Annotated in this window: 52 protein-coding genes and 5 tRNA genes (1 of these 57 running past the window's edge); 24 read left to right on the top strand and 33 right to left on the bottom strand. The window is 43.3% G+C overall.

Features of this window, described 5'->3' with window-relative positions:
• Together groL and groES are read right to left on the bottom strand one after the other, a co-directional pair.
• Positions 1-902 carry the 5' portion of a chaperonin GroEL gene (groL, locus tag PI95_RS05540; protein WP_039753705.1) on the bottom strand. Its footprint begins 736 nt before the window's first position, so 902 of the gene's 1,638 nt are visible here — the first part of the coding sequence; its start codon is at positions 900-902; its stop codon lies beyond the left edge, outside the window.
• Between the two features lie 147 nt (positions 903-1,049).
• Complete coding sequence (gene groES / locus PI95_RS05535) at positions 1,050-1,361, bottom strand: co-chaperone GroES (RefSeq protein ID WP_039753706.1); 312 nt, start codon at positions 1,359-1,361, stop codon at positions 1,050-1,052.
• A gap of 1,036 nt (positions 1,362-2,397) precedes the next feature.
• Here groES and PI95_RS05530 point away from each other — a divergent pair.
• Entirely contained in the window at positions 2,398-3,075 is a 678-nt protein-coding gene (locus PI95_RS05530; protein WP_039753708.1) for a response regulator transcription factor, read from the top strand.
• A gap of 947 nt (positions 3,076-4,022) precedes the next feature.
• Entirely contained in the window at positions 4,023-4,580 is a 558-nt protein-coding gene (locus tag PI95_RS35620; RefSeq protein ID WP_236116945.1) for a hypothetical protein, read from the top strand.
• Positions 4,581-4,726: 146 nt separating this feature from the next.
• Here PI95_RS35620 and asnS read toward each other — a convergent pair whose 3' ends face one another.
• Positions 4,727-6,118 carry an asparagine--tRNA ligase gene (gene asnS, locus PI95_RS05520; protein ID WP_039753709.1) on the bottom strand — a complete coding sequence of 464 codons (1,392 nt, stop codon included), beginning with the start codon at positions 6,116-6,118 and terminating at the stop codon, positions 4,727-4,729.
• 2 nt (positions 6,119-6,120) lie between these two features.
• Positions 6,121-6,483 (bottom strand): sll0565 family protein, encoded by a 363-nt coding sequence (locus tag PI95_RS05515; protein ID WP_039753711.1) that lies wholly within the window; start codon positions 6,481-6,483, stop codon positions 6,121-6,123.
• 154 nt (positions 6,484-6,637) lie between these two features.
• On the opposite strand from PI95_RS05515, the gene PI95_RS05510 reads away from it, so the two are divergent.
• Positions 6,638-6,934: a DUF6439 family protein gene (locus PI95_RS05510; protein WP_039753713.1), complete on the top strand. Its 297-nt coding sequence runs from the start codon at positions 6,638-6,640 to the stop codon at positions 6,932-6,934.
• A gap of 84 nt (positions 6,935-7,018) precedes the next feature.
• On the opposite strand, the gene PI95_RS05505 is transcribed toward PI95_RS05510, so the two are convergent.
• Complete coding sequence (locus PI95_RS05505; protein ID WP_039753715.1) at positions 7,019-7,468, bottom strand: ATP-binding protein; 450 nt, start codon at positions 7,466-7,468, stop codon at positions 7,019-7,021.
• 421 nt (positions 7,469-7,889) lie between these two features.
• Positions 7,890-9,299, bottom strand: coding sequence for a 23S rRNA (uracil(1939)-C(5))-methyltransferase RlmD (gene rlmD, locus PI95_RS05500; RefSeq protein ID WP_336507026.1), 1,410 nt, complete (start codon positions 9,297-9,299; stop codon positions 7,890-7,892).
• 81 nt (positions 9,300-9,380) lie between these two features.
• On the opposite strand from rlmD, the gene PI95_RS05495 reads away from it, so the two are divergent.
• Together PI95_RS05495 and PI95_RS05490 are read left to right on the top strand one after the other, a co-directional pair.
• Positions 9,381-9,866 carry an allophycocyanin subunit alpha-B gene (locus tag PI95_RS05495; protein ID WP_039753717.1) on the top strand — a complete coding sequence of 162 codons (486 nt, stop codon included), beginning with the start codon at positions 9,381-9,383 and terminating at the stop codon, positions 9,864-9,866.
• 803 nt (positions 9,867-10,669) lie between these two features.
• Positions 10,670-11,500 carry an Rpn family recombination-promoting nuclease/putative transposase gene (locus PI95_RS05490; RefSeq protein WP_039753719.1) on the top strand — a complete coding sequence of 277 codons (831 nt, stop codon included), beginning with the start codon at positions 10,670-10,672 and terminating at the stop codon, positions 11,498-11,500.
• A gap of 75 nt (positions 11,501-11,575) precedes the next feature.
• Here PI95_RS05490 and PI95_RS05485 read toward each other — a convergent pair whose 3' ends face one another.
• Complete coding sequence (locus PI95_RS05485; protein WP_039753720.1) at positions 11,576-11,878, bottom strand: hypothetical protein; 303 nt, start codon at positions 11,876-11,878, stop codon at positions 11,576-11,578.
• A 220-nt stretch (positions 11,879-12,098) separates the two neighbouring features.
• Here PI95_RS05485 and PI95_RS05480 point away from each other — a divergent pair, with 220 nt between their 5' ends.
• The 5 genes from PI95_RS05480 to PI95_RS05460 all read left to right on the top strand — a co-directional run bounded on the left by PI95_RS05480 (position 12,099) and on the right by PI95_RS05460 (position 17,155).
• Positions 12,099-12,413 carry a hypothetical protein gene (locus PI95_RS05480; RefSeq protein WP_039753721.1) on the top strand — a complete coding sequence of 105 codons (315 nt, stop codon included), beginning with the start codon at positions 12,099-12,101 and terminating at the stop codon, positions 12,411-12,413.
• Positions 12,400-12,792: a type II toxin-antitoxin system death-on-curing family toxin gene (locus tag PI95_RS05475; RefSeq protein ID WP_039753722.1), complete on the top strand. Its 393-nt coding sequence runs from the start codon at positions 12,400-12,402 to the stop codon at positions 12,790-12,792. Before PI95_RS05480 ends, PI95_RS05475 begins: the two co-directional genes overlap by 14 nt.
• A gap of 42 nt (positions 12,793-12,834) precedes the next feature.
• Complete coding sequence (purL, locus tag PI95_RS05470; protein ID WP_039753723.1) at positions 12,835-15,294, top strand: phosphoribosylformylglycinamidine synthase subunit PurL; 2,460 nt, start codon at positions 12,835-12,837, stop codon at positions 15,292-15,294.
• Between the two features lie 205 nt (positions 15,295-15,499).
• Positions 15,500-16,975, top strand: coding sequence for an amidophosphoribosyltransferase (gene purF / locus PI95_RS05465; RefSeq protein ID WP_039753724.1), 1,476 nt, complete (start codon positions 15,500-15,502; stop codon positions 16,973-16,975).
• 3 nt (positions 16,976-16,978) lie between these two features.
• Positions 16,979-17,155: a hypothetical protein gene (locus PI95_RS05460; protein ID WP_163518636.1), complete on the top strand. Its 177-nt coding sequence runs from the start codon at positions 16,979-16,981 to the stop codon at positions 17,153-17,155.
• Here the strand turns inward: PI95_RS05460 and PI95_RS05455 are convergent.
• From PI95_RS05455 to PI95_RS05445, 3 genes are all read right to left on the bottom strand, one after another.
• A complete protein-coding gene (locus PI95_RS05455) occupies positions 17,123-17,404 on the bottom strand; it encodes a hypothetical protein (protein ID WP_039753725.1) in 282 nt (93 codons plus the stop codon). The genes PI95_RS05460 and PI95_RS05455 overlap by 33 nt on opposite strands.
• Before the next feature lie 183 nt (positions 17,405-17,587).
• Positions 17,588-18,634 (bottom strand): ABC transporter permease, encoded by a 1,047-nt coding sequence (locus PI95_RS05450; RefSeq protein ID WP_039753726.1) that lies wholly within the window; start codon positions 18,632-18,634, stop codon positions 17,588-17,590.
• Positions 18,635-18,760: 126 nt separating this feature from the next.
• Positions 18,761-19,279 (bottom strand): adenine phosphoribosyltransferase, encoded by a 519-nt coding sequence (locus PI95_RS05445; RefSeq protein ID WP_039753728.1) that lies wholly within the window; start codon positions 19,277-19,279, stop codon positions 18,761-18,763.
• A 442-nt stretch (positions 19,280-19,721) separates the two neighbouring features.
• Here PI95_RS05445 and PI95_RS05440 point away from each other — a divergent pair, with 442 nt between their 5' ends.
• On the top strand, positions 19,722-20,351 hold the full coding sequence (locus PI95_RS05440; RefSeq protein ID WP_039753730.1) for a DUF3038 domain-containing protein: 630 nt from the start codon (positions 19,722-19,724) through the stop codon (positions 20,349-20,351).
• Positions 20,348-21,802: a DUF4335 domain-containing protein gene (locus PI95_RS05435; protein ID WP_039753731.1), complete on the top strand. Its 1,455-nt coding sequence runs from the start codon at positions 20,348-20,350 to the stop codon at positions 21,800-21,802. Before PI95_RS05440 ends, PI95_RS05435 begins: the two co-directional genes overlap by 4 nt.
• Positions 21,803-21,917: 115 nt before the next feature.
• Here PI95_RS05435 and PI95_RS05430 read toward each other — a convergent pair whose 3' ends face one another.
• Positions 21,918-24,188 carry a transglycosylase domain-containing protein gene (locus PI95_RS05430; RefSeq protein WP_039753732.1) on the bottom strand — a complete coding sequence of 757 codons (2,271 nt, stop codon included), beginning with the start codon at positions 24,186-24,188 and terminating at the stop codon, positions 21,918-21,920.
• Positions 24,189-24,610: 422 nt separating this feature from the next.
• On the opposite strand from PI95_RS05430, the gene PI95_RS05425 reads away from it, so the two are divergent.
• Positions 24,611-25,639: a hypothetical protein gene (locus PI95_RS05425; protein WP_201280304.1), complete on the top strand. Its 1,029-nt coding sequence runs from the start codon at positions 24,611-24,613 to the stop codon at positions 25,637-25,639.
• A 237-nt stretch (positions 25,640-25,876) separates the two neighbouring features.
• Here PI95_RS05425 and lspA read toward each other — a convergent pair whose 3' ends face one another.
• Both lspA and PI95_RS05415 read right to left on the bottom strand, forming a co-directional pair.
• Complete coding sequence (gene lspA, locus PI95_RS05420; RefSeq protein ID WP_039753733.1) at positions 25,877-26,401, bottom strand: signal peptidase II; 525 nt, start codon at positions 26,399-26,401, stop codon at positions 25,877-25,879.
• Between the two features lie 80 nt (positions 26,402-26,481).
• Positions 26,482-27,072, bottom strand: a complete 591-nt coding sequence (locus PI95_RS05415; RefSeq protein WP_039753734.1) for a biotin transporter BioY — start codon at positions 27,070-27,072, stop codon at positions 26,482-26,484.
• 893 nt (positions 27,073-27,965) lie between these two features.
• On the opposite strand from PI95_RS05415, the gene pstS reads away from it, so the two are divergent.
• From pstS to pstB, 4 genes are all read left to right on the top strand, one after another.
• Entirely contained in the window at positions 27,966-29,144 is a 1,179-nt protein-coding gene (gene pstS / locus PI95_RS05410) for a phosphate ABC transporter substrate-binding protein PstS (protein ID WP_039753737.1), read from the top strand.
• A gap of 158 nt (positions 29,145-29,302) precedes the next feature.
• A complete protein-coding gene (gene pstC, locus PI95_RS05405; RefSeq protein WP_039753739.1) occupies positions 29,303-30,253 on the top strand; it encodes a phosphate ABC transporter permease subunit PstC in 951 nt (316 codons plus the stop codon).
• Positions 30,254-30,267: 14 nt separating this feature from the next.
• Entirely contained in the window at positions 30,268-31,176 is a 909-nt protein-coding gene (gene pstA / locus PI95_RS05400; RefSeq protein WP_236116944.1) for a phosphate ABC transporter permease PstA, read from the top strand.
• A 155-nt stretch (positions 31,177-31,331) separates the two neighbouring features.
• Positions 31,332-32,138, top strand: a complete 807-nt coding sequence (gene pstB / locus PI95_RS05395) for a phosphate ABC transporter ATP-binding protein PstB (RefSeq protein WP_039753741.1) — start codon at positions 31,332-31,334, stop codon at positions 32,136-32,138.
• A gap of 88 nt (positions 32,139-32,226) precedes the next feature.
• On the opposite strand, the gene PI95_RS05390 is transcribed toward pstB, so the two are convergent.
• The 3 genes from PI95_RS05390 to PI95_RS05375 all read right to left on the bottom strand — a co-directional run bounded on the left by PI95_RS05390 (position 32,227) and on the right by PI95_RS05375 (position 37,431).
• A tRNA-Gly gene (locus PI95_RS05390) sits at positions 32,227-32,297 on the bottom strand.
• 61 nt (positions 32,298-32,358) lie between these two features.
• Positions 32,359-33,585: a hypothetical protein gene (locus PI95_RS05385; RefSeq protein WP_163518635.1), complete on the bottom strand. Its 1,227-nt coding sequence runs from the start codon at positions 33,583-33,585 to the stop codon at positions 32,359-32,361.
• Between the two features lie 207 nt (positions 33,586-33,792).
• The gene (locus PI95_RS05375) at positions 33,793-37,431 is read right to left on the bottom strand and encodes a response regulator (RefSeq protein ID WP_039753744.1); all 3,639 of its coding nucleotides are present in this window, start codon (positions 37,429-37,431) and stop codon (positions 33,793-33,795) included.
• A gap of 501 nt (positions 37,432-37,932) precedes the next feature.
• Here PI95_RS05375 and PI95_RS36665 point away from each other — a divergent pair.
• From PI95_RS36665 to PI95_RS05365, 3 genes are all read left to right on the top strand, one after another.
• The gene (locus PI95_RS36665) at positions 37,933-38,064 is read left to right on the top strand and encodes a hypothetical protein (RefSeq protein WP_268896645.1); all 132 of its coding nucleotides are present in this window, start codon (positions 37,933-37,935) and stop codon (positions 38,062-38,064) included.
• Positions 38,065-38,821: 757 nt separating this feature from the next.
• Complete coding sequence (locus tag PI95_RS05370) at positions 38,822-39,436, top strand: GNAT family N-acetyltransferase (RefSeq protein ID WP_039753745.1); 615 nt, start codon at positions 38,822-38,824, stop codon at positions 39,434-39,436.
• A gap of 964 nt (positions 39,437-40,400) precedes the next feature.
• Entirely contained in the window at positions 40,401-40,952 is a 552-nt protein-coding gene (locus PI95_RS05365) for a hypothetical protein (RefSeq protein ID WP_039753747.1), read from the top strand.
• A 94-nt stretch (positions 40,953-41,046) separates the two neighbouring features.
• On the opposite strand, the gene PI95_RS05360 is transcribed toward PI95_RS05365, so the two are convergent.
• From PI95_RS05360 to PI95_RS05325, 8 genes are all read right to left on the bottom strand, one after another.
• On the bottom strand, positions 41,047-42,189 hold the full coding sequence (locus PI95_RS05360) for a histidinol-phosphate transaminase (RefSeq protein WP_039753750.1): 1,143 nt from the start codon (positions 42,187-42,189) through the stop codon (positions 41,047-41,049).
• Between the two features lie 182 nt (positions 42,190-42,371).
• A complete protein-coding gene (locus PI95_RS05355; RefSeq protein ID WP_039753751.1) occupies positions 42,372-43,007 on the bottom strand; it encodes a YqiA/YcfP family alpha/beta fold hydrolase in 636 nt (211 codons plus the stop codon).
• A complete protein-coding gene (locus PI95_RS05350) occupies positions 42,944-43,144 on the bottom strand; it encodes a hypothetical protein (protein ID WP_163518634.1) in 201 nt (66 codons plus the stop codon). Before PI95_RS05350 ends, PI95_RS05355 begins: the two co-directional genes overlap by 64 nt.
• Positions 43,145-43,178: 34 nt before the next feature.
• Positions 43,179-44,555 carry a glutathione-disulfide reductase gene (gene gor / locus PI95_RS05345; RefSeq protein WP_039753752.1) on the bottom strand — a complete coding sequence of 459 codons (1,377 nt, stop codon included), beginning with the start codon at positions 44,553-44,555 and terminating at the stop codon, positions 43,179-43,181.
• A 140-nt stretch (positions 44,556-44,695) separates the two neighbouring features.
• Positions 44,696-45,160, bottom strand: a complete 465-nt coding sequence (locus PI95_RS05340; RefSeq protein WP_039753754.1) for a hypothetical protein — start codon at positions 45,158-45,160, stop codon at positions 44,696-44,698.
• Between the two features lie 235 nt (positions 45,161-45,395).
• Complete coding sequence (gorA, locus tag PI95_RS05335; protein ID WP_039753757.1) at positions 45,396-46,742, bottom strand: glutathione-disulfide reductase; 1,347 nt, start codon at positions 46,740-46,742, stop codon at positions 45,396-45,398.
• Positions 46,743-47,178: 436 nt separating this feature from the next.
• Complete coding sequence (locus tag PI95_RS05330; protein ID WP_039753758.1) at positions 47,179-47,523, bottom strand: XisI protein; 345 nt, start codon at positions 47,521-47,523, stop codon at positions 47,179-47,181.
• Positions 47,511-47,930 (bottom strand): XisH family protein, encoded by a 420-nt coding sequence (locus PI95_RS05325; protein WP_039753759.1) that lies wholly within the window; start codon positions 47,928-47,930, stop codon positions 47,511-47,513. Before PI95_RS05325 ends, PI95_RS05330 begins: the two co-directional genes overlap by 13 nt.
• Between PI95_RS05325 and PI95_RS05320 the strand changes: the two genes are divergently transcribed.
• Together PI95_RS05320 and PI95_RS05315 are read left to right on the top strand one after the other, a co-directional pair.
• Positions 47,852-48,157: a hypothetical protein gene (locus tag PI95_RS05320; protein WP_163518631.1), complete on the top strand. Its 306-nt coding sequence runs from the start codon at positions 47,852-47,854 to the stop codon at positions 48,155-48,157. The two genes, PI95_RS05325 and PI95_RS05320, sit on opposite strands and share 79 nt — an antisense overlap.
• A gap of 31 nt (positions 48,158-48,188) precedes the next feature.
• Positions 48,189-48,362, top strand: coding sequence for a hypothetical protein (locus tag PI95_RS05315; RefSeq protein ID WP_163518633.1), 174 nt, complete (start codon positions 48,189-48,191; stop codon positions 48,360-48,362).
• A 143-nt stretch (positions 48,363-48,505) separates the two neighbouring features.
• Here PI95_RS05315 and PI95_RS05310 read toward each other — a convergent pair whose 3' ends face one another.
• The 6 genes from PI95_RS05310 to PI95_RS05285 all read right to left on the bottom strand — a co-directional run bounded on the left by PI95_RS05310 (position 48,506) and on the right by PI95_RS05285 (position 52,221).
• Positions 48,506-50,107 carry a TROVE domain-containing protein gene (locus PI95_RS05310; RefSeq protein ID WP_039753761.1) on the bottom strand — a complete coding sequence of 534 codons (1,602 nt, stop codon included), beginning with the start codon at positions 50,105-50,107 and terminating at the stop codon, positions 48,506-48,508.
• 36 nt (positions 50,108-50,143) lie between these two features.
• Positions 50,144-50,269, bottom strand: a tRNA-Asn gene (locus PI95_RS05305).
• A 59-nt stretch (positions 50,270-50,328) separates the two neighbouring features.
• Positions 50,329-50,458, bottom strand: a tRNA-OTHER gene (locus PI95_RS05300).
• 37 nt (positions 50,459-50,495) lie between these two features.
• A tRNA-OTHER gene (locus PI95_RS05295) sits at positions 50,496-50,632 on the bottom strand.
• A 92-nt stretch (positions 50,633-50,724) separates the two neighbouring features.
• Positions 50,725-50,797, bottom strand: a tRNA-OTHER gene (locus PI95_RS05290).
• 479 nt (positions 50,798-51,276) lie between these two features.
• Complete coding sequence (locus PI95_RS05285; protein WP_039753762.1) at positions 51,277-52,221, bottom strand: hypothetical protein; 945 nt, start codon at positions 52,219-52,221, stop codon at positions 51,277-51,279.
• A gap of 374 nt (positions 52,222-52,595) precedes the next feature.
• On the opposite strand from PI95_RS05285, the gene PI95_RS05280 reads away from it, so the two are divergent.
• Positions 52,596-54,242, top strand: a complete 1,647-nt coding sequence (locus PI95_RS05280; RefSeq protein WP_039753763.1) for an alpha/beta hydrolase — start codon at positions 52,596-52,598, stop codon at positions 54,240-54,242.
• Positions 54,243-54,529: 287 nt separating this feature from the next.
• Positions 54,530-55,372, top strand: coding sequence for an SPFH domain-containing protein (locus PI95_RS05275; protein WP_039753764.1), 843 nt, complete (start codon positions 54,530-54,532; stop codon positions 55,370-55,372).
• Between the two features lie 147 nt (positions 55,373-55,519).
• Here the strand turns inward: PI95_RS05275 and folP are convergent, their stop codons facing one another.
• The 3 genes from folP to PI95_RS05260 all read right to left on the bottom strand — a co-directional run bounded on the left by folP (position 55,520) and on the right by PI95_RS05260 (position 57,574).
• Positions 55,520-56,377, bottom strand: a complete 858-nt coding sequence (folP, locus tag PI95_RS05270) for a dihydropteroate synthase (protein ID WP_052325855.1) — start codon at positions 56,375-56,377, stop codon at positions 55,520-55,522.
• A 130-nt stretch (positions 56,378-56,507) separates the two neighbouring features.
• A complete protein-coding gene (gene tpiA / locus PI95_RS05265) occupies positions 56,508-57,233 on the bottom strand; it encodes a triose-phosphate isomerase (RefSeq protein WP_039754252.1) in 726 nt (241 codons plus the stop codon).
• A gap of 203 nt (positions 57,234-57,436) precedes the next feature.
• Complete coding sequence (locus PI95_RS05260; protein WP_163518632.1) at positions 57,437-57,574, bottom strand: hypothetical protein; 138 nt, start codon at positions 57,572-57,574, stop codon at positions 57,437-57,439.
• Positions 57,575-57,671 lie beyond the last annotated feature (97 nt).

Genomic DNA, 57,671 nt, shown 5'->3' with positions numbered 1-57,671 from the left:
GTGATTAGTTGACCACCGGTGAGAACGGCGATATCTTCGAGCATCGCTTTGCGGCGATCGCCAAATCCAGGAGCCTTGACAGCAGCAACGTTCAAAACGCCACGCAGTCTGTTCACAACCAAAGTTGCCAAAGCTTCTTTTTCAATATCTTCGGCGAGAATCACCAAAGGACGACCAGCACGAGCAACTTGCTCTAACACTGGTACGAGGTCTTGTACCAAAGCGATTTTCTTGTCTGTGAGCAAAATATAAGGCTCATCAAACACTGCTTCCATCCGTTCGGGATCGGTCGCAAAATAAGGAGAGATGTAGCCTTTGTCAAAGCGCATCCCTTCAGTGATTTCTAATTCGGTGGTCATAGATTTCCCTTCTTCTAGGGAAATTACGCCTTCTTTGCCTACTCTGTCCATTGCTTGGGCAATCATCTGACCGACTTCTTCGTCGTTACCAGCCGAAATTGCCGCAACTTGAGCGATCGCTTTAGAATCTTCTACCGGACGAGCTTGGTTAGCAATGCTCTCTACCAAAAAGCCGGTAGCTTTGTCAATACCGCGCTTGAGGGCGATCGCATTTGCACCAGCAGCAACGTTTCTTAAGCCTTCTTTGACCATTGCGTGAGCTAGCACGGTTGCAGTTGTTGTACCGTCACCAGCAGCATCGTTGGTTTTAGAAGCAGCCTGACGAATCAAAGCAACGCCAGTGTTTTCTACGTGGTCTTCTAATTCGATTTCTTTGGCGATCGTCACACCATCATTGACAATTTGTGGTGCGCCAAATTTCTTCTCTAGCACCACGTTACGACCCTTGGGACCTAGGGTAACAGCCACAGCTTCAGCCAGGATGTCCATGCCTCGTTCGAGGGCGCGACGGGCGTTTTCGTTATAGATAATGCGCTTTGCCATAATTGCCTAAGTTCAACCTGCTATTTGTAAATTTGTTGATTGTTGGTGATTGGTAATTGGTGATTGGTAATTGGTAGTTGGTAATTGGTAATCTTTCTCTTGCCATTACCCATTACCCATTCCCCATTCCCCATTCCCCATTCCCCATTAGCTAACTACCGCTAAAATGTCTTTTTCTGAAAGCAGGACATACTCGTCAGTGCCGAGTTTGATGTCGGTACCGGCGTACTTAGAGTACAGCACCTTGTCACCGACTTTTACATCCAATGCTTGACGACCACCGTCGTCTTTGAGCTTGCCATCACCGACAGCTACCACTTCGCCTACTTGGGGCTTTTCTTTGGCTGTGTCGGGCAAATACAGACCACCTGCGGTCTTTTCTTCAGAGGCGCTCACTTTTACAAAAACGCGATCGCCTAAAGGTTTTACAGTAGAAACGCTTAGAGATACAGCTGCCATACGAATTTCTCGCCTCTTATTAGCACTCTCGACTCCTGAGTGCTAATGTACCTAACTGCGGTATGCAATGGCAAGAAATTTGTTTGTACGGGTTCCCGAACTAAGCAACCAAAGTTATACTTAAGTACAAATACTCAATTATTTTTTGTTTACCGGGTTTTGTTTTGTAAGTTACGAATATTTTTATATAGTCAAATTTATTTGCTTGCGTTGAAAAATTGATATAGAACAGTAATCAGGGAGCCGCTTAACGAGTAACAATGAGTAGATCCAGTCTTGGTGTGAAAATCCCAAAAACCACTTATGTTGTGGACAATAAACCTTAAGAAATTGTGTAAAAACTTTAGGACTGGCAAAAATTCAGCCACATGTTTTTATATGCGCTGACCAGATAGTTCCAAAAAGCTACACAAAACAAGCTAATCTGGAATCTTGGGAACATTTGCTTCTTCGATTGCAAAAGCTCAAACTTGACCAGCCGCAAGACAAATATCCCACTTGCATTTCTTAAACCAAAACCAACTGCTTGCGAGTTTGTTGTTCTAGACCGATAATGGTGGTTTACCCGGATGGTGTCTGGTATCGCCTACGTTACCCCGGAAGTCCCGGAAAGCGGCTTAATCAAGAACACAAGATTAGGCAATATGGTGGTGGAATATGCATTTTTGACCCAACATATGCTTTGAAACTTCCTTTGATTAGGAGCGAACATCCACTGGATATGAAACAGCAGTCAGCATAATTAAAGCGCTTGGTTGGTTTTTAGATAGGGCGATCGAACTTCAATACCTACGTGTGAACGCAAAAGATTATTATTTAATCAGTGTTTTCCACCAGCCACGTACAAAGCGATCTATAATAGCGCATTATATAACTACTGCTCTACGTATCCTTACTGGAGTTTTGCCCTTGAAAGTTCAATATCACAAAAGTGAAAATCGCTTTTGTGACATCGCTTAAGCAAAGGCAAGTTAAGTGGGAAAAAAAGGACAACATCTCAATAATCCACCATAGAGGATAACTAATCAAGACCTTGATGGACCCAAGCGCGACAAGTGCCACTGCTATGAAAGAGCCCAGCATGAAAGATCACAAAAGACTTCTACTGATTGATGATGACCCTAACCTCATCTTGCTGGTGAAGGACTACTTGGAATTCCGGGGATATGAAGTCATCACTGGGGAAAATGGTCGGGAAGCTCTGGAAATTTTAGAGCAGGATATCCCTGACATGATCATCTGCGACGTGATGATGCCGGAAATGGACGGATATACTTTTGTTGAACAAGTCCGGCAAAACGAACGCACTAGCTGGATTCCCGTTCTTTTCCTTTCTGCGAAAGGTCAAAGTGCCGACCGAGTTAAAGGATTAAATAAGGGTGCTGACGTCTACATGGTCAAACCTTTTGAACCTGAAGAACTCGTTGCCCAAGTTGAATCTTCGCTCAAACAAACTATCCGCTGGAAAGAACACCAAGCAAAAGGAGGAGAAAACGGTTCCCGCATTCAAGTTCCCTTCGATGTGCAGCTAACTCCAACCGAACTGAAAGTAGTTCAGTTTGTTGCTAGGGGTTTAGCTAATCGGGAAATCGCTGAAGAACTAAACGTCAGTCAGCGCACCGTTGAAAGCCACGTTTCCAATATGTTGGGCAAAACCAATTTGCACAACCGTACTGAATTAGCGCGGTGGGCAATTGAAAATCAAATGGCGTAATACCCATTTGAGATTTAACAGAAGAATCTGAGAGGAGGAAATCTCCACTCAGAACTTCGGAGATTTGCGATCGCACTCGATCACTCTTTAAATTCTAAATCGAGATTATAGCCATTTTCTTTGGAAATGGCTTTTTGCCTAATTTTTGAGACAACTTCAATATTTTGATTAGCGATCGCTTTTAATGCGCTGCTGTATTAAGCGAACAAAATAAAGCGTAGAGCGATCGCTTTGCCTTCGTAAGCATGGGGAAATGTTGCTTTGTAGAATCAAGTTTAAGATGAATTGGTGGCTTTTGATATGATATGGTACTTTTGCGGTTGATCCCAAGCGATTCGTGGAACCCTGGCTAAGAGGATGTTTAAGAAATCGCAAAGTTTACCTCTGAACCCCTCTCCAAACCTCTCCCCCCCTGGGGGAGAGGCTTTGATAAGGCTGATCTCCTGTTCCCCTTCCCTTGTAGGGAAGGGGTTAGGGGTTAGGTTTTTAAGGTTTTGATGTTAATAACGATACTTTCCAAACATACGCTAAGGAATTTTACGCTAGTTTGTACCAAAGTTTCCCAGATATCGAACTTGTGAGTGTGGAGAATGCGATCGCTGAAAATGATAAAGTTGCCTTTCGCTCTACCATATAGAACCCATTTGACATCTTTTACTGTCTTGAAGTACAGTTACCGCAAAAGCCGTATCCAGCAGCTATGCCGTACTCTAGATACTTGTCTTCAACAGTGATGCCAAAGCGTTGTACATGGATGCTGAGGATTTGCGCTCGTTCTGGAACGGTTGGTAGATCGACGAAAAAGTTTTCATCAAAACGTCCTTTCCTTTTGAGTTCAGACGGTAGGGGCTTTCATAAAGTTATCCAAAATAGCGCCCGTGCTTATTCGTTGATCAACAATTTAAGCCGCGATCCGCACACCAAATGGCGCTCCAACACCCAAGATTTTGGGTGCTAATCGTGGATCTATCGCGCCATTTGGTGTTCGCGAAGCGTCTCCGAAGGAGAAGCCTGCCCAATTTTGGACAGGTTTTTCCCAAGGCAGAGGGGTTGAAGAAAAAAAGCCTGATGCAGAAATACGTCCTGAGAGTTTTGCGATCGCCCATAGCGCTCTTGTAAAATCATTTTCAATTGTTGAGAATTCGCCCAGGAAAAAGTTTATGGCAGATATGTCCGGTCAAGACCCCTCGGAAATCACAATGGCAACGGTTGATGAAGAACGAAAAGGCGCAACTTTCAGCGGTACGGTCATCCTTGGTATAGATCCTGAGGGTGGGGAAGTCGTTTTCTTTAGAGACTTTTTAATTGAAGATTATAAAGGCGAACTTACCGCTTATCTGGCAACAGATGGCGATATAAAGAAAAGCATTGATTTAGGCGAACTCGATCATAAAAGCCCCAGTTTTAGGCTGCCAATTCCGCTGGGAACGGATACATTACCCTACAATACAGTCGTGTTAAGCGACAAAAAAAGCAAGAAAAAAATCCTGACGATCAATCTATAAAATTTGTAACTTAGCTCGTAGTTCAGCCAAATTCGATTGCCCTCCTGTATAGATCTCAAATGGGTTCTATAAGCTTGCAAGAAACTTGGTTTTTCTAAGCTTGCAAGAAACCCGGTTTCTTAGAGAAACCGGGTTTCTAAATATGCTTAAAATTCGGCACTTTGCGGTGTTCTCGGAAATGGAATTACATCGCGAATATTCCCCATCCCCGTCATGAATTGCACCAAGCGCTCAAAACCCAAGCCAAAACCAGCATGGGGAACGGTTCCATAACGACGCAAATCGAGATACCACCACAAATCTTCTGGCTGCATCCCTTGCGCTAAAATCCGCTTTTCCAACACATCTAAACGTTCTTCACGTTGCGAACCGCCGATAATTTCGCCTATTTTCGGCGCGAGTATATCCATTGCTCGCACTGTCTTTTCATCATCGCTCAAGCGCATATAAAACGCTTTGATTTTTGCCGGATAATCAGACACGATGACGGGCTTTTTAAATAATTGTTCAGCTAGATAACGTTCGTGTTCTGATTGTAAATCTAAACCCCAACTTACCGGATATTCAAATTTGACATCAGCTTTTTCTAACAAAGAAATTGCTTCTGTATAAGTTAAACGTTGGAATTGATTATTAATAATATTTTCTGCCGTTGCCAGCACTGTATCATCAATTCGTTGATTAAAAAATTCCATATCTTCCGGGCAAGTTTCCAACACATATTTGAAAACGTGTTTGAGAAACGCTTCGGCTAAATCCATATCGCCATCTAAGTCACAAAAAGCCATTTCTGGCTCAACCATCCAAAATTCGGCTAAATGGCGCGATGTGTTAGAATTTTCCGCACGGAAAGTGGGACCGAAGGTATAAACGTTACTAAACGCCATCGCCATAACTTCGGCTTCTAATTGACCGCTAACTGTTAGGTATGTCGGTCTGCCAAAAAAATCTTGAGCGTAGTCTACGGCGTTATTCTCGGTGCGGGGAATGTCTTTTAGGTTAAAACTGGTAACGTTGAAAAGTTCCCCCGCTCCTTCGCAATCGCTAGCGGTGATGATCGGTGTGTGTACCCACAAAAAGCCGCGTTCTTGGAAAAATTGGTGAATTGCGGTTGCACAAGCGTTTCTGACGCGGAAAACTGCACCAAAGGAATTGGTACGCGATCGCAAGTGTCCAATTGTCCGCAAAAACTCATAAGAATGGCGTTTCTTTTGCAGCGGGTAAGTTTCGGGATCGGCTTCACCGTAGACTTTCACCATTTCGGCTTTCAACTCAATTCGCTGTCCTTTACCTTGCGAAGGAACTAGTACCCCTGTTACTTCAACCGAAGCACCTGTATTTAACTTTTTGATGATAGCCTCATAATCTGGCAAATCTTGATTCATCACGACTTGCAAACTAGCCAGCGATGAACCGTCATTAACTTCGATAAAAGAAAATCCTTTCAACTCGCGTTTTGTCCGCACCCAGCCTTGAATTAAAAGAGATTCATCAGGTTGACCACTTCGTAATATTTCTGCTATCCGTCGCTTGACCATAGTTAACCAACATAGGACTTTAATATCCAGCCTATGATAACGCCCAATCCACCAAAGCGGATGATTTGCCAAAAAGGTTTTTTGACGCTTTTCCAGGAGAATAACTGACTTTCTAAGCTAACTTCTAGCACTTCTAGCTGCTGTTTGATGTGCTTTAACTCAGCTTTCATTTCTGGAGTGTAATGTTTATTTTGATTAAGTTCTTGGCGACGTTTTTCATATTCTGCCTTGGAGATGCGATCGCGTTGCACTTGCGTGTAGCGTTCTTTCAAGTCAACAAGCGATCGCTCTAACAACAGTAATTCTTCTTCAAATTCTAACTCTTGATTTGACTCTGGTGGCTGCGGTTGTTTAGGCGGCTTCATTTACAGGTAGTACACTAATAGTCAATAGTCAATGGTCAACTGTCAACTGTCAAAGGTCAATGGTCAATGGTCAATTAACTATAGACTCTTGACTATGGACTCTTGACTCTTTGGACTTTGGACTATCAACTCAGCACTCCTCGCACTTAATATCATGTCCCAATCCACCCAGCTGCCTAAAACCAGTCAATTAGATGAATTAAGCACTTTAGAATTAGCACAAGCTCTCATGGAGAGGTTGAGCATTTCCCCTAACGATTGGCATCGCCTTAAGTCTAACCGCAATTCTCGCGCCAGTGAACAAGCCGCTGCCGCTCTTGTGTTTCTCCTCAAAAATCAGCCTGCTGAAGCTCTTGCTAGATTAGAACAAGCATCTGGTTGGTTAGATCGCTCTATTTCCGCACCACCCTGTCCAAGTCACGGGGATAAGGGAGTAGGGAGTAGGGAGTAGGGAGTAGGGAGTGGGGGAGTGTCCGAGTGTCCGAGTGGGGGAATTAGCCATTACCCATTACCCATTACCCATTCCCCACTTTCTCTAACGTCGCAGAGATAATCTCGGTCGATTATCTAGCTGTTTGCAAAGCCTTAATTCTGTGCCTTTGCGGTTCCACTCTACCTGATCGAAAATGTGATGCAGTAGAGTCATACCCCGACCGTTTTCTGACTCATCTGGTGGTAGATAATCTGTGGGATCGCGATCGCATGTACAACATGGACTAAATCCGCTGCCTTGATCTGATATAATCCACCAATACTGATTATCTATTAAGGAAAAACGGACTACTACTGTTTTACCGGGATCGAGATGATTGCCATGTTTTGCTGCATTGACTAGGGCTTCTTGAAGTCCCAGTCGCAGCTCGGCTTGCAACTTCACGGGAATTTCTGCCAATAGTAAATCTAATATTGGACAGAGATATAGAGTTGAGGCGAAACTAATTGTGCCCCAATTACGTCCAACTGGACGGAGCGAAATGGTAATCACAAGAGAAACCCCATAGCCTTCAGTTAGCTAGACATCAGTTTGCACACGCAGGTACCCTGATATAAGTTGAGGTGGTCGTGCTGCCTTCAAACTAGCGTCTTCAAAACTAAGTTGTGAAAATACTGTGGAGCATCGGTTATCTTCATGAATTGCGGTTGCTTATCTAAAACGGCTTGCATAAACTTTCAGTTGGGCAGTTAGCAACTAAAGATGCTTTCAATAATGTAGAAGAGTATAGCGATACTCTTTTACCTGCCGATTCGGAATTTAAACAACCAAATTCAAGTTTAGGAGTAACCCATACAACTTCAATTTCTTTATAGAAATGGAATTCAATGAATTCTATGTTTAGCTTAATTCAATTTTAGCATTTTTCCTATGCACTAGACTAAAAATAAAAAATTTGAGTTTTGTCAAGGGGCTAAATACCCTTGCCAGAAGCTGATAAAACTAGAATTGCGGCTGCTTCGACATGAGCGGTTTGAGGAAAAAAGTCAGCGGGTTGGATTCGTGTAATGGTATACATTCCATCTGCACAAAGTAGTTTTAAATCACGAGCGAGGGTGGCTACTTTACAGCTGACGTAAACGATACGGGGGGGTTGCTTGCGCCGTAAGGATTCGATGACATCGCTCGCGCATCCTTTACGTGGCGGATCTAATAACACAATATCTGGCTGAATGTCAGGATGCGGTAACAATTTTTCAACTGCGCCGACAACAAAAGTCACATTATTAATATTGTTATTTCGCGCATTTAAAATAGCCTGTTCGACCGCTTCGGCTTGCACTTCCAACCCCGTAATACTACGTACTTGTTTTGCCAAAGGCAAAGTTAACGTGCCTATACCACAATAAGCGTCAACTATAACTTCATTTCCTTGCAAATTCAGTTCTCTTTGAATTTCCTGCAAAAGCGCCTCGGCTGTTTCGGTGTAAACTTGAAAAAATGTATCTGGGCGTACTTGAAATTCTAATCCGGCGAATTGTTCTCGCAGATAGGAAATTCCGGCAACGCAACGGGTTTCGTCACCAAAAATCGCATTAGTGCGATCGCTATTTCGATTTAAGCAGACTCCGACTAATTGGGGAAAGTGTTTTAACCACGCTGCGGAAAGCTTTTCAATTCCTGGTAAATTCCAATCTTTGACTACCATTGTCAGCAACATTTCCCCAGTGCGCCGTCCAATGCGTAAACTAAGATGGCGTATTTGTCCAGTGTGACTGGTTTCGTCGTAAACTTGCCATTGTGATGTGTGGATATCTTGTTTAACTTGTGCGAGTAATGGATTTAATCGTGCATCTTGCACAGGGCATTGATTTAAGTTAACTAATTGATGGCTGCCTTTTTGGTAATAACCAGCTTGAACTTGTCCTGTTGCCGATTTACCTACAGGATATGTAGATTTATTACGATAACCTAAAGCTGAAGGTGCAGGCAAAACTGGATCTACTGGTGGATGCACAAAACCGCCAATTCGTTCTAAAGCTTGAATAACTTGATTGCGTTTGGCTTCAAGTTGGTACTCATAGCTGATATGCTGCCACTGGCAACCACCACATTTATCAGCCACAATGCAACTAGGGCGGATGCGGTGGGGCGATGGTTGCGATAATGAATGCAGCTTGGCGTGGGCGTATTTGGGTTTAACGTGTAGTAAGCGTACCACTGCGCGATCGCCTGGTACTGTATCCGGAACAAAGACTACGCGATCGCAGAAGCGTCCGACACCATCCCCCGTATCACTCAAGTCTGTAATTTCAACTTCAATTAACTCTCCCTGTTGCCATTTGGGTGAATCATCTTCATCAGTGTGAAGCAATTCTGTAATCGACACCTTACAATCTCCCTTTATTTGTGTACCTAAGACTAGTTAAACTAGCAAGTAATATGTCGCGTGATTTTACTAATCATGACTGTAATTAGCCAAGTTATTCTCAAAGCCGACGACGAACTGCGTTATCCCAGCAGTGGTGAACTCAAAAACATCAAAGACTTCTTGCAAACCGGCGCACAGCGGATGCGAATTGTCACAACCTTAGCCGAAAACGAGAAAAAGATAGTTCAGGAAGCAACCAAACAGCTTTGGCAAAAGCGTCCTGACTTTATCGCACCTGGAGGCAACGCTTTCGGAGAGCGCCAACGTGCTTTATGTGTCCGCGATTACGGCTGGTACTTACGCCTAATTACTTATGGAGTGCTTGCCGGCGACAAAGAACCAATTGAAAAAATTGGTTTGATTGGTGTGCGGGAAATGTACAATTCTTTAGGCGTTCCCGTACCAGGAATGGTAGAAGCGATCGCTTGTCTCAAAAAAGCCTCCCTTGACTTACTCAATGCCGAAGACGCAGCCGAAGCTTCCCCCTACTTTGATTACGTCATTCAATCGATGTCATAATCATGCGTGGGCGCTAAACCCAAGCGTACACTTACGGTCTACTAGAGAGAGTGCAACATCTGAACACTCAACATCCATAAAATCTCTAATTTGATCATACCCTCCCCACACTTGTAGTGGCTCTGGCAGAATTTCTGTCAAGTTACCAACAGGTTGTGGGGAACTTTTATTTAAGTAGTAAGCGGCTCTATCCCTTAAAATCCTTGACATGAGCGGTAAACCGCTCACTACGAGCAATAAAAAACCGACAGACTTCTTCAAAAGGCTGTCGGCAATTAGTGTGTTCCCTATTAATGACTCGGCTAGAGTTCAGTTATATGTAATTATGCGGGTTTACCCGTTTTTAGAAGACGATCTTAATCATGGGCATCAGTGATTGTCATCACATGATTGTTGCAGCTTAACTGTATTTACCTAAAAAGAAATTTTTCACTTCGGATTTACCTAATGCACACTTTGACAAAATAAACTGTATTTTTTGTGACAATTTATTAAATTATCTAAATATCAACGCATCTAATGGAAAATGCATAAACTTATCTACGCGATCGCAAAAATACTTCTACTCAACGCTTCTTTGGGTTGCACTATACCCAATTAAGTTTTCACAAGCGACAAAATTACAGCTACACCCAATACTGTTGATGCCAGTTATAACTCAAAAATTAACAGACGGCACACTAAAATGCCATAATTTCTGTTGAAGGCGAAAAAATCCCGATTACACTGAGACTTTACCACCAATACAGTCACTTATTCACTTTGCGGCACATAATATTTTTTAGTTTTTCAAATCAAATAAAGTGAGAACTGACACGATATTTTATCAACTTTTTCAGACTTTGCCTGGTATTCTCTTTGAACTCATCGGTGAATCTGCTAATCAAGCAGAAGCTTATCAGTTTGCATCTGTTGAAATCAAAGAATTAGCCTTTCGCTTCGATGGTTTGTTTTTACCTTTAGCGGATTTTCCTGAACAACCCATCTACTTTGTCGAAGTTCAGTTTCAACCCAAAACCGATTTTTACTGGCGATTGTTTGCCGAAATTTTCGTTTACTTAAATCAATACCAACCGATTCAAGATTGGCGTGCAGTAGCAGTGTTTGCCAAACGAAGTTTAGATCCAGGCGTACCGATGCAGTACAGAGGATTGCTGATGAGTCAGCAAGTCACATTTGTGTATTTAGATGAATTAGAGTCAACAGTAAATACGTCCCTTGGTTTAGGAATAGTGCAGTTAGTAGTTGAGGAGGAAGCGACAGTTAATGAACAAGCTAGGCAATTACTTGAGAAAGCACAGCAGGAACTTGAAGATGTTGCTCTCAGGCAGAAAGTTTTAGAATTGATAGAGACGATATTGGTTTATAAGTTTACCAACTTAAGCCGCGAGGAGATAGAAGCTATGTTTGGGTTAAGTGAGTTAAAGCAGACAAGGTATTTTCGAGAAGTCGCACAAGATGCCAAGGAAGAGGGCAAACTAGAAGCCAAACTAGAAACAGTACCCCTATTATTGGAGTTGGGGTTAACTGTCGAACAGATAGCTGAAAGGTTAAGCTTGGATGTTGAAGCGGTAAGAAAGGCTGCACAAACGTCTTCTGTTGATAATTCCCAAGGTGAAGATACAGGAATTTAGTGATTTAATGAAGAGCGATCGCGCTTATAAGCTTGCTGTGATGAAGTGCGATCGCGCGAGTGCAATATAAATTAACTAGCACCCCAAAATCACTTTAACGGCATACACCAACTGAGCCACTACCTCAAGGGATGCGCCGATTGTAGTGATTGTTTGAAGCGCTGCTGTTACTGATGCTGTTATCGCCTCAATACTAGCTCCTGATACGAGCATTGGTACTAGCATACCTGCTACACTTGCGATTCCAGCAGCACCGACACCTGAAAGAACTAAAATGCCACCAACCGTAGCAATGATAATAGTCCATTCCAATGGATTAGGACTGTGACACATCTGAACTTGTCCAATCAACACTGGAATAAAGTGTATTGTATTCATAGTAAAATTCATTTTACTTCTCGACTTAGTTAATATTTGTTTTATAATTCATTCTATTTTTAATTAACATAGTAAAATTACTTGAATAATCTTTATTAACGATTAGAGAATCACGTATTTTTCCAGTTGACCATAAGAGCCACTCACCCAGCGCGATAAGCTAGAGTTAGCAGCAAAACTGATTCATAACGTCTTGCAACAAACCTAGCTTGGGGTAACGATGGCAACAGAACAAAAACACAGCATTTATTTATCAGAAGCCGAAAGTCGTTTGCGTCAACTTTCTCTTGAGAAGTTGCGAGTAGCAGTTGCAATTATTGCTTACCTACAAAAAACAGAAGAAAGCGAAGCAACTGAGAAACTATTATTAAATATTCCTGATTTTGCAGAATCCTTAGGCGAAATGGAACAAAGCGAAGACAAATTAGAAAATACTGCCTCAAATCAGATTGCCTCAGATGAAGAAGTATGGCAGGCTTATTTAGCTTCTAAACAGAAATGGCAGGAGGTTTACCGTCGCCTTGCAGACTCCTAGATTTCTCACTATTTCTCAAGTCTTAGACATTCACCAAGATGAGATAAACAGCTTTGGTGGAACATCTGGTGTCAGAGACGAAGGTTTGCTAGATTCAGCACTGGCACAACCTCAAGCCACCTTTGGCGGTGAACTTCTCCATCCGACAATTGGTGAGCAAGCAGCAGCATACCTGTACCATTTAGCGATGAACCATCCGTTTATTGATGGCAACAAGCGCACTGCATTTGCGGTTATGGATACCTTCATAACCTTAAACGGGTATAGTTTGAACTTATCGGAAGAGCAAGCTTATAACTTGGTGATTCGAGTAGTTCAGAGGGAAATGTCCAAAGAAGAATTATCTGCATTTCTGGAACTGCATTTACAGCGCCTGTAAATCGATAGAATAATTCTCTGTCCCCCAGAGTGCATTACTTCCATGACTGCAAGCTCAAAACCAGCCTTTTCCCCTGAAGAAATCGCCGCAGAAGGTTTAAAGCCAGAAGAATATGAAGAAATTGTCCGCAGGTTAGGGCGTCATCCCAACAAAGCCGAACTGGGAATGTTTGGGGTGATGTGGTCAGAGCATTGTTGTTACAAAAATTCACGACCGCTATTAAAACAGTTTCCCACAACCGGACCGCGCATCCTCGTTGGTCCGGGTGAAAATGCCGGCGTTGTCGATTTAGGCGACGGGCTGCAACTTGCGTTTAAAATCGAATCTCATAATCACCCCTCAGCCGTCGAACCTTTTCAAGGAGCCGCCACAGGCGTAGGAGGTATCCTCAGAGATATCTTTACAATGGGTGCGCGTCCCATTGCTCTTTTAAACTCCCTGCGCTTCGGTTCTCTGGAAGATACCAAAACTCAACGGCTTTTCAGCGGTGTGGTTGCAGGAATTTCTCATTATGGTAATTGCGTTGGGGTTCCCACTGTCGGTGGCGAAGTTTATTTTGACTCTGCTTACTCCGGGAATCCCCTAGTAAACGTGATGGCGCTAGGATTGATGGAAACTCCAGAAATCGTCAAATCTGGCGCATCTGGTTTAGGGAACCCAGTATTGTATGTCGGTTCCACCACCGGACGCGATGGTATGGGTGGTGCAAGTTTTGCCAGTGCAGAACTTAGCGATGAATCACTAGATAACCGTCCAGCGGTGCAAGTTGGCGATCCTTTTTTGGAAAAGTCGTTAATTGAAGCTTGTCTGGAAGCCTTTAAAACAGGTGCTGTCGTCGCAGCACAGGATATGGGTGCAGCTGGCATCACCTGTTCCACATCAGAAATGGCTGCAAAAGGCGGTGTCGGCATTGAACTGGATTTAGATAAAATACCCGTGCGAGAATCGGGTATGGTTCCCTATGAATATCTGCTTTCGGAATCTCAAGAAAGAATGCTGTTTGTGGCACACAAGGGACGCGAACAAGAGTTAATCGACATTTTCCATCGGTGGGGACTGCAAGCGGTTGTTGCGGGGGAAGTTATAGCCGAACCCATTGTTAGAATATTATTCCAAGGTGGAATTGCCGCAGAAATTCCCGCTGAAGCTTTGGCAGAAAATACTCCACTGTATGAACGAGAATTATTGACAGAACCACCAGAGTATGCTATTAAAGCTTGGGAATGGACGCCTGATTCTCTCCCCGCTTGCACAACTGCTGGCATTGAAATTCAAGGAAGCTTGCAAAGTTGGAATGATATTCTTTTGACTTTACTCGATACACCAACGATCGCATCAAAACGTTGGGTTTATCGCCAATACGATCATCAAGTCCAAAATAACACCGTCATCTTACCAGGTGGCGCTGATGCCGCCGTCGTCCGGTTGCGTCCCCTTGAGGATGGGGGGAGTGGGGGAGGGGGCAGGGGGCAGGGGGCAGGGGGCAGGGAGCAGGGGGACGAAGAGAATTCTTCTCCTACCTCCTCATCTCCCTCATCTCCCTCCGAAACCCCCACTCCCCAAAGCGCTGTTGCTGCTACAGTTGATTGCAATCCTCGTTACGTTTATCTTGACCCTTACGAGGGTGCTAAGGCAGTTGTTGCTGAAGCTGCACGCAATCTCAGTTGTGTGGGTGCTGAACCTTTAGCGGTGACTGATAACTTAAATTTCGGCAGTCCGGAAAAACCGATTGGTTATTGGCAATTAGCAGAAGCTTGTCGCGGTTTGGCTGAAGGTTGCCGAGAATTAGCAACGCCGGTTACTGGCGGTAATGTCTCACTTTATAATGAAACTTTCGACTCAGAAGGCAACCCGCAACCAATTTATCCTACCCCGGTTGTGGGGATGGTCGGGTTGATTCCTGATTTGAGCAAAATTTGCGGTCAAGCATGGCAAGCTGAAGGCGATATTATTTATCTTTTAGGATTGCCTTTAGAATCTAAAGTTGAATTGGGAGCATCAGAATATTTAGCCACTATCCATAATACTGTAGCTGGACACCCTCCACGGGTAGATTTTGAATTGGAAAGGTGTGTACAAAAAGTTTGCCGTGAAGGAATTCGCAATGGTTGGATTCGTTCGGCTCATGATTGTGCTGAAGGTGGTTTAGCTGTTGCATTGGCAGAATGTTGCATTGCTGGCAAACTTGGTGCCGAAATTAATTTAGGATTAGCATCAAGCATTTCTCAAAGATGGGATGAGGTGCTGTTTTCTGAAGGTGGAGCGCGAATTATAGTTTCTGTAGCGTTAGAACACCAAGAAGTTTGGGAATCTTTATTAAATGAACAATTGGCTAATTATTGGCAACAACTTGGCAAGGTTAGTAATTCCAACACTGATTTGGGGGTGTTAACCTCTGATAACCAAAGTTTAATCAAGGTTAGGATCGAAGATATGAGCGATCGCTATTCCCATGCGATTGAAAGACGTTTAAAAGGTGCCGAGTTAAAAGTTATGAGTTAGTCAGCGCAAAGTTATGACTTTTACTTCTTGCTTCTCACTCTGTGACTATTCATCACGAATGCTTGGGGATAGCAAGCATGATTAAGGTACTGTTATATATATATAGATTGTTAACGATTTGTTAAGGTCAGTTAATATTTCTGAAAACAATCACTTATATATCCACCCCACTGACTCAAAACCTCATCTGGAGCAAAGCTATAGCATGATTCCTAACCATTCCGTCTCCTTGGATGACCACGCCGAAATTGAAACCCGTGCTGATAAGCCAGAAGAAGCTTGCGGCGTTTTTGGCATCTACGCACCAGGGGAAGACGTCGCCAAACTGACCTACTTTGGACTTTACGCCCTTCAACACCGAGGTCAAGAGTCAGCGGGAATTGCCACATTTGCAGGGGAACAAGTACACCTGCACAAAGACATGGGTTTGGTATCCCATGTGTTTAACGAATCAACTTTGAGTAAGTTACCAGGTAACTTAGCCGTTGGTCACACTCGTTACTCAACTACAGGTTCCAGCCGGAAAGTTAACGCCCAGCCTGCTGTTGTCGATACTCGCTTGGGTTCAATAGCTTTAGCACATAATGGTAATTTAGTCAATACCGGGCATCTACGGGAAGAATTGCTAAAGAGCAAATGCAACTTAGTGACGACAACCGATTCAGAAATGATTGCTTTTGCGATCGCCGAAGAAATCAATGCTGGTGCAGACTGGTTAGAAGGCTGCATTCGCGCATTTAACCGCTGTCAAGGTGCTTTTAGTTTAGTAATTGGCACTCCAACTGGTGTTATGGGTGTTCGCGATCCTAATGGCATTCGTCCCCTAGTAATTGGCACCTTGGGAGAAAATCCAGTTCGCTACGTACTCGCATCCGAAACTTGTGGACTAGATATCATTGGTGCCGATTATCTGCGCGATGTAGAACCGGGCGAATTAGTTTGGATTACCGAAGATGGTTTAGCTTCGTTCCCCTGGAGTCAACAACCCCAAAAGAAGCTGTGTATCTTTGAGATGATTTACTTCGCTCGCCCCGACAGTATGATGAACGATGAAACATTGTACAGCTACCGACTGCGGTTAGGGCGGCGACTGGCTGAAGAATCTGCTGTAGAAGCAGATATTGTATTTGGTGTTCCCGATTCTGGTGTACCAGCTGCGATCGGCTTTTCTCAAGCTTCTGGTATTCCCTACGCTGAAGGACTGATTAAAAATCGTTACGTCGGGCGCACCTTCATTCAACCAACACAAATGATGCGCGAATCGGGAATCAAAATGAAACTCAATCCCCTCAAAGATGTCCTATACGGCAAAAGAGTGGTGATTGTGGATGATTCTATCGTCCGGGGTACAACCAGCCGAAAACTCGTCAAAACCTTGCGGGATGCGGGTGTTGTGGAAGTGCATATGCGAATTTCCTCACCCCCAGTAACTCACCCTTGTTTCTACGGTATCGACACCGACACCCAGGATCAGCTAATTGCTGCCACTAAATCAGTAGAAGAAATTGCCAAACAACTAGAAGTAGATAGCCTAGCCTATCTCAGTTGGAAAGGAATGCTAGAAGCAACGCGAGAAGACACTAATAGTTTTTGTTCCGCTTGCTTTACCGGCGATTACCCCACCTCAATTCCGGAAGCGCTCAAAGGTTCTAAATTGATATTAGAAAAAGCAGCAGTCTAGGGAATGGGGAATGGGGAATGGGGAATGGGGCAATGGGCATGGGGCAATGGGCATTGGGAATTAAAGAAGCAGCTTTACGCGGGTGCGTGTTCTAATACGATTCTTTCCATGCCCAATGCCCATTGCCCATTGCCCCATTCCCGCTCTTCAACTTTGCTGCAAAAATTCTACATTGGGTAACAACGGATCTGTAACAATGCCCACACCGCTGAAACCCCAGCGTTTCAGCAAACTTTTTACCTGCGTCCCTGGAATAGATTCTACAGAAAAGCGGCTTGCCAGTTCTGCGGCGTGGGTGTTGAGGTAGCTGAGGGCATCAAAATGTTCGCCAAATAGCAACAAATAGCTTGTTCCTTGCGAGTTAGGACGGGCAGTAAGATAACTACCGTCAGATTTTGAGCGTATTAGATAATAAACTTCCGACAGCATTGAGGGGAGGGGGAGAGGGGGGGAGGGGGAGATGGGGGGACAAGGGGGCAGGGGAGGCAGGGGAGGCAGGGGAGGCAGGGGAGGCAGGGGAGGCAGGGGAGGCAGGGAAAGTTAAAATTACCAATCCCAATGCCCTATAGCTAACAACTAACAACTAACTACTAACAACCAACTAACAAGCAACTAATTCAAATTTTCTAGGCGAATGCGCGGATCGGCTGCTTTCAGCATTAAGTCGGCGACTAAATTGCCGACAATTAGGAGTACTGCACCCATTACCAAGCTTGCCATTGCTAGAGGTACATCTAAATTAAATAAAGCTTGTAAAGTCAACTTTCCCAAACCGGGCCAGTTAAAAAACTGCTCAGTAATGAAAGCGCCGCTTAATAAACTAGCCAATTCAAAGCCCAATAATGTAATTAAGGGGTTAACGGCGTTACGAAGGGCATGAACGTAAATAACGCGGTTTTCGGGCAATCCTTTAGCGCGAGCCGTTTGGATGTAATCTTGACGCAGTACATCTAACATTTCGCCGCGAGTGATTCGCTGTAAACCAGCAAAGCTAGTGATGCTTAAAGCGATGGTGGGTAAAATTAAGTGCCAGCCTATATCTATAATTTTCCCAATTGGGGAGAGGTCGCTGTGATAAATGCTGGTCATACCACCTACGGGAAACAGGGGGGTGGTGATTTGGGCAAAGAACAGTAAAAACAAAGCGGCAATGAAACTGGGAAATCCTTGTCCGAGGTAGCTTAAGACTTGCAAAATCCGGTCGTAAGCGCGATTTTGTTTGACGGCGGCGGTGATGCCTAAAGGGATAGCGATCGCCCAAGTTACAATCAAAGAAGCGATCGCCATCAGCAACGTTGCTGGTACACGTTCCCACAACAAAGATGCCACAGAACGATTATAAGAAAAACTCGTCCCAAAATCTCCCCGTGTCAAAATATTCCACAACCAAAGTCCAAATTGTTCCAGCCAAGACTTATCCAAACCAAACTGTCGTCGCAGTTCGTCAATTCGTTCTTTAGAAATTTTCGGATTTGCCTCCAAGGAACTGACATAATCCCCTGGTGCGAGCTGCATAATAAAAAATGACAATGCTGATGCTAAAAACAATGTCAAAAGCGCCTGTAATAGCCGCTTCATGACATAAATAAAGGTTTCGCTAGTGACCAGCCTATACAGCCAATCTCGACTTGTTTCTAAGGAAATTCTGGTAGAAGTCATAGTAGTTTGTCAAAGGTCAACAGTCAACAGTCAAGAGTCAAGAGTCAACAGTCAAGGGTCAAGGGTCAATCTTTAGACTTTGGACTATCGACTGTGGACTGTATACTTTGGACTTTTGACTCTTGACTAATATTCCACAAGGCTGATAATCGGCACATCCGGCAGATTTTTTCGCCCTTGCAAATCCCGTAGCTCGATGATAAACCCAAATCCCACAAGTTCGCAGCCAATCTTCTGTATTAAAGAAGCCGTCGCACTCGCGGTTCCACCTGTCGCAATCAAATCATCTACAATCAAAACCCGGCTATTGGGGTGCAAAGCGTCCTGATGCATTTCCAAACAGTCCGTACCATACTCTAGTTCATATTCAACCGAATGAACTGCTGCTGGTAACTTACCTGGTTTGCGAACTGGAATAAAACCAACTCCTAATTTATAAGCTAGAGGTGTACCAAATATGAAGCCCCGCGACTCCATCCCCACAATATAATCAGCTTTCAGTCCGGCATCAATGCATTTTTCGGCAAAAATGTCAATAGTGTAACGCAGTCCTTGAGGATCGCGCAGCAGTGTGGTGATATCCCGAAAGACAATTCCGGGTTTAGGAAAATCTGGGATGTCACGAATCAGAGACTTTAAATCCATAAGAATAGGGAATGGGGAATGGGGAGTGGGGAGTGGGGAGTGGGGAATGGGGAATAGGGAGTAGGGAATGGGGACGCTTGGACGCTTAAAAAGAATTATTACCCATTACCCATTACCCATTACCCATTACCCAGTCCTAGATACCTGAAAAATCGTACACTATAATGTCATACGCTTGGGATCATTGCTCAAGAACGCACAATCCATTGACGATTATCAGAATCTACACCAAGCTAAAGATGGAATTATACTACCTCTTGTTGCTATTGAACTTATGTCTTAAAAACTGACGATTTCAGTATACGGAAACCTTTGAGTAGAACGAGTAATTAATCTATATATTAGGCAGTCCTACTACTGCCACGTGAAAATGTCCACTTTTTAGACTAGCTATCTTAAATTAGTTTTACCTAGTCTGTTGCGATCGCACAAGGTATTTATAATGAATGTTTCCGCTTCTTTAACGCCGTTCAACAGTAGTCCCACGCAAAAATCAGCGCCGATGATTCTGGACACTCTCCCCGATCCTGCAATTGAGGGACAAGGATGTCCCCGTACAACCCGCGTGCAAATTGACCTTATTTTACTAGCAATTGAAGCTTTAGAACTGGGTGGCTCTGAAGCAATTTTGGGATTTGCTGAAGAATTGGATCTCAAAGGTATTATTAAAGATCGGGTGAATTTATGGCGAATGCGTAGCACTAACCCGTTACGTAGAGCAAATATTCGCCGTCCTTTGACAATTCTCGAGGCGAAAGCTTTGGTGGTTATCGCTTGCTATTTGGCGCGACGGTTGACAGTTGTCATCCGCCAAATGCTAATGATTTATCAACAAATGAATGAAAAACAAATTCCCTTAGAACAAAATTTGCGGCTTTCTAATTATCTAGAGCGATTTAGAGCGCATTTTAAAAGCCGCATGAATCCCCGCCGTTCTGGTTTTTTGGCATTAACTTCTGATGAAAAAATAGATGAACTGGCGATGAATTTGTTAAGTAAATTATTATTTTGTACAGGTACAGCAGGAATGCAACGCTTCTGGATTAGTCTTTTTGACGGTGAAGTAGAATGAATATTCAACGTAAGTATAGTTTACCTAATTGCACGCTGCTTTTAGAAGGTTTAAGTGATGCCACAAGAGCGGCACACTTCCAAGAAATGCGCCCAGAATTATCAATTTTGGTAAATGCAGAATGCTATTTATCTGGCTACAAACAGCCATTAGTGGGAGGGCGAGAATTTTTTGAAAGTTTGGTGAGAGCCGTTAGTGGTTATGCTCAAGAATTTTTGAGCAGTGTACCGAACCCACTCGCACACAACACAGAATCGGAGTTAGTGCAGTTTCAGAAAATTCACAGCAATCGACATAGATTGATTGTGCATTCAGAAGTACAAAAAAGTGCAGAAGCTAAATCTAATAATGGTAAAGCACCAATTCAAATCGATTTGAATAGCGTGCAATTGTTTGATTTAGTCGAAGCGGTGGATCAGTTTTTTGCTGATAGCCAAACTTTACCAGAGTTGTCACTCGAATTACAACCTGTTGGCAAAGGTTCTGGCATGGCTAGCCAAACATTTATCAAGCAAGCAGTACCAGCGGGTGTGGGTGTATCGAGTTTGGCTGTATGCGCTCTTGCATTCGGTTTAATTCCCGCGCCACAAGTGCGTCAACCACAAGCGCAGACTAACTCTACAACACCCAGCACCACTCAAAAAGCAGCAGATGCTACAAATCCCACACCATCTGCCATCCCCACAACATCTGCTACCCCCATCGCAAATGCTACTCCCACACCAACTACCACCCCGACAGCATCACCCGCAGTTACAACAGATTTAGAATCCCTTTTAAAAACAGTTCCGGAAATTACTGATGCCTCTCAACTGCGGGCATTAAATCGCCAAGTATACAATCAAATTAATCCGGATTGGGCTAATCGCTCAGGATTAAATGAGGATTTAGTTTATCGTATTGGTGTGGCAGCAGATGGTGCGATCGTCGGTTATAAAGCGATAACTAAAGAAGCAAATCAGGCAATAGAAAAAACTCCTTTGCCTAAACTACTTTATAATCCTGCCAAACGTGGGGGCATTAACAATGAACCGATCGCTCAATTTCGAGTAGTATTTACACGGCAAGGTGTGCTGCAAGTTAGCCCTTGGCTGGGATACGCCAACACACCACAAGTTATCGGCGCAAAAATCACAGATGCCAACGCCGTCAAAGATTTAAATAAGAAGCTTTATGATACAATTCGCCAAAATTGGAGCGGTACTCCCACTTTTTCCCAAAATTTGAAGTATCGAGTCGCCGTAAACAAAGATGGCACGATCGCCGATTATGAACCACTTAACCAAGTAGCTTTTGATTATTTCCGGGAAACACCGCTTCCCAAGATATTCAACGCACTTTACGGTTCAAATGTAGCTGCTCCCAACACCAAACAACCCCTTGCCCACTACCAAGTAGTATTTCAGCCCAACGGCAATCTAGAAGTCACTCCTTGGCAGGGATATCGGTAATTGGTAATTGGGAATTGGTAATTGGTAATTGGTAATTGGTAATTGGTAATTGCAAGCTTGTTTTTTCCATTACCCATTACCTATTCCCCATTACCCATTACCCATTACCCATGCCCTATTTTGTAACTCTCCCCATATAATTTCCCCAGAGTTGGGCTGCTTGAGCGCTGCTGCCAGATGTGGGAGAATTATTATCGTTTCCCAGCCAAATACCAGTTACGAGTCGCCGACTGGGAATAAAGCCAATAAACCACAGGTCAACGTTGTCATTTGTTGTGCCTGTTTTACCAGCTTCGCCTAATCCAATTGCGGCACTGCGTCCTGTACCTCTGGAGATGACGCCGCGTAGCAAATTGGTCATGGTATCGGCTATTTCTGGTTTGAGTACGCGCTTGTTTGCTTCTGGATCTTGGTCAAAAGAGTAGATGACGCGGCAAGTTTTCAAATCCTTGGGATCGCGACAATCACTGCTATCTAAAATCCGGCTAATTGCGTGCGGACGATTCCAGACACCACGATTACCGATGGCTCCAAAAGCACCTGTAATCTCAGTGACATTAACTACACTTTGACCGAGAATTAAGCCAGGAACCGGATCGAGGGAAGACTTCACCCCCAAACGCTGTGCCATTGCGACAACTTTATTCAAGCCGACTTCTTTGGCGACTCGCAAGGCGATCGGGTTTTCGGAAAGCGCAAGACCGGTAGCAATATCTAAACTACCACCTGCACCACTCCGACAAGGTTTGTAGGTAAAACCTTGCCAGCGCAAAGAATCACATGAATAACTTCTTCCGGGGGAAATTCCTTGCTCAATGGCAGCAGTGTAAGCAAAAATTTTAAAGGTAGAACCTGGTTGTCTTTTTGCTTGGATAGCCCGATTAAACTGACTTTTTTTGTAATCGGTTCCCCCTACCATCGCCAGTATCGCACCGGTGCTAGAATCAAGAGTCACCATTGCTCCTTGGGAATAACGAAAACTTGAGCCACCGTTGTTGACAGAATTTCGCAACGCGGCTTCGGCTTGCGCTTGAATTGCTGGGTCTAGCTGAGTTTCTATAATAAAGTTGCCTTCTGTGGCTAACTCTTCACCCAAAATCGATCTGAGTTCTTGAAAGACGTAACTGTAGAAATAGGGTGCAATTGTTTTCGCTTGCTGTTCGCAAACTTTGGGGCTAACTTCGATAGGCGATCGCCTAGCGCGGTTATACTCATCTTGTTTGATTTTCCCCATCTCCAGCAACCGCTTCAGCACGCGATTGCGATATTCAATTGCTTCTAACTTATTTCGACTTTCTCCACAAAAATCAAAGCCGTTGGGAGCGGGTAAAATTCCTACTAACGTCGCTGCTTCTGCCAAAGTTAATTCTTTTGCCGACTTCTCAAAGTAAAATCGAGCCGCATCCTCAAACCCGGAGGTATCCACCCCCAAAAACACCCGATTTAGATAAGTCAGTAAAATTTCATCTTTACTGTAAAACGTTTCTAACTTCAAAGCAACTACAGCCTCTCGCAATTTTCGCCCCAAAGAGTCTTGGCTGCCGACATAATCGCGAAACAAACTTCTAGCGACTTGCTGAGTTACAGTACTAGCACCTTGCTGCACATCTCCACTGCGGCTATTAATTAATACTGCTCGCAAAATTCCGTATGGGTCAACTCCGAAGTGCCAATAATAACGGCTATCTTCTGAGGCGACTACAGCAGCGGGCAAATAAGGACCAAAGTCTTCTAAACGCTTTTTGTCGATGTGAGAAGTAGAGCGAGGTTCCCGTAATGGCTTTTGTCCATCACGAGCGTAAACGATTACCGGAGCGCGGGTGGCTGTGGGTAGAGGTCTAACCGAGAATTTTAGTGATTCTACGCCAATTACCAAGGCGAATAAGGCTGTGGCTCCACCGACACCGCAAGCGCTCCATGTGGCAGCTTTTACATACCAAGGTGGTGGATCGACGTATTGCAGCCGCACGGAAGCAGCGAGTTCTGGTGGTCCGAGGGTGAAGGTGTCACCGTGTCGTAGTTCTAGGGAAGTGACGCGACGTTTGCCGCGATAAATGCCATTAGTCGAGTTTTCATCTTTGATGATAAAAACCGGAGTTCGTTGAGTAGAATCGCGGGACAGTGACAGATGAATTTGGCTGACAACTGGGTTGCGGATGACGATATCGCAGGATTTGGAACTGCGACCTAATACGTAGCGATCGCCTAATAATGGATATACTTCCGCCTTATCCGCCCCCGAATCCTGCACCAATAATTCTGGTACTCTGGCATTAGGTCGCAGCGCGAGTTTGGAAAAATCAACTCTCGCTTGAATTGTTTGTACTGCTTGAGTCACCTGACCAAGCAAAGTTTTTGGCTTTTGAGGGGGGTGGGGGGAACTCATTGGCTATATCACACCACGATTAGTTAGTCAAGTAAACTGTCGATTTGCGCTCTTGATGCTGGTATTTCACCATTTTACTCATAAGCCAAAGTAGAATTTGGCTGTACGGAATTATTGGAATTTCATTTGACACCAATACCATATAATGTCTCCGCAGGTAGATAGTTAAATTTATGACATAGTTACCTCAGGAATAATTCTAATGCAAATTATCTAATCCCTATTTCGTAAATGACGAACAAAATATAGTTATTTGAAGTTGTATTGATAATTACTACCAATATTGGTACAAATTATGTAAATTTTATAGCTTTAGGAACTAGACAAATTTTAAATTCAAAATATACATCATCATTTAGGAAGATTTTATAAATTATATTGTTTGATTTAATAGGCGGAGTGTTCCGTTGAGGTTAAATAACATGAAGGGAAAATATCTGACCCTTATAGGTACAGCCTTTACCCTAGCAGTTACCAGCAATGTTGCTGTTGCTCAATCGTCCAAATTCCCAGAACAAAGGGAACTACTAAGCCAATCCACAAGCACCTCACCGGAGATCAAGCTAAATGCCGATGCGATGGAAATTTTGTGTAAAAATTTCCCGCTAAATTCCCGTTGTCAACCAGACACCACTGGAGCGACTCCAAGCACTCCAAGCACTCCAAGCACTCCATCCAACCTAACCGCACCGGGTCCGACAAATCCTAACGCAATTCCGGAAAACAGCACTCCCAGCAACCCGACAACTCCTGACACGAGCAATCCAGGAAGCACTACAACTCCTGACACAACCAGTCCAGGAAGCACTACAACTCCTGACACGACCAATCCAAACAGGATTAGTCCTGACAGCGGCACTCCCGGCACTACCACTCCGGAAAACAGCACTCCCAGCGACCCGACAACTCCTGATACGACCAATCCAGGAAGCACTACAACTCCGGATACGAGCAGCCCTACCAAAATCACTCCGGTTCCAGGAAGCACTACAACTCCCGACACAACTACCCCAGGTAGCACTACAATTCCCGACACAACTACCCCAGGAAGCACGACAACTCCTGACACAACCAATCCAGGAAGCACTACAAATCCGGATTCAAATAGCCCAACCAAAATCACTCCGGTTCCAGGCAGCACGATAACTCCTGACACAACTACCCCAGGTAGCACGGTAACTCCTGATTCGAGTACCCCAGGTAGTACGGTAACTCCTGAATCGAGTACTCCAGGTAGTTTGACAACTCCTGATTCGAGCAGCCCAACTAAAATTACTCCAGTTCCAGGCAGCACGATAACTCCGGATTCAACCACCCCAGGTAGCACTACAACTCCTGATTCGACGAGCACCCCAGGTAGCACAATCGAACCAAGCAGCAGTCCAAGTACACTTCCATCCGGTTCGGAAAAAATTCCTACTGGTGGATCGCAAATGTTAGAACCACGCTAATTCAAACATAATCGCATTCTTGCCACCAGGGAATAGTCGGTTTGTCTAAGTGCCGATTATCAATTTCTAATGGTGGCATTTGAAGATCGTGTTGATTAGAGTTGAAACGAAAAACGTCAGAAAAGAAAGTTAAGCCTGCTTATTGGGGTTTTCCAAAGTAAGCAGGCTTAATTTTGTGAGGAGTTTAGTCTAAATAAAATTAAGATGAGGACTAAAGTCCTCACAGGAGAAGGAATGTTAAGGCGATCGCCTACTTGAAGCTTCTGTTTTTTGAAACGAGGAAATCAGCAGGCAAACAATGCCGATACTAATAAATGAATCTGCCACATTAAATACAGGAAAGTTGATCAATCGAAAATCGAGAAAATCAACTACGTAACTTAAAATAAAGCGATCGATGCCATTACCGATCGCTCCGCCTAAAATAAACCCATAGCCTAGTTGATCCCAAAAATGTAAGGCTGGACCAAAGCACGCTACTGCTATCAAAACTAAACTTACGGCAAGTGATAAAAAGCGCAATAAATCTATATGTCCGCTAAGTATACTCCAAGCTGCACCATCGTTTTTTACGTAGGTAAAATGAAATATCCCCTGGATGAGTGGCAAAGTAGGTCTGTATATTATATTTCCTGTTTTTGATTCGATTATAGTTTCCAACTGCCAAGATTTTGCGGCTGACACTACTTGGTTTTTCGTAACTTGGTCTAAGATAACAATTACAAAGGCAGCAATCCAAAAGAGGCGATTTTTTAAACGCATGGCAAATTAGTCAAGTGTCAAAAGTCAAGTGTCATTAGTCATTAGTCACGAGCTTTTGACAAACAACAAATGACGTTGAACTAATAAAACATTAAGTGTCGTAATAGATATGCTATTACAGTGACGGCGCAGACTACAGCTAGTTGACCTGGTAGAGCCAACCAGGAGTATGTGAGGATTGCTTGCATCATTAATGGCAGAGTTTCTGTACCTTTCCAATGAAAAATATAGCTGATAATCAAATAACTAATACCGCAAACGTGGACAATTAACAAGCCACAAAAACAGCTAAACGCCAAAGTTTCTAGTTTAGGTCTAGCTTTAAAAGCTAAGAAGCCACAAATCCAAGCTCCCGGAATAAAGCCCAACAAATAGCCAAACTGAGACTCTTTGATATAACCGATACCGCCACCATTAGCAAAAACGGGTAACAAAGTCAACCCCATAACTAAATAGGCAATTTGCGATAGCGCACCCGCATTTTTGCCTCCTAAACAACCTACCAGCAGCACTGCGCCAATTTGATATTTAACACCTAAAGAAAAAGTCTCAATTCCATGCTGACTCCAACTCCAAGGTAAAGTGATACCATAAGCCTCTAGGAAGGTGCCACCTATTGTCAGGAGTAAGCCAATCATCGACCATAGTAATTGATTGGAAGCAGCAAACATTTACAAGGCAATAGTGAAAAGCAACAAGCTGTACGAGTATTAATACTTATAGCGGTATGTGCTGATTTACGAAGTAGCACATTTTCGCTCATGCCTTTTGGGAATAGATGCTATCAATGGGAGCGAACAGTGCCATCATTCCCATATTAGCTTTGAAAACGCTCAGGCTTGCGGTTTCTCGTAGTTATAATTCTTTTATTAATTAAGAATAATTTATAACTTATTTAGCAATTAGCGCTTTTGGCTTGCGATAGTTAAAAAGCAAACAAGCGCCCGCCTGGGCGCGATCGCCGTTCTTCAAATAAATATTTTACATTATACCATATAAAGCCATCAATTTTTCAAGCAAACGGTAGTGCGATCGCCTATTTATTTTATTTAGTGTTTGAGCGACCATTTCTGTCAACTTTTCGGAAAAAAACTTGAGCAAGTCGGACTTAAGAACAAAATATATGCACTTGCAAAAAGTCGAAATTTAAAACTTAATAAGTAAATCGACGCGAATATTTCAAACTTCGACGCGAATATTTCAAACTATGTAGGGTGCGTTAGCGAAGCTAACGCACCCTACTTTTACTACAGGGTGCTACTTTTACTACAGGGTGCGGTTAATTATTTTGTACCCGGATTGCACTCTTATACTTATAAACCCGGTTTCAACAAGAAACCGGGTTTATAAGGGTTAGATTTGTCTAAAATTCCCGCTTTCGCACGCTGACTTGAATATAATTTCAAATTTTTTAAAAAATTTATAATTATATCACTAAATGGGATGATTTAATTTTTGATTTTTCGATAAACAACTTAAGTATTTTTTACTTTGTTAACCTTGTGTTTACCTTAAAGCGGTATCTTAAAAGCGCTACCTAAAAATTTACATAAAGTTGACAGCAATGCTATCACGGCTAAATGTAATCAAAAGTAATCGCCTAACAGCTTCAATCTCAGTGTTAGCACTCTCCATGAGCCTAGCTGCTTGCGGCGGACAGCAAACCGCAGAAAATCCAGGTGCTACTTCTGGTACTGCTACTGAGACTACAGCTTCCAGCCCTGGCAAATTGGATTTAGGTGGAAACGTAACCTTAACTGGAGCAGGTGCATCTTTCCCCGCACCGCTGTATCTAAGTTGGTTCGATGCGTTAAACAAAAAATACCCAACCCTGAAAGTAAACTATCAATCAGTTGGTAGCGGCGCTGGTGTCGAGCAATTTACCAAAGGGACGGTAGACTTTGGTGCTAGCGATGTGGCAATGAAGGATGAAGAAATCAGCAAGATACCAGCCGATCAAGGTGTACTTTTGCTGCCAATGACTGCTGGTAGCATTGTTATGGCTTATAATTTGCCAGATGTTCCAGACCTGAAGCTACCACGAGCAGTTTACACAGATATTTTACTGGGCAAAATTAAGTCTTGGAACGACCCGAAAATTGCTGCTGCAAACCCAGGTGCAAAACTTCCCAATCAACCAATTACAGTTATTTATCGTTCTGATGGTAGCGGTACTACAGGTGTGTTTACAAAACACCTCAGCGCTATCAGCCCAGAATGGAAAACAAAAGTTGGCGATGGCAAAAGTGTAAAATGGCCCGTGGGAGTTGGTGCTAAGGGTAATGAAGGCGTTACAGCGCAAGTTACACAAACTCAAGGTGCAATTGGTTACACTGAGTACGGCTATGCCAAACAAAATGAACTCAAGTTTGCTGCATTGGAAAACAAGGCTGGCAAAATAGTTGTAGCTGACGATCAGTCCGCAGCCAAAACCTTAGAATCAGTAGCTTTACCAGCAGACTTCCGTGCCTTTATTAGCGATCCAGAAGGTGCAGATTCTTATCCTATCGTTACCTACACTTGGATTTTGGCTCACAAAAAATATCCTGATGCAGCAAAAGCCAAAGCTGTAGAAGCGATGATTGAGTACGGTTTAACTGAAGGTCAAAAGCAGGCTGTAGAACTTGGATATGTTCCTCTACCCGCAACGGTGGTTACTAAAGTAGCAGCAGCAGCCGATGCCATCAGCCCAGATTATAAAATAGCTGTTGGAGCTACCAATAATAACAGCGCTAGCAAGTAAGACAACGAAAAGTCCAAAGTCCAAAGTCCAAAGTCAAGAGTCAACAGTCCAAAGTCCAAAGTTTTTGCACTATTGACCATTGACCATTGACCACTAACCATTGACTAATAAAGGTTCGCTCCCGCATTTTCGCAACTTTTTGATTGGCTTGCGTTCGTATGACCACACAACCCCAAAATATTCCATCAGGACTTAGACAACGCTCGGAAGCTGAAAAGTCACTAGATATTGGCTTTGTTTGGCTGACTCGCATTTTTGCTTTTGCGATCGCCTTTACTTTATTATGGATAGCATTCCAAGTATTCGTCGGAGCTATCCCAGCTATCCAAAAATTTGGTCTGAGTTTCTTAGGTAAAAGCGCTTGGAACCCAGTCAATGACGATTATGGCGTACTACCTCAAGTTTACGGAACTCTCATGAGTGCCTTTATCGGTTTGTTAATCGCTGTACCCATTGGTGTTGGTACCGCTGTTGTCCTCAGCGAGAATTTTCTGCCACCCAAAGTCAAGCTGGTACTAGTTTTCTTAGTAGAACTGCTAGCAGCAATTCCCAGCGTTGTCTATGGTATATGGGGTATTTTCGTCTTGGTTCCCCCCTTAACCAGCTTCGGAAAATGGCTGAATGCTTCTTTTGGCTTTTTGCCAATTTTTAGCACTGCACCTACAGGTCCAAATTTACTGATTGCGGGATTTATCCTCGCGATTATGACTTTGCCAATTATTACCGCAATTTCCCGCGATGCGCTGATTTCCGTACCTCCTAGCTTGCGTCAAGCAGCTATCGGGTTGGGAGCAACTCGTTGGGAAACGATTTTGAAAGTTCTCATCCCAGCAGCTTTTTCTGGGATTGTCGGTGCTGTGATGCTTGCACTTGGTCGAGCGATGGGTGAAACTATGGCTGTCACCATGTTGATAGGTAACTCCAACAACATTAGTACCTCGCTATTTGCCCCAGCGAACACAATTTCTTCTCTACTTGCGAACCAATTCGCTGAAGCTGGTGGTTTGCAAGTTGCATCTTTAATGTACGCTGCCTTAGTTCTATTTGTGTTGACGCTGATTGTTAACATTTTGGCAGAGTTAGTCGTTCTCCGAGTCAAGCGGCTGTAGATAATTGGTATTAAATGATGGCTTCTAATATTTCCGGCAATTCTCAACCTGGATACAGCAGCGGTAGCCTGACTCGCGCTCCTTCGTCTCCCCGGACGATGTTCAACACAATTATGACCGTTGTCGCCTTTATTTGTGCGGCTATGGCGGTTATACCATTGGTAGCTGTACTCGGTTACGTTATCTTCAAAGGCTTTAGCAGTCTCAATCTCAGCATATTTACTGAACTACCACCACCTCCCTTAAGAAAGGGTGGCGGCTTTGGTAATGCGATTTTGGGAACAATTTTGATGGTAGGAATTGCCGCAGCAATTAGCATTCCTGTGGGAGTAATGGCGGCAATTTATTTGACAGAGTTTAGCTCTGGAAAGACAGCGCGGGCAATACGTTTTGCTACCAACGTTCTCAGTGGAGTTCCCTCGATTATTGCCGGGGTATTTGCTTATGGGATTGTGGTTCTCACATTCAATAAGCTGGGGTTAGGTTCCTACTCCGCTTTAGCTGGAGGCGTTGCTCTCTCAATTTTGATGTTACCGATTATTCTGCGAACTACGGATGAAGCTTTACAATTAGTATCACAAGATTTGCGACAAGCATCCGTAGGTATTGGCGCAACTAAGTTTCAAACAGTATCGCAGGTGGTTTTGCCAGCAGCTTTACCAGCAATTGTCACCGGATCGACGCTAGCGATCGCCCGCGCATCTGGAGAAACAGCACCACTACTTTTCACTGCTTTATTTTCTCCGTTCTGGCCCGATGGCTTATTCAAACCTACAGCTTCCCTTGCTGTTTTGGTTTACAATTATGCTATATCTCCATTTAAAAATTGGCAGTCACTAGCTTGGGCAGCTTCTTTAATATTAGTGCTGTTGGTTTTATTAACCAGCATTATCACTCGTTGGGCGACTCGTCAGAAAGTTTAGTCAGTAGCGCGAATTGATATCATTACAGAATTTGGAAAAATAATTGTGGATTGACATCTTCCTATGGGAAGATTTTGACATAGCGATGGAAATATTTCAGCCTAACTGACGATGGGTGCTTACAACCCTGTTTTACAAAACTTAAACCTTCCTTTATGACTACTAACATTGATACGGTAAAAGACACGGACACAGTATTGCGGACGGAGGGTGTGAACGTTTATTACGGCGATTTCCTAGCTGTAAAAAACATTTGGCTAGATATCCCGAAAAATAAGGTAACAGCCTTTATTGGTCCGTCTGGCTGTGGTAAAAGTACTTTGTTGCGATGCTATAACCGCTTAAACGACTTAATTGACAGCTTCCGGGCAGAAGGTAAGATTTTTTATTGCGGTAAGAATTTATACGCCCCAGACATCGATCCGGTAGAAGTGCGGCGTCGAATTGGAATGGTGTTTCAAAGACCGAACCCATTTCCGAAATCAATTTATGACAATATCACCTTTGGCGCAAAAATTAACGGCTACAAAGGTGATATGGATGAATTGGTAGAAACCAGTCTGAGAAAAGCAGCTTTGTGGGATGAAGTTAAAGATAAACTCAAGCAAAGTGGTTTATCTTTGTCGGGTGGACAACAGCAACGCTTGTGTATTGCCAGAGCGATCGCTGTACAGCCAGATGTTATCCTCATGGATGAACCTTGTTCGGCACTTGACCCGCTTTCCACCCTCAGAGTTGAAGAACTGATTACCGAACTCAAAGAGCAATATAGCATCGTCATCGTCACCCACAACATGCAACAAGCAACACGGGTGTCAGATATGACAGCATTTTTCAACGTAGAACCCACAGAAAAAGGTGCTCGTATGGGCTATTTGGTGGAGTACGACAGAACAGAATTAATTTTCAACGACCCCAAGCAGAAAGCAACCCAAGAGTACATTAGCGGTCGTTTCGGTTAAAAATTGCATCCCGATAATTCAACGTATTGTAGAGACGTTCCGGACCGAACGTCTCTACGATTCATACCACGGTATGTTGTATCTACAAAGCGGGCGGCGGGAATCGAACCCGCATTATTAGCTTGGAAGGCTAAAGTTTTACCACTAAACTACGCCCGCAAGTTTCCAACTTCAATAATATAACACAATGTGTGATAATAGTTCAAGCAATTAATCAAACTTAACGACGCTGTATTTTGATTCGCACAAAGCGATTAACCAACTCTGGTCCTGGTGTACCATCTGGGTAGCGAGCAGGCTGAAATTTTTCGCCTTGGAAAATAGAGTTAGCGAATTGTTGATATTTAGCTCTTTGTTCCGGTGCGATCGCTGGATCTTGAACTAAAACTTGGACTAAATTGCCAGCTTTATCAATCACCAAGGTAGTTAAGAACTCTTTATCTGGAAGATCCAAATTAGGTTTAATAGAAAGCGAGTCAATTTGTTTTTGGTTACTACCTATATGTTCCGGTAAAATCAGACCTTCAGGTAAAGGATTCGGGATAAAAATCCCCTGTTCGTCTGCAGTTAAAAAACGCAAAGTAGCTATCAATCCTCCTCCTGTTGAAGGTTGAGGAGTTTTGCGGGTAGGAGGAATTTGCGAATCTTCACCGATTGGCTGACGTGGAGTTTTCCGACTTGAAATTGGTGAATCTTCCCCAATTGGCTTTTGTGGAGTTCTGCGACTTTGAGTTGGTGAATCTTCCCCAATTGGCTTTTGTGGAGTTCTGCGACTTTGAGTTGGTGAATCTTCCCCAATTGGCTGAGGTGGTTCAACTGGTGTAAATTTTGGTAACGGTGTCGGCTTTCCTAAACTGATTTCTTCACGAAAGCGTTTCCAAGGAAGATTACCAAATGATGTGGGTTTCGGTGTTGGCGTCGGTATCGGTGTCGGTGTCGGTGTCGGTGTGAATTTCTGTGTCGGTGTTCGTGTTGGTGTGGGTGTTGGTGTTCGTGTTGCTGTGGGTGTGGGTGTGAATATCGGCTTGGGTGTGGGAACTGATTGTTTAGGAACGAATTTAGTATTAGGTTTAGAGGCAAAAATGTTTCTTTTTCTTTGTTGACGACTTGCACCAAAATTTATCCCGCCAGAATTTTCATTTCTTGGCGTGACTGTTGAAGACTGTTGATTTGCTGATGGTGGAGAGACTGTTTTAGCTTTTAATTGTGGTTTTGCTGGTTTAGCTTTTGATGAGGAAGGAGAAATTTCAATAACCTCAATCGGAACAATTGCTTGACTATCTCGTGGAAACCACAGACCAAACCCATTATTATAGCGCATTAGCCAGAACACCAGCAAATGCAAAGCAACTGAACTCGTGACTACAGCAATCCACAAACCCGGCGGATCGTTATGTCGCCTTGATGTTACATCTTTTATTGCAGTTTGGTCAACCGATTGAGTCATATTAGATAATTGGTTGTTGGTTGTTGGTAATTGGTAATTGGTAATTGGTAATTGGTAATTGGTAAAAAAATATTCACCACTAACTACTAACTACTAACTACTAACTCCGCTCCTCCTAACTTTAGTACAGACGTTCGGTCCGGAACGTCTCTACAACTCCTAACTACTAACTACTAACTCCTACTCCTAACTCCTAACCACTATCCACTATCGACTAACTGTTATTTCTGGTTTGACAGCAAACGTGAGAACTGTTTCATCTATTCCTTTAAGTTCTAACGGACTACCTTTAGTTATTTCATCTTCATCCAAATAATCTGCAACCGCAGCAGAAACGAGGATAGTACCAGGAACAGCAGCAACTTGCAATCTGGAGGCAATATTCACAGAAGGACCGATCGCTGTATAATCGGCACGTTCGGCGCTACCAAACATCCCGACAACTGCTGTACCTTGGTGGATACCACAGCGAAACTGTAAGCCATTACGTCCGTCGGAGTCAAATATACCTTGTTCTCGCCAACGCTGGTTTAACTCACTCAATGAGCGATGCATTCCTCTTGCTGTGTTGATCGACCGACGCACCTGTTCATTAGGCGTTAGTTCTTCCGGCGCTCCATATAAAGCTAAGATAGCATCTCCCATAAATTTATCGATAGTGCCGCCATTCTCAAAGACCACTTTGGTCATTGATTCTAAATATTCATTAAGCAATTCCGCTACACGTCGCGATCTGAGGGTGTTTGATAGTTGAGTAAAACCCACAATGTCACTAAACAAAACTGTAATCAAACGCGGTTCCGGTCGCAAATCCAAAACTAAATCTCCGGTTGCGGCTTTTTGCACCAACGCACTTGGTAAAAAGCGCTTAAGCACCGATTCTGTTAGGTAAGTATTTAACTCCAAAACTCGGCGTTCATTTTCTTTCAAAGCTAAGAGATTTCGCACCTCAGCTAGAAGTTCGCGATCGTTAAATGGTTTAGCTAAATAAGCATCTGCACCTTTTTCTGTACCTTCGATGCGGGTTTCTTCATCAACTTTCGCCGTTAACAAGATAATTGGAATTCCTTTCAACTTTTCCTCGTTGCGGATCATCCGAATCATCTCCATACCTGACACCAAAGGCATCATCAAGTCGCTGACAATCAGGCGTGGTATTATTTCCTTAGCCATGAGAAATCCTTCGGAACCGTTACGCGCTGTATGCACTCGATAGCCATTAGCGCGGAGAATTTCTGATACGTAAGTCCGCAAATCTGGGTTATCATCTACGACCAAAATTGATTCGCCAATTTTCAGTTCATTTTCTTGATTGTTAACACTATTTAATAAGTCTTTTTTAATATTTTCAAATTCGTCTATTGATTGTAATTCTAAATCAGCTAATTCAACGTTAGCGCGGCTGATGTTTACTTCACAAGGCGCTTCTAGCAACTGTTCAGACGGTAGATGAGCGTTTCCGCTGACCAGCCATAAGCTAAAGGTAGTACCTTTGCCGTAAACTGATTCTACAGTGACTTTACCGCCGTGCATTTCCACGAGTTCTTTAACTAAAGCCAAACCTAAGCCGCTACCTTCGTACTGGCGATTTTCAGTTCCTTCAGCTTGGCGAAAGCGTTCAAATAAGTGGGGAATTTGTTCAGTAACAATGCCAATTCCCGTATCTTGTACTTGCAATCTACAGCGATCGCCTTGAGATTGCAATCTCACAGTAATACTACCACCTATGTCTGTAAATTTCATGGCATTCGACAGCAGGTTATAAAGTACTTTGTCGAATTTTTCCATATCCAAATATACTTTAGGAGATGGTTCTAGTTCGGTAATCAGATTCAGTCCCTTTTTCTCGCAATAAGGGCGAAACGATTCGACAATTTGGTTGACAAATTCAACTAAATCGCAGGGACGGAAACTAGGCTGCATCCTTTTAGCATCAAGGCGTTGCAAATCGAGTAGTTGATTTACCAATCTTAGCAAGCGTCTGGAATTGCGTAAGGCGATCGCACTTTGGGCGTATGATAATCCTTCTTTTGTGGCTACCGCTGATTCTAGTGGTCCTTGAATTAAGGTTATAGGTGTGCGGAACTCGTGAGAAATATTTTGGAAAAATTCGGTTTTTTGTTTGTCTAATTGCAGCAAGCGTTCAGCTTGTTCGCGAGTTTTTTGGTATAAATGTGACTGCTGTACAGCGATCGCCGCTTGAGCTGCGACAGCTTTTGCTAACTCAATTTCTGTAGGCAGCCACTTGCGCGATCTGCTATCTTGACGCAGAGTAATACTACCGATGCTTTTGCCATCAGCCAGTAAAGGAACCACCATGAGCGATCGCGCTTTTCCTCTTAAGGGCAAATCAAACCCCTTGATTTCTGGCGGACACTGGCTCATATCCGTAATTACCACAGGCTCTTGTGTCCGCAACATTTCTTGCAGAATTGGATTAGAGTGAATCGGTGACTGAGATTGAGGGAATTCCTGATTGTCTATGTAATTATGACTACCTGTCTCCCAAGGATGATCTAGTTTGAAAGAATCCTCTGAACTGTAAGAACTTTCATACAAGCCCACACACTTGACATACTCATCTTCCTCTGTCCACAAAGACAAAACACAGCCATCGACTTGCAAGGCTTGTCCTAATTGTTGGGTGATCGCTGCAAAAATATCTTCAGGATCTAAGCTAGAGCGAATCGCGCTCGTAATCGTATTAATTAGCGATTCCCGTTTCGCCAAAGCACGCACTTGCTCGTAAGCATAAGCTTGAGACAAAGCTAAAGCTGCCTGATCCGCCACCATCACCACTAACTGCACCTCGTCTGTTGACCACACGCGGGGCTGCTTGCACTGGTGCAGCGCCAGCACCGCCATAAGTTCTTGTCGGCAAATCAGTGGAACTACCAAGCTAGAGCAAATTTTAGCTGTAGCAAAAGCAGCAGCCCGACTCAATAGTTCGGCAGTATCGCCCTGAATACGCTCATCTATTGCAACATCATGAATCACCTGCACTTCCCGGATTTCCCATACTGTCTGCGCTAGTAGAGCGGGATGGGGGGAGGGGGGAAGGGGGGGAGTGGGCGAGAGGGAGATGGGGAGAGGGGAGCCAGCGCGTTGCTCCGGTTCCCTCCGTTGTAGCGACTGGCGTGGGGATGGGGAGATGGGGGGAAAGAATTGTCCCCCTGTCTCCTTGTCCCCCTGTCTCCTTGTCCCCCTGTCTCCTTGTCCCCCTGTCTCCTTTTCCTCTTCAACCGCTCTTTGGTAAATAAAATTTTCATCCACCAACTGCCCATCTTGGAAAGGACGCAACAAGCAGACATCCACTTCCAGCATATGACCCACGGTATCCACAATTGCTTGCAGAATTTGCCGATAGTCTAAGGCGCTGCGAATCGTGTTTGTGACGGTGTTCAGCAGCGATTCTTGACGCAGGGTGCGGGTAAGTTCGCGGGTGCGGGTTTTGAGAACGTTATGGGTATCCAAAGCTTGGCGTACCACTGCTTTGAGTTCCTCTGCTTCCCACGGTTTGGTGACATATTTGAATACTTTACCAGCATTAATTGCTTCCACCAGGTCTTCGACATCGGTGTAGCCAGTTAAGATAATCCGGATGATATCTGGATATTGAGTCGCGGTTAGGCTCAAAAATTCTGTACCGCTCATCATTGGCATCCGCTGATCGGAGATGATCACGGAGACTTCTCCTTCTTGCTGAAGCAGTTCTAATGCCGCTGGACCAGAAGATGCCTTAAGCACCTTATAGTCGCGATAGAAGGTGCGGTAAAGCAAGTCAAGGTTGTCTGGTTCGTCATCGACAACCAAAATTTTCGGCTTACTGTTTGATTGGGATTTCATGCACCGCTTTCCTGCTGCAACGGCAGTCGGTTAAAGAATAATCCGATCTCTTGAGAATGTTTCTGAGTCAGGTAATAGCACATTTCGACTCCATAGGCTGTTTGGCTACATGACGGCTTCGTTCTAAAGCGTTTACTCACAGTAATTCGCCTCAATAGAAGATGCCGATCGCCATTTGCTTTGATGCACCCCAATCAATTTGGTTGTCATTACTGTTACAGAATACATATTTGCTTGCTAATCCCTTCACCTTCTATCGCGATACAGATCTCCAATCTGGCTTAAAAATCCACACAGGAGCTGCATATTAAGTTTTCCCCCCGCAACAGTTGCACTAACATTTGCAAGTAAATTTTATTTATGGCAGTCATGGTATCAGCAATATTACAAGAATAATATTTCAAACCTCAGTATACTATTAGACAAGTATAAGATTGACAATTGAGCAATGAGAACCATTTGTCAGGTGGTAGTGCAGGAAAATTGAAGATTACTAGGAATATGCGCGCCATTGTTGAAACCCAGTTACTAGGACACGCCAAGAGCGATCGCGCTATCGTATCCCAAATCAAGCTAAATGAACGCTACGAACGAAAATCTCTTGGCGGCACGAAGAGCGATCGCCTACCATAACGAACGCAAAAACCGAGTTTTTGGCGATTGCGGACGATTGTATTGTATAAGTAAGCATCCTCTAGTCAAACGCCCACTATTGTATTGGGGTTGACATCAGATAAAAATTTCGCTATGAAGTTGATTCCCAATCCAGTTATTTTTTCACAAAACTTAACTATTAGAGAAGACAAATACATCTATAATAAAATGCTTAATTATCTTTATGTCAATATTTGAGCAAAAAAGATGGCGCTCAGTTTTAATCCGGATCGCTTGCTACGGATTGATGGCAGATACTGCAAGCATAGTTTAGGATGATTGAGTTATATTATTGTCAAAAATAATCACACATCAGAATATGACCAAAAAGCAAATTTTCTGTGCTTTGTACGCTTTTACCTTTGCTGGGAATGTTTAAACCTTTATTTAGATAGATGCTTTTGAAGCATAAAGCCCTGACAAACTGCTTTTTTGGCATTTTAATTGGCTACCACGTCCCTATGATGCAAAGCTTACGAAGGTGTTTTCATCCGCAATTGCATTGCAATTGCGTATCCTAAGAGGTCAAGTTTTGTACAAGTACCGGAGCTTTGAGCGATCGCACCAAAGACACAGGAATTTGGGGATACACTCAATTCCTCATATACTACGCAAAATTAAAATCTCACGCGCTAAGTTAAATGTTTAATAGAAGAACGCAATTCATCCAGATTTGATGATGTTTTGGGATATTATATAAGATTTTCCACAGAATAAAATCAATACTAAATTAGCTTTGACGACACCCTGGTTTTTTCACCCATCCCACCAACTGCAAGTATTTGCCGCCGATCAACCTTTTAACCAATTTCAAATTCGTGCGGCTACTCCTGCTGATTTGACTAATGTTGCCGAAATCATTACCGAAAGTTTTCACTCGCCAAATGGTATCTGGGGATGGGCTTTCCCGTTGCTACGTTTGGGTATTTACGAAGACTTAAGGCATCGTCTAGCATCAAGCGCACCCCATCACGTTTGTTTAGTTGCCGTTGATACTACTGCTACAACTGATAACTTAGTTGGAACTGTAGAACTGGGTGTGCGTTTTGGTGATTCTTGGACGGCTGTTGGCAAGAGTTTTCCTTATTTGTCTAATTTAGCTGTTCACCCAAAATATCGTCGCTTGGGTGCTGCGTCGGAGTTGCTTAAAGCTTGTGAAAAAGTTGCCCTGTTGTGGGGTTTTAAAGACTTATACCTCCACGTTTTGGAAAATAACCATCAGGCACGGCAGCTTTATTTTAAGGCGGGATATCAGGTGCATCAAGTCGAATCTTATTGGAATACCTTTTTTCTGGGACGCTCCCGACAGATATTCTTGCACAAGTACTTGCCACATTCTGAGACTATCTAAATTTTTCAGTTTTGTAAATTCACTCCTCGATCGCCCCTGCATATTGCGAACAACCTATGACGCATCGCCAAAAGTGCGTCTTCTAGTAACTTGCTGTTCGCATTCAGGCAATAGAGAGGGATATTTTCTGAATGCTTAATTGTTACAAAAAATTATATCTTTTCGTTTTTTTCTGCATAAATAAATAGTTATTAATTAAGTTTACAAAATATTAAATTATCACAGCTTTTGTCATTCACATATGTACTTTGTGACAATTAAAAGGAATAATTTTTTTGATTGCATAATACCTTCGCCTTGGTCTCACCTTCTCCCACTCGTGAGAGGCGCTTGTCTGCGACACGCGTTGCGCGTTCGCCAAGAAAGAAGAAATAAATGCTTATACGTGCTTATACGTATTGTGGCAATGCGATATCGACGGGCGCGAACACTCGCTTGTGCCGAATGGGGTTTATAAGCGCGATCGCGATCGCTCGTGTACCTAAGTGGTAGTAATCACACGGAGAAAACGCTTTATTTTTATGCATCACTCTTATAGTTTTTTCCGAAATATACTATTTAATAAAAATTAAATAATCATGTAATATTTAGCTGATTTATATGATATGAATTTGAGATATCCAAATCTTAAAAAATAATTTTCTTTAGATACAAATAAAGTGATTGTGATTGTAATATTAGTATAAATACGATAAATAAGATTCAATCCCTCATAAGAACTTTGCATTTGAGATATTCATCTTTATAAAAACTTTAAAAAAACAACTCCTTGAAATCAAGACAAAGTCAGTTAAATCTCATAAAATATGATTATTTAATTGCTGAAAAAAGTCCATTTAATTTTATCTTAGTTAAATAAAGCAAAAAGTCTTGATAATTAAGATAAAACCAATCATTTTGATTTAAATCAAGTTAAGTGTTGAAGTGCAGACTACTACCAAATTCTTTGAAACTTTTAGAAAACATGGATAGCGAAAACCGCCAACGCTATCAAACTGCTATGGTATCAACTTATTACCCTGAAACTAGTTTCCTTGACTATATTGTCATGCCTGATGGAACTGAGCAATCTCCAGGCTCGGATATCCTCACACAGCTGCATAGTGGAAAGGTCTTTATCGTTAACAGTCGTCGGCGAAATGGGTTAATACTATTCAAACGCTACCATGCAGAATTTGCAGGACCCGGCGCAGCAGTGGGAGGTGATTACGATCGCGATTGTCAAAATTTATTGCCGATAGGTAATTTGCAGCTATTGACTCCCGACTCTTATGACGAGCGTCAAAAAGCTTACTTGATTAGACGCCAGTGGATTCGGTTAATCAAGCAAATTACAGAAAACCCACTGCCACAGCAACGAGTCCAAAAGATTCTCGATCAATTTGAGCAATACTTTCCACCAGAAACGGTGGATAAGTTGCCTGATATTGCCTTTGCTCTTTTGGTAGGTGTGCTGCCACAAACAGTGGGAATAGTACGGCGTTTGGGCAGCGATGAGTATACCCGGTTTAATTAACTAGCCAACATAAACTGCGTACCAGCACGTATTAAAAATTTTTCTTCCCTTTCCCCTTTCCCATGCACCCCTTTTTGAAAGCTGGTTGTTAATATTAAAGATTTGTTAAAGCAGTTTGTAGGCGACTCAGCGTGCGGAGGTTTTCCTCTGGGGTTCCTACTGTAATTCGCAATCCTCCACTGATGTGTCGCACAAGAGTGCCGGCAGTTCTCAGCTTTTGGGTAAGATTTATTAAATAATCGTCTTCTTGGTTCAAAGCATTTGGTTTTAGTCGCAGGTAAACAAAGTTAGCAGCGCTTTCGGCAACTTGTAATGTTGGGTATTGAGATAAAGCTTCGATAAGTTTGGCTCGTTCAACGAGTGTTTGGGGAATTGACTTTAATAACAATTGGCGGTTTTGCAGAGCAATTAACGCCGCAGCGATAGAGACGCTGGGAAGATTGTAAGGTAAGCGCACTTTTTCTAGAATAGCGATCAACTGCTGTTGAGCCAGACAATAGCCAACGCGATGAGCAGCCAAGCGGAAGGCTTTAGAAAATGTCCGCATTATTATCCAGTTAGGACGTTGTGGTAATTCGCTAGCTAAGGTATCCTGACTGAATTCAAAGTAAGCTTCATCAATTACTACTAAAATACGATCGCTCAAATTTATTAACCATGCTAATTCTGCTGCAGTTAAAGCATTGGCTGTGGGGGAATTAGGATGAACTACAAAAATCACCCGAATCGGCGGATTTTGCGTTTGTTCTATAGCTTTATCAGCCGCTTGTAAATCAATTTCAAAATTCGCTTCATTTCTACCCACCGTCACAACGGGAATGCCCAAAGTTTGCGCCAAAATCCCGTACATCGAGAAAGTGGGATTAGCAATCAAAACCGAACCTTCTCCCCCCACACAACTGGCAATTAAAATTGAGCGAATTAGTTCATCTGAACCATTGCCTACAGAAATATTAGCAGCAGTGAAAAAAGATGGCGCAAGGTTAGCTGATTCATTGACATAGAGAGCGATCGCATTCTTCAGTGTCTCATGTCCGCCATCAGGATAACGGTTCGTTTCGATTATTTGCTGATATTCCCACGCAAGCTTTTCTTTTAACTCAGGTGGCAAATCATAAGGGCTTTCATTCGTATCCAGCCGATCCAATTGCGATGGAACTGGTTCTGCTGTACTACTACCGGGATGAGGTTTGTAAGCACTAAATTTAGCTAAATCTGAGCGGATAAATGGCAGCATAGTTAGTTAGGAGTCAATAGTCAATAGTCAATAGTCAATAGTCAATGGTCAATGGTGCAAAAACTTTGGACTTTGGACTTTGGACTCTTGACTTTGGACTTTGGACTTTGGACTTTGGACTCTTGACTTTGGACTATTGACTTACGAAAATTGGTTATGTGAGAACTTCATATTTTACAGCTTTATGGCAATTGACAAAACAATCTAATTGCTTGCCAAATTTCTGATGTGACACTGCCTAAAGCGTGATCGCTGTCAAGTTCGACTAACTCCACCCAAGGACGTAAACATGCAAAGTCGCGGCTTGCTTGAATCGGGATAACTTCATCCTCTTTTCCGTGCAAAATTAGGGTAGGGATGGGACGTTGCAGTTGTCGTTCTTGATATTGATGCGCGTCGGTAACGAATTCGTAATGAAGGGGAAGCGATCGCTTTTCACCATAATGGTAAACTTCTAGATATTTTTCTTGTTGCCAACGCTGCAACTTTTCATCTCCCAAGTTTGGCAACCAATGAGATAAAAATCCAAATGCCGGTGCCAACAAAACCAGACGCTGCACTTGTAAATATTGTTGTCCTAAATGAGCTGCGGTTAAACCACCCAAACTCGAACCGATCAAAGTCACCTCAGCAGCATTTAAGGGAAATTCAGCGGCAACTTGTTTTAGCTGCCGCGTGATTGTCAGATGAGAAAAATCACCCAAATTCAAATCGGGAATTTTTAACGGAGTGTGAATTTGGGCAAAGCGCGAGTTTATATCCCGCGCTTTGGCAGAATTTGGACTCGAAGCAAAGCCGTGGAGGTAGATGTAATGCAAGGGGGAGTGGGGGAGTGGGGGAGTGGGGAGTGGGGAATGGGGAGTGGGGAATGGGGAATGGGGAGTGGGGAGTGGGGAATGGGGAGTGGGGAATGGGGAGTGGGGAGTGGGGAGTGGGGAATGGATTTTAGATCCAATCTGTAAATCTAAAATCTAAAATCCAAAATCGTATTAGCGCATGGTGACGAATTCTTCTGCTGATGAGGGATGGATACCGACGGTGGCATCAAAATCTTTTTTGGTTGCACCCATTTTGACGGCGATCGCTACACCTTGAATTATCTCACCTGCGCTATCTCCGACCATGTGAGCGCCTAATACTTTGTCGGTGTTGCCATCGACTACCAACTTCATCATCGTTTTTTCTTGAGCGCCCGTTAAACTATGAAACAATGGGCGGAAGCGTGTACGATATACTTTGACTGCATCTCCGTATTTATCGTGTGCTTCGGCTTCGGTTAAACCGACTGTAGCCGCTTCTGGGTTGGAAAATACCGCTGTAGGAACAGTGTCATGGCTGAATAAACGGCGGTTGTTGCCAAATTCGCTATCAGCAAAAGCGCGACCTTCACCAATTGCTACCGGAGTTAAGTTAATTCTGTCAGTGACATCACCGACGGCAAAGATATTTTCTTGGGAAGTTTGACTAAATTCATTGACAGCGATCGCCATCATATTGCTGTATCCGGGTCCTTCGATGTTACCTTCAACAAGATCGACTCCGGCATTTTCTAAACCCAATCCCTCAACATTCGGCATCCGACCGGTTGCGACTAAAAACACATCGGCAATTATCGGTTCTTGGTCTTGTTGTGATAAAGTCAGCTTTATTCCTGACGGCACTTTCTCAACTGTTTCGATCACATTCTTCTTGATCAGTTTAATGCCGTGATTCGTCATCCCCTCTTCGATTCCGCTGCGGATGTCTTCATCAAAACCTTTCAAAATTTTGTCACCTCTAGTAATCTGTGTCACCTCGGAACCCAGACCACGCATGATGCAAGCAAATTCTGTGCCGATGTAACCCGCGCCAATAATGACGATGTGCTTCGGTTGCTGTTTCAGGTGAAAAATTTCGTTAGAAGTAATGCCATATTCCATACCAGGTAAATCTGGTTTAACCGGACGCCCACCGACAGCAATTAAAATTTTCTCTGCGGTAACTTTGCGTCCATCAACTTCTACGGTGTGAGGATCTACTAAACTAGCACGAGCGGGAATGAGATCGACGCCAGCTCTTTCTAGAAAATCGATATGCAGTTGCGATAGCCTGCGGACTTCTTTATCTATAGAAGTAATGAAATGTTGCCAATCTAACTCAGCTTCACCGACTTTCCAGCCATAACCTGCGGCATCATGAAATAATGCGGGAAAGTGAGACCCGTAAACCATGAGTTTTTTGGGAACACAGCCGCGAATCACACAAGTTCCACCGACTAAATCATTTTCAGCGATCGCCACTTTTGCACCGTAGCTAGCTGCCCGCTTGGAAGCTGCTAAACCTCCAGAACCAGCACCAATGACAAACAAATCGTAATCATACGTCATAATAATTATGTTTCCTGCAAATAGGACAACTTCGCTAATTGTTTCTCTATAACTATTGAAACAAAATTCATCAGAAGAGTGTTAGCGGAGATTTCCGCCCCTAGATTGATGGTGGGCGATCGCTAAAAATTATGAATTTATTAATGTGCAATTTTTGTAGGGTGCGTTACGCTACCAAAGATTGTTTCAAGCTTGGAACACGAAACTTCGTGTTTAATATCATATCCGGCGTTGGGACACACGTTGTAGAGACGTTCCGGCGGAACGTCTCTACGATTATTGCGGTGTTGTTTGTGACTTTTTATTGACGGATACGGTATCAAACTTGAAACTTCGTGTTCGGAACTCGAAACTTCGTGTTCGGAACTCGGAACTTCGTGTTCGGAACTTGAAACTTCGAGCTTGGAACTTGAAACTTCGAGCTTGGAACTTGAAACTTCGAGCTTGGAACATGAAACTTCGAGCTTGGAACTCGAAACTTCGTGTTCAGAACTCGAAACTTCGTGTTCAGAACTCGAAACTTCGTGTTCGGAACTCGAAACTTCGAGCTTGGAACTCGGAACTTGCAGCTTTTTGGGTAGAAGTACGGATGCAGATTTTCGCATTTGCTATTCTACCCAACTACTGAACTCTAGAAAAGCTTAAAAGGGCAACACAACCCTAGGGCGTGTTTTCAAACCCCAAAAGCCTTCAGGCTGGAAGCCTGAGGCTATACGAACAAAGCCTGCGAAGGTAGGCTAAAAACCCTTTTTTCTTAGTCCGCGCAGGCGGACTAAGCTCGTATAGCCGCACCATGCGCGGGTGTCGGGCAGGAGCGAAAACACAACCCTAGTCCCTAGTTCAATCTAATGTCAAAAACTCTTCGGCTGTGGTCGGATGAATACCAATTGTGTCATCCAAATCTTGTTTGGTGATACCTTTGCGAATGGCAACCGCGAGACTTTGAATTATATCGGCTGCGTGTTCACCCACCATATGAACGCCTAAAACTTTCTCAGACTCGCCTTCAACTACTAATTTAATAGTTGCTTGCTCATCTTGTTCGGTCAGTTGATAAAATAGCGGTTGGAATTTGCTGCGGTAGCATTTTACAGATTTGCCGAACTTTTCCCGCGCTTTTGCTTCTGACATGCCGACACTTGCAGCTTCTGGACGGGCAAAAACGGCGGAAGCGACAAAATCATAACTTGGTTTTTGCGGCTTTTTGCCAAAAACTGAATTGACAAAATCAGTAGCTTCAGTTATTGCAACTGGCGTTAATTGCACGCGGTTGGTACAGTCACCCACAGCAAAAATATTTTCCTGATTGGTGCGGCTGTATTCATCAACTTTGATTTCTCCTTTTTCCCCAAGTTCAACTGAGGCTTTTTCCAAATCGAGATTCTTGGTATTTGGAGCGCGACCTGTAGCAACTAAAATTGTATCAGCGGTGATGATTTCTTCTTTGTCGCCTGTAGTAGTCAGCAGCAAACCGTCATCTGAGAATTTAATTTCTTTCGCAGTGCTGTTGCTGATAAAGCGAATTTTCCTTTTGCTCAAACCTTCTTGAACGCCAGCGCGAATGTCATCATCAAAGCCTGATAAAATCATTTCCCCGGTATCAATAACCGTGACTTCGCACCCAAAAGCGTTCATCATGCTGGAAAATTCTACGCCGATATAACCACCGCCAATAATCGCCAAGCGTTTGGGTAAATAAGGCAAGTGAAACATCTCGCGGGAAGTGATAGTGTATTCTATACCGGGAATATCCGGTTGCACAGGATGTCCGCCGACAGCAATTAAGATTTTGTCAGCTGTGACTTTGCGTCCTTCAATTTCAAGGGTATGAGCATCAACGAAAGTTGCACCACCGTGAATTATTTCAATTCCCGCTTTTTGCAACTGCTGAAGGAAAGAATGCTGAATACCTTCAAGTTTCTGGTGTACTGACTTAATAAATAGTGTCCAGTCAAAGTGCCATTGACAGTCACTCCAGCCGTAGCTTTGTGCCGATTGATTTTGAAGGGCAAAATCAGCCGCGTAAACAATGAATTTTTTGGGAGTACAGCCGCGATTTACACAGGTACCACCGAGGGCTTCTTGTTCGGCGATGGCGACGCGGACACCTAACGCGGCTGCTTTTTTAGCTGCTGCTAGTCCTCCTGGACCTGCGCCAATTACAAAGAGGTCATAATCAAATGTCATGGTTTGCTTTTGCTTTATGCTTGACAACTTGACGCATCAGACTGTTCTGTGCTTTTTCTCGCAACGAAAAAAGCGAAAATTTTATTGCTTGCTAGGCGTCAATTTGAAGCTTGACTCGTGTAAGGCAAAGCTGGCAACTTCCGAGTGACATATTCTTGGGGGTTAAATATACCTTCCTCTGGGTAGGTTGAGGAATTAGGCTTTCTTACTGGGGGTTAGGGAATAACTGCCGTTTATATTTGCTGATAAATGGGCTAGAGTCAAGCTTACCGTTGTTGCGATATGCACCTGTCGTGTTGACTGGTGTATCAGTGGAAACCAATTATTGCTTTTTTAGGGACGTTTAATTAAGTATTCGGTACTTGGAGAAATGATAAGCGATCGCACTCGTTATTTTGTGTCGAATTTAGGCGCCCTCACCCCAACTCGCCTAAAATTACCCCACCGCAAAATCTGTAAAGGAGCGCATATACGGCGTATGAAACCCTAATACAATATCTTCCTTAGCTACACCCATTTCCACTAATTCCGCCGCGATATCATCTTCAGTACCATTCCACTGAATCCAAATTTTGCCATTCTTAATATCAAGATGCATCACCGGACCGAAAACCCGCTTTCCTTTGTCCCAACCAACATAGATTAACTGATAATGATCGCGCATTGTATCAAAGACGGTTTGCATCTCCAATTCATCATCTTTGTTATGGGATGTTCGACACTGGGCGTAGTTTGTTAATACTTGTTGAATATACTGACGATATTCTTCTAATTTTGCCATTGTACAATCTCCTCCTTGGCTGGATCGAAGATAAGTAGATTGATTTGACTGCGTTGAGTTACAAATTTAATAAAACGAGTAGTAAAAAATTCTTCATAAGTGGTTGCTGGTACTGCTAAATATAGAACACGTTCAGGCTCATGTTCTTCTAAAGCATAACGATAATTGATAAATTGTCCTAACGCTGTATGAAAATCTGACATTGTAGAAGGGCTTAAAAAACTTTTGACTTCAACAGCAATTTTCTGTCCTTCTCTGTTTGCCACAATTAGTTTTTCTGCGGCTATATCAATGAACATATTAGTCAGACGATCAATAGGAATCCTTAGTGGATCGTCGGTTATCGTCCACCCATCTTTTTCAAGTGCAGTTTTTACAACGTCGTGAAATCTATCTTTGGCTGACATATTCTGCCAATCACCACCACTGCCAGTATTTTAGCAACGATAGAATAGCATCATCGCTTACCGAGGCTAGCTTTGTTTGTATAGTCGCACATCGCAAGTCAGGGGTGCGATCGCGAAGTGGCGGCTTCCGCATCGCCTTTGAGCAAGTTTATATTTATCATAAAATAACGGCGGGTGCGGGATTTGAACCCGCTGATCCCCACAATGGTGGAGATTTTAACCGATAACCCTAAGTTCGTCGTCCTTTTCAGGTAAGTTGTGAACCAGGAAAACCCGCCAAGACTGAGGTGGGGGGAGTGGGGGGAGCAGGGGGAGCAGGGGGAGCAGGGGGAGCAGGGGGAGCAGGGGGAGCAGGGGGCAGGGGGAGCAGGGGGAGCAGGGGGAGCAGGGGGAGCAGGGGGACAAGGAAGAATTATATCCAATGCCCAATGACGGCAGGTGCTCCACTTGGGGAGACCCCAAGACCGCACAGCCAAACCTATGCCCAATGACGGCAGGTGCTCCACTTGGGGAGACCCCAAGACCGCACAGCCAAACCTATGCCCCATGCCCAATGCCCCATGCCCAATGCCCCATTACAATTCACCCGTAGCTAACATCTGAATAATCCGAGGAATTCCCGGATCGAATCCGCCTAAATCCCAGGACAGCGGATCTTTCGGGTCTACCAAGGTAATCTGATAAGGTGTCAGAGTGACATACACCGCTTTGACATCGGGATTCACATGAAGCCGATACTTAGCCAGCGCTTGACTTGGATGCTTGTAACCAGCCCATGATTCTGAATCTGTCCAAAAGCAAACGACATCTGCTTTAAACTTATTCTTAATCATCCAGTCATAGGCTACAGATGCATCTGTTCCACCGAAGTTTTGATTGCTAGCTTTGCGAACAGCCGAACCAAAACTATCTTTGGCAGTAATACCCAAGTCGCGGAAGTCCGTAGCAAAGCCGCGAATCATGTAGTTTTTCTCAGCTTTTGCTGTAACTAGCGCCATTGTTGTGGCAATTTCACAGCAAGTCAGCCCCATATCCGCAACCATACCACCCATTGAACCAGAAACGTCAACGGCGTGCATGAAGACTTTATTTGTGGGTTCGACTACATCAAAAGACAATTCAACCGCTTTTTCTAAGATGTCTACAATCCGAGGAACTGGGTTCCAAGTCTTTTGGCTGCGTCCTAATTTTCCCCCAGATTGATAAGTTTTCAACGCTTTCAAAACATCAATCGGATGGATGCGTCCTTTACGCAGATGTTCTTTGTTGTTGAGAACAGCTTCCACGCGCAGCAAATTCGCACTTTCTGAGGAATGCAAAACACCCAGTTCTGTTAGTGAACCGAGGTTACGCAACATTGCACCAATTGGCATTTCAGAGAAAAGTAGCTGCCAAGCAGCTTTATCCATTTTGCCCACAGGTGCAGCCATTTCGTGGGTTAAGCGTCCTTGAGTAATCGCTTCATGAGTTTTGGTGGGATTCCGCTTTAACCATTCATACCACCAAATCTGCGCGATCGCCTGCGAAGGAATTTCCACAGGCATTTCTTCCCAACCTTTAACCACCCACTCAAACAGTTGGCGATGATCTTCTGTAGGTGGCTTGACATGAAACAACCTTAATGCATCGCGATTGGTAAAGCCTTGACGCTGTTGATATTTCAAAAGTTGATAAGCCAAGCCTTTCACATCTTCACGAGATAGCCAATTTTTACCAGCTTCGCGTACCACCTTGCCAAATCCCCGCAGAGATTTGGTGTAACTCAACCATTCGTAGAAGTGGCTACCGGTGCGGACAACTTGGGGAAAGATTTCCATAAAAGCTTTTTTGGCTTCTGGTGCTTCACCCATCGACAGCAGCACTAATGCAAGGATAGGCGCACTGTTGTTGATGGCGCGTCCATCGCTAGCATACAATATTTCTTCAGCAACACGGCGGGGATTCAAAGCGATCGCCTGCTTCAAAACCTCAACAAAATCCTCTGTTAATTCTCGCTTTCCGGCATAATAAGTGCTTTGTGCCGTACCAACTAGCAAACAGCGACGCAACATCTGCCAAATGCCAGCATCAAACATGAATCCACCACTACGTCCCTGAATCATCTCTGCTTCCCGTCCGGGGATAGGCTGAGATTGTGGTGTACCTGTCTTCTTTTTTGTAAAGAATTTATAATTCATGACTTCATCTCCCAGCCCTTACGGGCAAAATGAAAAGTGGCGGAGCAGGATTTGAACCTGCGACCTCTCGATTAACAGTCGATAACCCTCAATTCTTCGGTCTTTTCAGACAAGGTGTGAACAAGGATATTTTTAGCGCTCTATCCTCTGAGCTACCCGCCACATGAGATTTTGGATTTACCGATTTTAGATTTTAGATTTTGCGAAAATCTAAAATTGATTGGTGTAGCGGAGCAGGACTCGAACCTGCGACCTCTCGAACTTAAGTCGATAACCCTCAATTCGTCGGTCTTTTCAGACAAGGTGTGAACAAGGATGTTTTAGCGCTCTATCCACTGAGCTACCCGCCACATGAAAATTCGCTGATTTAAAATTCAAAATTTTTAATTGGTGTGGGGAGCAGGATTTGAACCTACGAATCTTGGAACCGATAACCCTCAATTCTTCGGTCTTTGCAGACAAGTTTGTGAACCAAGGAGTATGGACAATTGTCCATCCAGTGCCTTACCACTTGGCTACCCCCACGTATAAAATTTTGAATTTTAATTTTCTCTTTTGTCTGAGAGTTTTTAGTGAATCTTTTAATTAAGAATGAAGCAAAATACTTCATTCTTAATTGGTTTGCCGTGCGGAACTCGAATCCGCGCCTTCCGGTATTCCCAGACGCTCTACCATCTAAGCTAACAGCAACGATAACCCTCAATTCGTCGTCCTTTTTAGGCAAGTTGTGAACAAGGATTTTGAACTGCGATCTATAGCAAAGCCGGATTTTCACCTGCATCTCCTCTTATTTAAATCAAGGGATTATTTGTCAACGATAACCCTCAATTAAATCGTCCCTTGCGGGTAAGATGGGCGCTCTGGTAATTGAGCTATCCGCTATAAACATCAGCTTGTATTCATAATGTAGTACATGTATTATAAAGTGTCAATAGTTTGGGAAATTAATTTTTGGGTTGCGTCAGTCTGGTAAGATTTACGAAGAAAAATTCAGGAGTCAGCGTTTGCTCCCGGTGTAGATGACTATGGTTTAAAGCCTCGTGATAAGAGGTGCGCGATCGCCTAAAATAAATAATTTTTCACTTTCACCAAACTCCATCTATTTATGGATGCAGTTCTTCTAACTCCTAACTCCCAACTCCTAACTCCCAACTCCTAACTCCTAACTTTTAACTGCTGAATGAGTGACTTTTTTTACTCTTGTCTGCTTCTTTCTGCGCCGCTTCACTATACTCTCGATATAACTTAGTGCGAATCTGAGCTTCTTTATACCGACTATGATTGGATGGGACTTTACTCATTAAATCAGAGGCTCTTTGCCACCTAGCAGCTAAATCCAACCATTGAATTGATGTTTGAGCATTTTTACCGATTGTAGAAGCTTGATTGGCAATTCTCACGGCTGCTGCAAACAAATCTTCATCTAGCGTAGAATCACTTGGTATAGCCGCCAAAGGTGGTATTTCTGGTTCAGAGTTAGTCGAAGCTGGCTCGTTCGATTTTACCGTCGGTGATAAAGATTTAAGCACTTGTTGTGGCGTTAAATTTGATCTACCACCTAACCAAACATAAGCACTCCAGCCAAGGACAAATAAAAATAAGCATAAACCCACTGTATCCAGCATCCGTCCACTGGGGGATTTTCTGCGCTTATTTTTGTTAATAACTACTAAAGAACTAGAATATTGCGACTTGGGTAAATTTGGCTTTGCTTGTTCGATTTTACGCTCTTGGAAATCTTGAATTACTTGCTGTATTATTGTTGGTTGAGCTAAAATAATTTCCTCTGACCAAAGTAAATGATTTTCCGGAGCGCGGGTAATTTCCTCTAACCATAACAATTGCTGTTCTTGAACAATTCGACTGTTGATGTTAACTCGGCGAATGTTACGCGGTGCGATTGATTCGAGAATTTGCTGGATTTGCTTGACTAGAGTTGATTGTTCAAGTTTATCGACTGTACGAGCCTCACAAAGAAGTTGTAAGACTCCATCAGCAAAGATAGCTCTGGTTCTGACACCAGAATTGGCTAATTTTTCGTTCAATACTTGAATAATCGCAGCAACGCTACCCAGGTGAGCTTGCCAAGCGATATCATTTATCCGGTCTGCCATTTGAAGTTTAACGATAGCTTTTTTACCCTGAATTTTTAATAAAGTAATAAATTTATGATATTGAGGCTGATGTTTTATACACCCATCGCCATTTTACCGATTGTATGTGTAAAAATATGACCTTGCCAAATTAAATTGTAAAAATTAAGACTCATGTTCGATTCAAGTCAGTGTAGTATATTGTAGGACATAAAGGAGCGATCGCATAATTCTTATGACTCTAACCTGAACATATATAACGCCCGAAAAAAGAAGGAAAGTAAATTTTTGCTATAAGTTGTAGAAGAAGTGCATTCATCGCAAACGAAAATTGCAGCAATTAGTTTTGATAACTGTACTCATACCCGCGTCACAAAACTTGGGCAAATAAATCTATGCAATTTCAGCTATTGGTAAGAAATCGGCGTAAAATTGCCTTCGCACACAAATTATTGTGTAGTTTGTCTTTAGCTTTCGGTTTGGGTGTGGGGATGCCCTCTAGTTTAGCCGCTCAAAGAGTTATTATCCGCTTAGGTCCATTTGAACAGTCAGTAGCGATCGCCGACTTAGAAAAATACGCCAAAACTGGTAAACTACCAGAAAAGCTGGAAATTTTATCTTCTGTACTCTCACCGGAAGTACAAAAATTGCTGACAAGACGCTTGCAAGTAGATCCGGCTGTAGCAGACAAATTCATCGCTGATTTAGTGCGAACACCAGAAGGTAAACAATTAATTGCCTCCTTAGGAGTAGCAATACCTGGTAGTACAGTCGAAAGCTTGCAAGGAACACTTAACATAGCGCTGCGACAATTCAACGGTTTAAGCGCACTTGGTTTTTTACGAGCTTACCCACAACAAGATGTTACCGTAGATGCAACTGGTGCGATCGCTCTATTGGTTGAATTTAGCGCCAATCGCTTGCAAAGTCAAGCTTTGGGAGTCTTGTTAGCACGAGAATTAGCTGTTGACAATAATATACCCTTTCGGGCAACTTTCGACCCGGCGGCAAGAGGTCAAGAAACAGAGATACTACAAACCCTAACTTTTACCGACAGACAACGAAATAGAATTATTCCTGTAGATATATATTCAAGTCGAAGTGAAGCCCAAGCACCCTTAGTTGTAATTTCTCACGGTTTTGGGGCAAATCGCAAATTTTCCGAATATTTAGCGCGTCATCTAGCATCTCACGGCATTACGGTTGCGGCAATTGAACATCCTGGTAGCAACCTGACATCAGTTAATAGCGCTTCCGCATCAGGTAATTTAGCCGATTTGATGCCAGCATCAGAATTTATTGACCGTCCAAAGGATGTTACATTTTTATTGAATGAACTGGCGAAACTAAATTCTCAACCAGGACAACTTCAAGGAAAGCTAAATACCGAGAAAGTGACTGCGATCGGTCACTCTTTGGGAGGTTATACAGCTTTGGCTTTGGTGGGGGGAGAATTAGACTTAAAGGATTTACGGCAATATTGTCAAAATTCTCTTACTTTTGGAGAATCTCCGGGAGATTGGTTGCAATGTACAGCAGCACCTTTAGGAGATAGGAAAATACAATTAAAAGATGAAAGGGTAAAAAGTGCGATCGCGCTCAATCCTCTAGTCGGTAAACTATTTGGTAAAAACGGTTTAAGTAAAATTACCAACCCAGTTTTAATCTTAAGCGGCACCGAAGACTCTCTGACCCCAGCGCTAAACCATCAAATCCAACCTTTTACTCAACTGCGAGGAACCAAATATCTGCTAACTGCTATTGGTGGTACTCACTTGAGTATTAGCGACCCAGCATATGTAGGAAGTGCAGCCACCACCATCGTTAAAGAACGGCGTGGTGTAGAAACCGAACCTTTGCGTCAACTAACTCGTGGTGTCAGTTTAGCTTTTACCCTTCAACTTACACCAGAAGCGAGAATTTATCAACCTTTTCTTACATCAGCTTACGCCCAATCTTTTTCTACACCCCAACTGCCGTTGCGTCTAGTTTCCGAGTTACCAGCAAATATTAAACCGTGGCTGGAGTTTGTAGTTAAGTAATTGGGCAATGGGCATAGGTTTGGCAGTGCGGTCTTGGGGAGACCCCAAGACCGCACTGCCTCCCCCATGCCCCATGCCCATTCCCCACTCCCAAAAAAAATACTTGCCAGCGTGACACTCAAGTGCTTTAATAGCGATTGCCTTGCGTTATCGTGTCTTGCCATTTACTGCTGATTGTGATAATAAGATTACACACATTCAACACATTAGACTTAAAGGTAGGACAAGCTAGTGCCGTGTCCTTTAGATTAAATTTAAATTCTACCAAAAGCTGAATAGGAGCATATATGGAGCCAATTGTTGCTATAGTCTTAGTGCTTATAGGCTATGCGTTAGGGTCTGCAAAACTGATTAATGAAGGTAATGAAGCCTTAGTCGAGCGTTTAGGACGGTATCATCGCAAACTCAAGCCAGGTCTGAACTTTATTGTTCCCTTGGTCGATAGTATTGTGATGGAAGATACTACACGAGAACAGATTTTAGATATTAAGCCTCAAAATGTAATCACCAAAGATAACGTTTACCTAGAAGTTGATGGCGTTGTCAACTGGCGAATCATGAGTATGGAGAAAAGCTTTTATAAAATCGATGATATCCAAGTATCGCTAACAAACCTGGTGATGGTGGAACTTCGTGCCAACATTGCCGATAGAACTTTAACGGAAACCATTTCTTCTAGAAATCAGATGAACCAATCGCTGTTGCAGGTTTTAAACCAGGTAAGCTCAGAATGGGGAGTTGAGATTCTTCGGGTAGATATTCAGAGGATTACACCACCTGAAAGTGTACAGAAGTCAATGGCAGAGCAGCAAGCGGCTCAAATCAGAAAACAGGCAGCTATTACCACAGCAGAAGGAGAGCGGGAAGCTTCAATTAAGAGAGCAGAAGCAACTAAGGAATCTATTCGGATACTTTCTGACGCGATAACTTCCAAGCCAGAAACTAAAGAAATCCTTCGGTATCTAGTAGCTCAAGAAAACGTAGAAGCTAGCCACAGACTCGGTGCCAGTACCAATGCTAAAGTTGTCTTTCTCAATCCAGGAATGTCAGAGGGAGCAATTGACCAGATGATTGGTGACACTGTAGGTACTGAAGGTATTGGCAGTCCTTCTGAGAATGGTTCTGTCTAAGGATTTTGGATTTGAGATTTGAGATTATCCCCAACTTTGAAATTCGGGGGATTGAAACCATTTATTTAAATTTGGAATTTTAAACTTTTGCGTCAATCCAAAATCCAAATCTAGAATAGGCATGACAAAACCCACTTCTTAACTGATTTAATCACGATGTGGAGAGTGTCGCACAAGTGCATCAGCAACTAGTGATACATCGCGCATTTCTTTGACATCGTGAACTCTCAGGATATCAGCACCATTAAAGATAGCAGCAGAACAAGCCGCTGCGGTTCCCCAAACTCGTGCTTTTGCGTCTGGTTGATCTAAAATGCGACCAATGAAACTTTTGCGGGATGGTCCTATTAGGATAGGGCAGTTGAGTTTTGTGAGCTTACGCAAGCGGCGAAATATTTCTAAGTTTTGCTCGTAATTCTTGGCAAAACCAATACCAGGATCGATAATTATTTTCTCAAAGCCAATACCCGCATCTGTTGCAGCTGCAATTTGCCTTGCTAAAAAACTATAAATCTCCCCCATCAAATCCTGATAATCTGTGAGTTGATTCATCGTCTCTGGGTTTCCCCGCATATGCATTAGTATAATTGGCACATTTAATTTAGCAACTGTTGACAACATTTCTAAGTCAAACGTGCCCCCAGAGATATCATTGACTATATCCGCTCCAGCTTCTATAGATGCTTTTGCTACAACTGCCCTTGTGGTATCTACAGAAATTGGCACGTCCATTTCTTTTCTGAGTACTTGCAACACCGACAGCACCCGCTCAAGTTCTTCAGCCACAGATATTTGCGCCGCTCCGGGTCGAGTCGATTGACCACCGATATCGATAATATCAGCACCAGCGGCTACCAGTGTTTTTGCTTGTATTAAAGCCGCAGCAACGCTGTTAAAATCGCCACCATCACTAAAGCTATCAGGCGTCACATTTAAAACGCCCATGAGATAAGTCCGCTGTCCCCAATCGAAACAGCGTCCCCGAATTATCAAATTGCTTGGCATATACGTAGTAAGCACTTCAGTGCTTTATTTAAACACTAAAGTGCTTACTACATTCATCAAAGCTAGACGTAGCAGCCCCAAGATTTGCATTCCCACGCAGAGCGTGGGAACAAGAAGATAGGACATGGGATTACTTATAGTTAACAATTCGGGCGAAACCCGCAGCTTCTAAACTCGCTCCTCCCACTAAAGCCCCATCAATTTCCGGTTGAGCCATAATTTCGTCAATATTATTTGGCTTGACTGAACCGCCATATTGAATTGGAACATTTGGATTTGTCAACTGACTGCGAATTAAACCAATTACGCGATTGGCTTCTTTTGTTTCGCAAGTGTCACCAGTGCCGATCGCCCAAATTGGTTCGTAAGCAATCACCAAGTTAGTTTGGTCAACATCCACCAAGTCTTTTTCTAGCTGAGTGCTAATCAGAAATTCGGTTTCTCCTGCATCTCGTTGTTCCTTAGTTTCACCTACACACAAAATTGGCGTAAGACCGTACTTTTGAGCTGCTTTGAGACGCAGGTTGACGGTAGTATCAGTTTCCCCAAAGTATTGTCGGCGTTCGCTATGACCGACAATTACGTAACGCACGCCAATTTCTGTCAACATGGGACCGGAGATTTCACCGGTGTATGCTCCGCTTTCTTCCCAGTGAACATTTTGCGCTCCTAGCTGTACAACACTTCCATGCAGATTCTTGGACAAAGCGCTTAAGTCTGTGAACGGTACACATAAAACGACTTCTCGCTCGTCGGGTGTTTGTTGTAAGGTGGGCAGAAATCCTTCTAAAAATTCTTGGGATTCTGCCTGAGTTTTGAACATTTTCCAGTTGCCGGCAATAACTATTTTTCGCACAGGTAATTTTGTCAAGAATAATAACGCTACTCTAGATGCATTTTTCAATGTACTACTTTATGGCACAGGTGTTTAAATCACATCTTTCCTTAGTTTGGATACGCAGTTGCATGTTATACAAGTTGTACGTTACAACCTCACGCCGTCCTATCGGATACTTTTCTCGTTATTGCGTAAAATCGTGGCGAATTGAGGGTTGAAATTTAAACGCACTCGTAGCGCGGAGGTAAGCGCAGAGGTACGCGGAGAATTAAAGGCAATACCCGATACAATCGCATTGTCACCCGATACAATCGCATTGTCACCCGATACAATCGCATTGTCACCCGATACAATCGCATTGTCACCCCTACACTAAAACGCCGACATTACCGGACAGCCTTGTATTAAAGATCCTCAAAACTCCACGACTATTTCAGCTATATGGCTGTCCGGTTT

This window comes from Hassallia byssoidea VB512170, from assembly GCF_000817785.2.
Lineage (GTDB): Bacteria > Cyanobacteriota > Cyanobacteriia > Cyanobacteriales > Nostocaceae > Hassallia > Hassallia carrinoi.
The sequence above is the reverse complement of the archived record's forward strand: the minus strand, read 5'-3'. Positions and strand labels throughout refer to the sequence as shown.

Bases quoted from the DNA above. Each gene is read 5' to 3' on its own strand.
- groES (WP_039753706.1), bottom strand. From the start codon at position 1,361: ATGGCAGCTGTATCTCTAAGCGTTTCTACTGTAAAACCTTTAGGCGAT.
- PI95_RS05530 (WP_039753708.1), top strand. From the start codon at position 2,398: ATGGACCCAAGCGCGACAAGTGCCACTGCTATGAAAGAGCCCAGCATG.
- asnS (WP_039753709.1), bottom strand. From the start codon at position 6,118: ATGGTCAAGCGACGGATAGCAGAAATATTACGAAGTGGTCAACCTGAT.
- PI95_RS05515 (WP_039753711.1), bottom strand. From the start codon at position 6,483: ATGAAGCCGCCTAAACAACCGCAGCCACCAGAGTCAAATCAAGAGTTA.
- PI95_RS05510 (WP_039753713.1), top strand. From the start codon at position 6,638: ATGTCCCAATCCACCCAGCTGCCTAAAACCAGTCAATTAGATGAATTA.
- PI95_RS05495 (WP_039753717.1), top strand. From the start codon at position 9,381: ATGACTGTAATTAGCCAAGTTATTCTCAAAGCCGACGACGAACTGCGT.
- PI95_RS05485 (WP_039753720.1), bottom strand. From the start codon at position 11,878: ATGAATACAATACACTTTATTCCAGTGTTGATTGGACAAGTTCAGATG.
- PI95_RS05480 (WP_039753721.1), top strand. From the start codon at position 12,099: ATGGCAACAGAACAAAAACACAGCATTTATTTATCAGAAGCCGAAAGT.
- purL (WP_039753723.1), top strand. From the start codon at position 12,835: ATGACTGCAAGCTCAAAACCAGCCTTTTCCCCTGAAGAAATCGCCGCA.
- purF (WP_039753724.1), top strand. From the start codon at position 15,500: ATGATTCCTAACCATTCCGTCTCCTTGGATGACCACGCCGAAATTGAA.
- PI95_RS05460 (WP_163518636.1), top strand. From the start codon at position 16,979: ATGGGGAATGGGGAATGGGGAATGGGGCAATGGGCATGGGGCAATGGG.
- PI95_RS05455 (WP_039753725.1), bottom strand. From the start codon at position 17,404: ATGCTGTCGGAAGTTTATTATCTAATACGCTCAAAATCTGACGGTAGT.
- PI95_RS05450 (WP_039753726.1), bottom strand. From the start codon at position 18,634: ATGACTTCTACCAGAATTTCCTTAGAAACAAGTCGAGATTGGCTGTAT.
- PI95_RS05445 (WP_039753728.1), bottom strand. From the start codon at position 19,279: ATGGATTTAAAGTCTCTGATTCGTGACATCCCAGATTTTCCTAAACCC.
- PI95_RS05440 (WP_039753730.1), top strand. From the start codon at position 19,722: ATGAATGTTTCCGCTTCTTTAACGCCGTTCAACAGTAGTCCCACGCAA.
- PI95_RS05435 (WP_039753731.1), top strand. From the start codon at position 20,348: ATGAATATTCAACGTAAGTATAGTTTACCTAATTGCACGCTGCTTTTA.
- PI95_RS05430 (WP_039753732.1), bottom strand. From the start codon at position 24,188: ATGAGTTCCCCCCACCCCCCTCAAAAGCCAAAAACTTTGCTTGGTCAG.
- PI95_RS05425 (WP_201280304.1), top strand. From the start codon at position 24,611: ATGAAGGGAAAATATCTGACCCTTATAGGTACAGCCTTTACCCTAGCA.
- lspA (WP_039753733.1), bottom strand. From the start codon at position 26,401: ATGCGTTTAAAAAATCGCCTCTTTTGGATTGCTGCCTTTGTAATTGTT.
- PI95_RS05415 (WP_039753734.1), bottom strand. From the start codon at position 27,072: ATGTTTGCTGCTTCCAATCAATTACTATGGTCGATGATTGGCTTACTC.
- pstS (WP_039753737.1), top strand. From the start codon at position 27,966: ATGCTATCACGGCTAAATGTAATCAAAAGTAATCGCCTAACAGCTTCA.
- pstC (WP_039753739.1), top strand. From the start codon at position 29,303: ATGACCACACAACCCCAAAATATTCCATCAGGACTTAGACAACGCTCG.
- pstA (WP_236116944.1), top strand. From the start codon at position 30,268: ATGATGGCTTCTAATATTTCCGGCAATTCTCAACCTGGATACAGCAGC.
- pstB (WP_039753741.1), top strand. From the start codon at position 31,332: ATGACTACTAACATTGATACGGTAAAAGACACGGACACAGTATTGCGG.
- PI95_RS05385 (WP_163518635.1), bottom strand. From the start codon at position 33,585: ATGACTCAATCGGTTGACCAAACTGCAATAAAAGATGTAACATCAAGG.
- PI95_RS05375 (WP_039753744.1), bottom strand. From the start codon at position 37,431: ATGAAATCCCAATCAAACAGTAAGCCGAAAATTTTGGTTGTCGATGAC.
- PI95_RS36665 (WP_268896645.1), top strand. From the start codon at position 37,933: ATGCGCGCCATTGTTGAAACCCAGTTACTAGGACACGCCAAGAGCGAT.
- PI95_RS05365 (WP_039753747.1), top strand. From the start codon at position 40,401: ATGGATAGCGAAAACCGCCAACGCTATCAAACTGCTATGGTATCAACT.
- PI95_RS05360 (WP_039753750.1), bottom strand. From the start codon at position 42,189: ATGCTGCCATTTATCCGCTCAGATTTAGCTAAATTTAGTGCTTACAAA.
- gor (WP_039753752.1), bottom strand. From the start codon at position 44,555: ATGACGTATGATTACGATTTGTTTGTCATTGGTGCTGGTTCTGGAGGT.
- PI95_RS05340 (WP_039753754.1), bottom strand. From the start codon at position 45,160: ATGCGAAAATCTGCATCCGTACTTCTACCCAAAAAGCTGCAAGTTCCG.
- gorA (WP_039753757.1), bottom strand. From the start codon at position 46,742: ATGACATTTGATTATGACCTCTTTGTAATTGGCGCAGGTCCAGGAGGA.
- PI95_RS05330 (WP_039753758.1), bottom strand. From the start codon at position 47,523: ATGGCAAAATTAGAAGAATATCGTCAGTATATTCAACAAGTATTAACA.
- PI95_RS05325 (WP_039753759.1), bottom strand. From the start codon at position 47,930: ATGTCAGCCAAAGATAGATTTCACGACGTTGTAAAAACTGCACTTGAA.
- PI95_RS05310 (WP_039753761.1), bottom strand. From the start codon at position 50,107: ATGAATTATAAATTCTTTACAAAAAAGAAGACAGGTACACCACAATCT.
- PI95_RS05285 (WP_039753762.1), bottom strand. From the start codon at position 52,221: ATGGCAGACCGGATAAATGATATCGCTTGGCAAGCTCACCTGGGTAGC.
- PI95_RS05280 (WP_039753763.1), top strand. From the start codon at position 52,596: ATGCAATTTCAGCTATTGGTAAGAAATCGGCGTAAAATTGCCTTCGCA.
- PI95_RS05275 (WP_039753764.1), top strand. From the start codon at position 54,530: ATGGAGCCAATTGTTGCTATAGTCTTAGTGCTTATAGGCTATGCGTTA.
- folP (WP_052325855.1), bottom strand. From the start codon at position 56,377: ATGCCAAGCAATTTGATAATTCGGGGACGCTGTTTCGATTGGGGACAG.
- PI95_RS05260 (WP_163518632.1), bottom strand. From the start codon at position 57,574: ATGCGATTGTATCGGGTGACAATGCGATTGTATCGGGTGACAATGCGA.